The organism is Cohnella cellulosilytica (assembly GCF_042431195.1).
Classification (GTDB): domain Bacteria; phylum Bacillota; class Bacilli; order Paenibacillales; family Paenibacillaceae; genus Cohnella; species Cohnella cellulosilytica.
This window is the reverse complement of the sequence record NZ_JBHMDN010000069.1, coordinates 46,584-104,070: the sequence shown is the minus strand read 5'-3', so window position 1 is coordinate 104,070 and position 57,487 is coordinate 46,584. Positions and strand designations below refer to the sequence as shown.

The following is a 57,487-nucleotide window of genomic DNA, read 5'->3' as shown; positions in this document are numbered from 1 at the left end:
CGCCTCCTTCTAGAACAACGAATTGTCCGAATTGATTTTTTTGACGACGGAGTTCGCGAAGAGAATGAGCGCGAAGCCGACGACCGACTGGTAGAAGCCGGCGGCGGACGCCATCCCGATGTCCCCGCTCTTGAGCAGCGCGCGGTAGACGTACGTATCGAGCACGTTCGTCGTCGGCAGCAGCGGCCCGGAGTCCATCGGCACCTGGTAGAACAGGCCGAAGTCCGCGTAGAAAATCCGTCCGATCTGCAGCAGCGTCATAATGACGATGACCGGCGTCAGCGAAGGCAGCGTAATGTGGACCGTTTGCCTGAGCTTGCTCGCCCCGTCGATTCGCGCCGCCTCGTAATATTCGTGGTCGATGCCGACGACCGCGGCGAAGTAGATGATGCACAGATACCCGGCGTTATGCCACACCTTGACGATCGTCAGAATGGCCGGCCAATATTTCGGCTCCGCGTACCACATGATCGGGTCGATGCCGAGGGCGGGCAGCACGGAATTGTTGACGAAGCCGGTCTCCATGCTGAGCAGGGAGAACACCAGGTAGCCGATAATGACCGTCGAGATCAGATAGGGCAGCAAAATCGCGCTCTGGTAGAACCTCTGCAGGAAGCGGTTTTTCAGCTCGTTCAGCAAGATGGCCAGGCCGACTGCAAGGACCAGGTTCAGCGCGATGAAGCCGGCGTTGTACAGAATGGTATTGCGCGTTATGACGTACGCCTCCGACGTCTTGAACAAATATTCGAAATTGCGGAAGCCGATCCAGTCTCCGCCGAACACGCCTTTGGAGAAGTCGATCTCCTTGAACGCGATCACAATTCCGAACATCGGAATGTAGTTGTTGATCAGCAGGTAGAGGAATCCGGGCAGGATCATCAAATACAGCACCTTGTATTGCTTGAGCTTGCGGATGACGGACTGGCTCAATCCTAGCGTCATGTAATCCCTTCCTCTCTTTTTTTGGCGGCTGCCGGATGAGTCTTCTCTTTCTCCCCTCGAATGTAAGCGCTATACCAAACGGACCGATTGCACCCGGAAATTCTCTTCTTCCCCTCCCTCTCTTATTAATTTTTCCAGTGGACGAATTAATTAGATTCAGCTGTTTTGTCTTTCGAACCGATTTGTGTCCATTATATTGACGGCCGCGAGCGATTGTCAACGGATTATTTTTTATTTTTAGAAAATTTGCAATTTATCACAAAGGAAGGGGCCGTCCGGACCGCTCGAACGGACGATCTCTCGTTGACAGCCCATAATGCATTCTCTATAATCGCATTGACGCAAGGAATTCGCATTCCGCCGCGATCCGGGGACATGGAGACGTAAACGATGATCAAAATCGGCAATCAGCAAATGCTGCGGGAAATCAATATTTCCACGCTGCTTCATACGATTTTTGAGCATGGGCCGATATCCCGGGTCGAATTATCGCGCAAGACCAAGCTTAGTCCCACCACCGTGTCGGTGCTGATCGAGGAGATGATCCGCGAGCAGCTCGTCCACGAGATCGGCATGTCCGGCAGCGGGGTCGGCCGCAAAATGACGCTGCTGAACATTCGCCCGGACGGCGGCTACGTCGTCGGGATCGATCTGTCCAGCTCCCCCCAGACCGCCGTGCTGCTGGATCTCAACGGCAAGCTGATCGCCAACCGCAGCATGAAGCCCGTGGTCGGCGAAGAGGCGTGCCGGACCGATCTGGTCGAGCAAATCCGGGAGTTTCTGCGGCAGCAGAAAATTTCGCCCGAACACATCAAGCGCATCGGCATTTCGATTCCGGGACGGCTTGACGACACGCAGAGCGTCGTCATGACCTCCCGATTTTTGCAGCTGCAGCAGTTTCCTTTGGTCCGAATTCTCGAGGAGGCCTTGTCCGTTCCCGTCCTGCTGACGAACGACCTGGACGCCGCCGGCTTCGCGGAACGGTTCAGCGGGGCGGCCAAAGGCGACCACTCGATCATCTTCCTGCTCGTCGGTTACGGAACCGGAGCCGGGCTCGTGCTGAACGGGGAAGTCTACCACGGCTCCAACGGAGCCGCCGGGCGAACGCCGTTTTTCGCCCCCTACTGCACGCCTATTCTGGCCGATCGGCTCAAGGCAGAGTTTCCCGAGCGCTTCGCGGCGCTGTCGGCCGACGATACGGTGCTGGCTTACGCCGACCTGGCGCTGGAGGGCGTGGAGCCCTTCCGCTCGCAGGTCGACGATATGATCCGCGATCTGGCCGACTACTGCGGCAAAATGCTGCAGATGATCAATCCCCAGAAGCTGATTCTGGGCGGCTGGATGATCAACCACGGACCGCTGTTCGAGCGGCTCGTCGCCGCCATTCACGAATCCGAGAACTCGCCGTACGGGGCGACCCCGGTCGTCGTTCTGCACTGGAAGGAATGCGGAGCCGCCCTCGGCGCGGCCATGCTCGGCCTTCACGAGATTTTCAAGCAGAAGACGGTCCAATAGCCGCCCGCGAGCCTCGCAAAATAGAGCGGGGCTGATCTATGAATCAGGCAGCTTGGAAAATCGAGATAGAAAAGGGGTATGTATCTCCCGGAGAGCGAAGCGCCTGCCTCATACGGTCATGAAATCACCCTGTCACGGGTTAATCGATTCCAATTTCATGACCGTATCAGCAGCGTAGGGAGATACATACCCCGTTCTTATTCATCGATGATTCCAAACGTTGTCCCTGATAGATCAGCCCCGCTTTTTTGCCGCGCTCGGGCGGCTCAGCCGTCGACGAAGTCGATCTTGATCGCCGTCTTGTCGTCGGCGACCTTCAGCCGCGTATACAGGCCCTGCTGCGACTCGTCGTATTCGTTCGCGATCAGCCAGTCGACATAGCCGGCCAACCCTTTCCCGTCGATCAGCGCCGTCATGTCGGCCATTGCCGGGGCGGGCTCTCCCGCCTTGCGGGGGAGGAATAAGCCGTCGGTCACCAGCAAAACGGAGGCCAGCTGAATGCGGTTGATATACCCATGCTCGACGTAGCGCTCCAGTGCCGGATCTCCGTTCAGAATGGCGTAGCCTTCCGGCGTGTTTGTCTTCAGCCGGTTCATCTTGATGACCTCGTACACGCGGCGGCGCACCTCCTCCGGAGGCAGATCTTCCTGCGTGTACCGCTCCCACAGCCGACGCGAATTCTCGTCGAAATGGTCGACCTGGTCGTGAGTCACCGTACGAACCGTTCCGTCCTTGTACGTCGCGATCAGCATGCAGTCGCCCGTCTGGGCGTACTCGATCTGGTGCTCCCCGATGCGGACGACGGCGATTCCCGCCGCCCATACCGCCTGCTTGTCGTCGGCGTCCACGCCGCGCTCGATCATCTCCGCCCGAATGCTCGAGTTGGCCTGCAGAACCAGGCTTCTCAGCGAGATATCCGGGCCATTGGCCGCTTCGAATACGCGCTGAGCCGTGCGGGAGGCCAGGTACCCTCCCGTCTCGCTGCCGTCCGCGGCGGCCAGCGACGTCGCTCCGTCCAATACGCCGTAAATCCGCTCCTTCCCGTTCAGAATCAAAGCGTCCTCATTCCACTCGTTGCATCCCTGCACCGACAGATGTTCGATTTTCACCTTTCGTATCCCCTTCCGGCCGCTAGGGCGTGCATGCATACACTCCCTAATGCCGCAATCTTTTTCGCAGCGCTTCCGGCGAGACGTCCGGAGACGACTCCAGCCATTCCTGATCGCCGCTGTATTTATTCCACGCGCTCTCGTCCTCGACGGTCGGATATTTCACGGCGAAGCGATCCTTCAAGCGCATAATCGCGTTCTCCCTCTCGGTCAATTCGCCCGACTTCAGCAGACGCTTGGCCACGTCGCCGCGGGCGGGAATCAGCGAAGCGTCGCGCATGAGCCGGGATTGCACGCTCTCGTCCAGCATGTACCGGACGCAGTCCCAGGCGAGGTCCTCCTCTTCCGAGGCCGGCGACAGCACGGCAAGCCCGCTGATCTCCGGCAGCAGGTCCGCCTGGCCCGGCTCTCCCGGAAGCGGAACAATGCCGAACTCGAACTTGCCGCCGATATATTTCTCCAGCGTCGGCCTTTTCCTCGACGTTGCGAGCAGCATGCCCGCTTTGCCGTAAATGAATTGGCTTGCCGCCATTTGGTGCTGCAGCGGAGGCGTAATTCGATCCGCGTTCAGGTACTCCCTCCACCGCTCGAAGCTGTCGAGAATTTTCTCTTCGCTTCGCCCGCCGACCGCGGGATCGTAAGCCATGTTCAAGTGATGCCAGGCCATGTTCGCATCGGCGACGAGCCCCCAAATATCGGTCCGGCCATCCCGGTCGATATCCTTCGTAAGCGCTCGCCCCGCCGTCCCGATCGCCGGCCAATCCGCCAGCGTCTCGTCTACCTGCGCGGCGTTGAACAGATTCCGATTGCCGTAGAGGACGGGCACGCTCCCGCCAAGCGGCGCCGCCCATGCGGTTCCCCCGTTCGAGAACGCGGCGGCGAAAGGCTCCGATACCCGCTTCCACAGCTCCGGGCCGATCCGCTCGCCGACCGGCAGCATCGCCCCGCGGTTGACCAGCTGCATCACCCCGTACGTGCTGCCGATCTCCGCGAGCTGCGGCGCGGCGTTGGCCGACACGGCCGTCAGCAGCTCCTCGTACAGCGTTTTCCACGAGCGGAAAACCCGCAGATTAACGTTAACTCCCGAATGCTCCATCTCGTACCGGTCGAAAAATCCAGCCAGCTCCTCGCTGTAGATCCAGACGTTCAGCGACCGGGATTGTCCCGTCTCCCGTTCCGAGCCGGACCGCTGGCTGGAAGCGACGATCATATAGGCGACTGCGCAGCCGACGACAAGCATAAATCCGACGAGCAGGCTGAATCGCTGTTTCATCTCGGTTACCCCTAACGCGCGTTCGTTATGGAACCCAGTATATCACACGACTTACACGTTCATTTCCTTGCGCCCGGACACGAAGTAGGCGATCAGGAGAGAAACCAGCGTCGTCAGCGACAGAATCGACGCCAGCGCCGCCCCCGTGCCGTAGTTGGACGTGAACACCTCGCTGTAGATCGTCACCGAGATCGTCGCCGTCGCCCCGAAGTAGAGCACGATCGTCGAACTCAGCTCGTTGATCGTCGTAATCCAGCTCAGAATGCCGCCCGACGCGACGCCCGGAGCCATCAGCCTGGCCGTCGTCTTGAAGAACGTCTTCGCCGGCGGCACGCCGAGACTGATCGACGCCTCCTCCACGTTGCGGTCGAGCTGATGGAGAATCGCCGTGCTCGAGCGGATCGTGTAAGGAATTTTCCTGATAATATAAGCAATGACGAGAATGACCCATGTGCCCGTCAGCACGATCGGAGGCTTGTTGAAGGCGATGATCAGGCTGATCCCGAGCACCGTTCCCGGCATGACGTACGGCAGCATCAGAATGCTGTCCATCGCGGCCGTCAGCTTCGACTTGCGGCGCACCAGGACGTAGGCGATCAGCATTCCGGCCACGACCATAATAAGGATCGAGATGATCGAATACGTGTACGTATTGATGATCGCTTTCGGCACCCGGAACAAAATTTCCCGATAGCTGTCCAGACTGAACCCTTTGTGGAACACCGGCCCTTTCTTCTTGATGAAGGAGGTCACGATCACCGTCGCTTGCGGAATGATGGAGACGGTGACGACGGCCAACGCTCCCAGCGTCAGCAGAAATTTCGGCAGCGGGCGGAGCTGCTTCACCTTGGGGGTCCGCATGCCGGACATCGCATAGTTTTTGCGCGAGACGATGTACCGCTGCGCGAACAGAATCAGCGTCGTGCACAGAATCAGCACGACGCTGAGCGTGCTGGCCATCGCCGCGTTGCCGCCCAGCTCGCTGATGAACTGCTCGTAAGCGAGAATAGGCAGCGTTTTATACCCTTGTCCGATCAGCATCGGCGTGCCGAAGTCGGCGAACGAAGCCATGAACACCATGAGCGCCCCGGCCGACAGCGTCGGGAAGATCAAGGGCAGCGTCACGGTGCGCAGCCGCTTCCAGGCGGACATTCCGAGGCTTTCCGCGGCTTCCTCCAGAGACGTGTCGATCGTCTTCAGCGCCCCGGACACGTACAAATAAATGTGCGGATACAGCTGCAGCGTAAACACGAACACGATGCCGTGCATGCCATAGATCGACTTGATGTGAAGGCCGATATCGTGCAGGAAATTCGTAATGAAGCCGTTGTTGCCCAGCATCAGAATCCACGAATACGCGCCGATGAACGGCGGAGAAACGAGAGACATAATAATCAGAATGTGCATAAGTCCCTTAAAGCGGACATTGTAGCGCGTCGTGACGTAAGCCATCGGAACGCCGATCAGAATCGCGAAGAAGGTTGCCAGTCCCGATACGGCGAAGCTGTGCCACAGCGCGTTGCGAAAATATTTCAACGTCGCGAAGTCGACATAGTTCTGCAGCGAGAACGCGCCGTTCTCGTCGTAGAAGCTCGTCGCCATCAGCGAGAACAGCGGGTACACGATAAACAAGGCCAGAAACACGTAGACGAGCAGCGTCACCCAGCCCCAGAAATCCCATACCTGCAGACTAAGCCGTTTCCAGACCGGCGCTTGAATCGTCTTGGCTTGCACGGTACACGGCCTCCTTCCCCGTCTCGTCGAAGATGACCGCCCGGTCCAGGCGCAGGTCGACGAACACGCTCATCTTCTCCCGCAGCATCCGGCGCGGCTCGACCGAATGGACGGAAGCCTCGAGCCTCTGCCCGTCGGCCAGACGAATGCCGTAGCTCACCTTCTCGCCAAGGAACGTCACCGTCTCGATTTCCCCGGGAAGCTCCTCCTCGTGTCCCCGCTGCACGGCCACGCCGACATTTTCGGGCCTTACCGAGATCAGAACTTCGCCCTCGTAAGCCGCAGCCAGCTTCATCGTCTTCGACACGCCCTGGACCCCGATTTGAGCCGATCCGGTCGCGGCGCTGTACGGGCCGCTCGTTCCGCGCACGAAATTCGACGTTCCGATAAAGTTGGCCACAAAGCGATTGGACGGATACGAATAAATTTCGTGAGGCAGGCCGATCTGCTGCACGCGCCCCTCGCTCAGAACGGCGATGCGGTCCGACACCGCCAGCGCTTCCTCCTGATCGTGCGTGACGTAGATCGTCGTAATGTTCAGATCCTTCTGCAGCTTGCGAATGTCCGAACGCATCTTGATCCGCAGCTTGGCGTCCAGGTTGGAGAGCGGCTCGTCCATCAGCAGCAGGCTCGGGCGGATGACGATCGCTCTCGCCAGCGCGATGCGCTGCTGCTGGCCGCCGCTCATGTTCGACGGCGCCCGGTCGCGCAGATGGCCCAGCTCGACCATCTCCAGCGCCTCCATGACGCGCTCCTCGATCTCCTTTTTGTTCACCTTGCGCGCCCGAAGACCGTAAGCGACATTCTCGAACACGGTCATATGGGGGAAAATCGCATAGTTCTGGAACACCATTCCGATGTCGCGGTTGTGCGTCGGCACGTCGTTCATCAGCCGCTCCCCGAAATAGAGATTGCCCTCCTCCTGCTTGTAGAACCCGGCAATCGTGCGCAGCAGCGTCGTCTTGCCGCAGCCACTCGGTCCGAGGAGCGTGAAAAACTCGCCTTCCTCGATTTTGAAATGCGCGTCGTTCACCGCTTTGCTCTGTCCGAAATATTTCGTAACGTGTTCGAATGTGACGCTCTGCATGTCGATCTGTCCTTTCTTGCGATAAAGAAAGGAAGGCTTCCCGACCTCGATCGTCTGTCGGGCCGCCTTCCGATCCGGCGTTTATTTGTCTTGTCCCGTTACGATCCGGGTAAACTTCTTGATGACCTCGTCCTTGTTCTGGGAAGCCCAGTCGAAATCGTAGTCGACCAGCTTGATGTCCTTGGAAGCCGGAATGCCCTGCGTCTCGGTGGCGTCCGTGCGGACCGGCCGGCGCTTGAACTCCTTCTGCAGCATATCCTGCACGTCCTTGCTCACGGCGAAGTCGACGAACGCTTTCGCGTTCTCCATGTTTTTGGCGCCTTTGATGACCGCGAGCCCGTCCGGGACGGCCGAGGTTCCCTCCGCGGGATAGATGATGCCGACGTTCGCGCCGCCCTCAAGGTTGCGCAGCGCCGCTTCCTCCAGCGTCACGCCAAGCGTGAATTCCTTGTCGGCCACGCCCTTGTAGACCATCGAGGAGCCGCTCAGCATTTTGCCGTCCAGATTGTCCAGGAAGCTCTTCACGAATTCCCAGCCCTTGCCGTCGTCCCGTCCGAACGCCGACAGGAACGTCACGATCTGCGTGAACGAGGAGCCGGATTTCGCCGGATCGGCGAAGGCGATTTTGCCCTTCCATTTCGGGTCCAGCAGATCCTGCCAGCCCTGCGGCTCCTCGCCCTCTTTCACGAGGTCCTTGTTGTACATAATGATCATCGGAAGCGCCGAGAACGGCGTAAAATGATTCGCGCTGTCCTTGTAAGCGTCGCCGATATTGGCCGCTTCCTTCGTCTCGTAGACTTCGAAATATTGACCGTACGCGGCCAGAGACTCGGCCCCGCCTCCGAAGAAGACGTCGCCCAGCGGGTTGCTCTCCTCCGCCTGCACCCGCTTGAGCAGCTCGCCCGTTCCTCCGGAGATCAGCTCGACCTCGATGCCCGTGCGCGTCTGGAACTCCTTGAGAATCGGATTGTTGATCTCCGCCTGGTTCGGAGAATAGATCGTCACCTTGCCGCCCAGCTTCGCTCCGCCGTCCGGCGCCGCGCTGCTCGCGGATTCGGACGCCTGGCCCGCCTCGGGGCTTGCGCTTCCCTTCGGATCGTTGGACCCGCATCCTGCCAACAAGCTTACTGACAGCGCTGTCACGACCGCGCCGGCGTACCATTTCTTTCTCATGTCGGACCCTCCTCGATTTCGTGTCCCGCTCGGGATAGCTTTACTATACAAGCCCTATGGCAGCGCTCTCAATGCGACAAAATTGCAGGATCGTTTAATATTTTGCCGCGGCGCCGCCAGAGATTGCGGCGAATTCCGGCGCCGCCGATTCGGTTCGGTTCGCTTCGCTTTGAAGACAACGACAAACTAAGCGCATCTCGTTAAGCCTGTCCGCGGAGCCGCGGGTTCGGCCGACAAGCGCTTAGTTTGTCCATCCTTCCAATATATCCGTCCCCCCGGCTGTCCGCGCTCGTTCTTTCGGTCCGACGGCACGCGGCCGGTCAAGCCTTCTTCGCGGCCGCCGGCGCGGGCAACGGGAGGAAATTGCGTAATGGTCGATTATTTTGCCTGACGGAACGAAGATGAGCGCGGCAGGCGATCAGCCGATCCCGAACCTGCTCCGGTATTCAGAAGGCGTATCTCCGGTATATTTGCGAAAAATTTGGCTGAAATAGCGCGAATCCTGATAGCCGACCGCCAGCGCGATCTCGTACACCTTCTCGTCGGGGCGCAGCAGCAGCTCCTTGGCCTTCTCCATGCGCAGCTGCGTCAAATATTCCACGAAGCTGACCCCCGTCTGCTTCTTGAACAGCCGGCTGTAGTTGCTCTCGCTCATCGGAATCGAGCCGGCCACCTCCTGCAGCGAGATGTCCTCCTGGTAATGCTCCTCGATATACCGGATCGTCTGGCGCAGCTCCGACTTCAGCAGCTCGATATTCGGCAGCTCCGTCAGCCGCGCCGCCGGACTCGGGGCGGCCCCCGCCTGCGCGGCCAGCTTGCGCTCGGCCTCCTCGTACGCGGACGACAGCTCGTCCAGGGAATGGCGCGGCTCGCTCCAGGCCGCCTGCAGGCCGGCGTCCCCCAAGGAAGAGGCGAGCGCCGCGACGAGCGAGGGCCACTCCTCTTGCGGCGCCCCTTCGCCCAGCAGAACGGCCAGCTTATCCCTTACCCGGGCGAACGTAAATTCCGTCTCGTACAGCCGGTCCTCCGCCGCCGCCATCCGTTTCTCCTCCTCGGTTCCGCGCGAGCGGCGGTCCGGCTCCAGAATGGCAACGCGATAAGCGCCCTGCCCCGCCGCCTGCTCCCCGAGAATTTCCCGGAACAGCTCTCTTTCCTTGTCCCCCGCGCTGTCCATCAGCAGATCGTAGAACAGCTTGCCCGCCACGATCGTGCCGCTGTCCCGGAACCGGGTCTGGCTCAGCAGCCGCTCGACCTGATTGCCGGCGCGGCGCTTGCGCACCTTGTCGCTCACTCTGCGGACCACCTGCATCAGCTCGTCCGGATTGGTCGGCTTCAGAACGTAATCGGCCGATCCGATCTTGAGCGCCCGCTGGGCGTAAGCGAATTCGTCGAACCCCGTCAGGAACACGATCTCCACCTCCGGCAGCAGCCGGACCGCTTGCTGGGCCATCTCCAGTCCGTCCATGCCGGGCATGCGGATGTCCGTCAGGATAATATCCGGCTTTGTCTTCTCCAGAAGCGGCAGCGCGGCCCCTCCGCTGTCCGCTTCGGCGACGATCTCGCACCGCAGCTCCTCCCACGGAATCGTCGATTTCAGACCTTCCCGCACCAGCCATTCGTCCTCAACGATCATGAGCTTGATCAACGTCTTCACCCGCGCTTTCTCTTATCGGAATAATGACTTCGACGACCGTTCCCGCTCCGGGCTTGCTGCGCAAGCTCATGGCGGCCTCTTCCCCGAAATAGAGCTCGAGCCGCTTGCGCAGGTTGCTCAGCCCGATTCCCGTGCCGCCCGATTTCGACGAGCGGTAGGCGCCTCCGGATTCCAGCAGGAGAAGCTGCTCCTCGCTCATGCCCGCCCCGTCGTCGGTCACTGTAAAGACGATCCGATCCCGGTCCCTGCGGCATTCGATCCGCAGCGTCCCCATTCCCTCCTTCATCTCCAGGCCATGCGTAATGGCGTTCTCGACGAGCGGCTGGATCAGCAGCTTAAGCGTATAATAGGGCCGGACTTCATCGTCGATCTCGACGACGACGTTCAGCTTGTCCCGATAGCGCATTTTCTGCAGCAGCAAGTAGTTGCGAATCTGCTGCATGTCCTCTTCGATCGTAATGAAGGGTTGTCCCTTGCGAATACTGAAGCGCAGCAGCTCGCCGAGCGACACGACCGTGCGGCTGATGTCGTCGATCTTGTGAATGCGCGCCATCCAATTGATCGAATCCAGCACATTGTATAGAAAATGCGGATTGAACTGGGCCTGAATCGCCTTAAGCTCGGCTTCCTGCACGCGAATCTGCTTCTGGTAATCCTGCTCGATCAGCGTATGCAGCTGCGCAACCATCTTGTTGAAGCTGCGGCCGAGCTGGCCGACCTCGTCGTCGTATTGGGTAGGAAAAGCCACGTTCAAATTTCCCGTCTCCGCCTGGCGCATCAGGCCCCCCAGCTTCCTGAGCGGCTTCGTCACGTTGACCGACAGCACGATGGCCAGCCAGATCGACAGAACGATGCCCGCGATCATGATCAGCAGCGTCAGATTGCGGATGACGGCCCCGTCCTTCGTCAAGGTGCCGACGGGCACGACGGAGATCAGCTTAAACCCGGTCACCTGGGACGTATCGTAGACGACCATCTGCGCCCGGCCCTCGGCGTCCGTCGTGCGGAAATAGCCTTTCGTCCCCTGGAACACCCGCGGCGCGAAAGCTTCCGTCAGCTTGGCGCCGACCTGATGCTTCGAGGGCGAGCTGGAGATGACGTACCCGTTCCGGTCCGACAGGTACATCTGCCCGCCGGGAATTTGCTGCGCTTTATTGTACTTGTCGGCCGCTTCCGCTTCCCCGATATCGATGACGACGTACCCCAGCGGCTCGTTCGTGTTGATGTCCCGGATTTGTCTTCCCGAGCTGAGCACGACGCCGAAGTCTTCCGTTTTTTTCATCGCGTAATGCGTGTCCCAGACGACGTTCCCGCCAGACAGGCGGGCCAGGCGGAACAGCCCCCAGTTTTCGTTGTACTCGTTATATTCTCTCGGCAGCAGCTCTCCGGTAAAATACCGGTCCCCGTTCGTGCCGAGCAGGTAGATCTGGATGTCCCAGTTTTTGAACCCGATGAACGATTCCAGAATGGCCTGTATCCTCTTCTCGTCCCGATGCTTCTCCTCCGGTCCGCGGCTCCCGTCCTTGGCCAGCGCCTCCTGGACCTGCTCGTTCCCGTAGATGTACATGGACAGCTGCTCGATATCCTGAACGAAGTAGTCGATGCTGTAGTTGACCTGGGACAGGCTTTCCAGCAGCGTCTGGCATACTTTGTCCAAAATCATGCGCGAGGATTGGGAGTAGGAGAACGCTCCCAGCACGCCAAGCGGGATGATCGCCAGCAGCAGGAAAAAGACGATCAGCTTGTGCTTTAACTGCATCCCGAGCAAATAGGTTCGCCATTTCGAAGGCATTCGGCGCTCCCCCCTCCCGTTTCACTCTTATACTAACGATTTCGCGTCCGGTGGACAATGGCAAACCAAAAACCCCGATCCCCCAGATTAAGGGATCGAGGTCCTTGATCGCGAGCGAACGCCGGCTTACGCCACGCCCTCCGCCGCGCCCAGCTGCAGCTGGTACATCGCAAAATATTTGCCGCCCTGCTGCATCAGCTCGTCGTGGCTGCCGCGCTCCACGATCCGGCCGCGATCGAGCACGAGAATCTGATCGGCCGCGCGGATCGTCGACAGCCGGTGCGCGATGACGAACGTCGTGCGGCCGCGCTTCAGCACTTCGAGCGCCGCCTGGATAATCGCCTCCGTCTCGGTGTCGATGCTGGCCGTCGCTTCGTCCAGGATGAGGATCGCCGGATCGAACGCCAGCGCGCGGGCGAAGGAGATGAGCTGCCGCTGTCCCGCGGACAACGTGCTGCCCTTCTCGATGACCGGCTCGTCGAGACCTCCCGGCAGCTGCATGAACATGTCGTACGCGCCGACGTCGCGAAGCGCCTGCTCAACCTGCTCGCGGGAGATCGCCGGATCGTCCAGACTGACGTTCGATGCGATCGTACCGGTGAACAGGAACGGGTCCTGCAGCACGATGCCCATATGCTGCCGAAGCTCCTGCTTCGACAGCTCCCGGACGTCCGTGCCGTCGATCGAGATCGTTCCCCGTTCCACGTCGTAGAAGCGGAACAGCAGGTTCAGGATCGAGCTCTTGCCCGAGCCCGTGTGCCCGACAAGGGCGACCGTCTCTCCTTGGCGAGCCGAGAACGAAATGTTCTTCAGCACGTCCTCGCCCGGCTTATAAGAGAACGTAACGTCCTTGAACTCAACGTTGCCCTTGTAACGCTCGATCCGGCTGTCGGACACCTCGATGCCCGGTTCGTCGAGCAGCGTGAACACGCGCTCCGCCGACACCCGCGCGACCTCCAGGTTGGACAGCTGGTTCACGATGCCGACGATCGGCTGCATCATCCGGTTCATATAGTCGATGAACGCGTACAGCACGCCGACCGTCACGGCCGCCCCCAGCCAAGAGCCCGCGAACATCCAGACGACCGCGATGAACAGAAAATTCCGGAACACGTTAACCAGATTGTGCGAGGTAACGGCGTTCAGCGACAGCATTTTGTTCTGGTACTTGAAGTATTCGTCGTTCATCACGCGGAACTCGCCCATCGTCTCCTGTTCCTTGCGGAAAGCCTGAATGATCGGCATTCCCTGGATCGACTCGTTGATCATGCCGTTAATGTCGCTCAGCCGCGAACGGATAACGTGGTTGTACTTGGCCGCGAACTTGCGGTAGATCACGATCCAGACGTACAGAATCGGAATGAACGGCAGTGCGATCAGCCCCAGATTGACGTCCAGGAAGAAGACCGCGCCAAGAATGGCCGCGATATTGATAATGCCCGAGAAGAAGTTCGCCAGCACCGAGACGTACAGCTCCCGGATCGCCTCCGTATCGTTCGTAACCCGGGAGACGACCTTGCCGGCGGGCAGGTTGTCGAAAAATTGCACCGGCAGCCGTTGAATGTGCCGGAAGACGTCGTTGCGCATTTTCCGCACGATCCGGTTCGCCGTCACCTGCAGCAGTATCCTTTGCCAGTACACCAGCACGGAGCCGATCAGCAGCAGGCCGATGTAGCTGACCGCCAGCAGGAGGATGCCGCGGAACTCCGGACGGTAAAATTCGTAGACCTCGCCTTTCGAGAGCCGCGCCGCCGGATAATGCAGCGCCGCGCCGTCGTCGGCCGTCACGGTCAGCCCGCCGTCCGCGAACGCCCGCTTGCCCGTATCCGGAACGTCGGGCGCATCGACGAAGTAATAGCTCCGTCCCGACTGCAGCACCCGAACCTCGCGGCCCTTGGCCTCGCCGGAGGAGAAATGATCCTCCCGCTTATACCAGCCGCCCGCGTACTCGACGGCGTTTTTGCCGTTCGCCTGCGTTGCGTACCACGGCTTCTCGATGCCCATAATGTTCGTATCGATCAGCCGCTTGGCGAGGAAGGGACCGACCAGGTCGACCCCGACCGCCAGCAGGAGAAGCACAAGCGCGACCAGAATCGGCTGCTTGAATCCCCAAGCGTATTGGAATAATCGTTTGCCCGTATTGCCCATCGGTTTCATTCACCTACGTTTCTTCGTTAACTTGATCCGTCAGCTCTCCACAATCGCGGCGAGCTGCTGCCGGTCGTACTGCTCCTTATACCAGCCCCCGAGCTTAAGAAGCTGCTCGTGCGTGCCCTCTTCGGAAATGCGGCCCTCGTCGAGCACGACGATCCAGTCCGCATGCTGCACCGCGGACAGCCGGTGCGTCGTAATAATCGTCGTCTTGCCCGCGCGCTCCGTGCGGATTCCTTCGAGAATCTCCGTCTCCGTCTTGGCGTCGACCGCCGACAGCGAATCGTCGAGAATGAGGATTTCCGGGTCCGCGATGACCGCGCGCGCGATGCTGACCCGCTGCTTCTGTCCGCCGGACAGCGCAACGCCTTTCTCTCCGACGAGCGTCTCCAGCCCCTCCGGCAGGAACGCCACGTCCTTGCGGAAGGAGGCCAACTCCAACGCCCGGTTGAGACGTTCCTCGTCGCCCGCCTGATCCGTCGTGCCGAACCAGACGTTCTCGCGGATCGTCTTGCTGAACAGAATCGGCTGCTGCGGCACGTAGCCGATCCAGCCGCGCAGACGGTCCAGCTCGACCTCGTCGATCGGCGCGCCTCCGAGCGTCAGCCGGCCTTCTCCCATCGGATACTCGCGAAGCAATTGCTTGAGCAGCGTCGTCTTCCCGCTGCCGGTCCGCCCGACGATGCCGAGCGTCTGGCCCCGGCTCAGCGTAAGCGAGACGTCGACCAGATTGTCGATCGACGAGGAGGGATAGCGGAACGTCACGCGATCGAACGCGATCGTCTCCGGCACCTCCACCGTGACCGGATCCTCCGTCTCGGTCACGTCCGGCTTCGCCCCGAGCGTCTCGTTGATCCGGTCGAGGGAGGCATTGCCCCGCTGCATGATGTTGATCAGCTCGCCGATGGCGAACATCGGCCAGATCAGCATGCCGAGGAACATATTGAACGACACCATCTCGCCGAGCGTAATTTCTCCCCGGAAGACGAGCACCGCTCCGTAACACAGGCCGATCAGATAGCTGCATCCGACCAATATTTTCACCGTCGGCTCGAACAAGGCGTCGATCTTGGCGACGCGGATATTTTTCTCGAACACGTTGTCCGTGGAATCGCTGAACCGTTTGCGGTCCGCCTGCTCCTGCACGAACGCCCGGACGACCCGCACGCCGGACACCGACTCGAGCACCTGGTCGTCAAGCTGCCGAAGGCGTCCTGGGCCTTCATGAAGCGGTCGTGGATTTTCCCGCCGAAGTGCTGCATGAGCAGCGCCATGATCGGCAGCGGCAGCAGCGCCGCCAGCGTCAGCTTCCAGCTGATCAGACCGGCCATCATGACGAGCACGGTCAGCATGAACAGCGTCGAATCGATCAGCGTCATGATGCCGAAGCCGGCCGTCACCGACACCGCCCCGAGGTCGTTCGTCGCCCGGGCCATCAGATCCCCCGTGCGGTTGCGCTCGTAGAACGTCGGGCTCATTTTCAGCAAGTGCCGCATAAGCCGGGAGCGCATCGTCCGCTCCAGCACGAACGAGCTGCCGAACAGCTTGACGAACCAGACGTAGCTCAGCAGATAGCTCGCGACCGTCAGTCCGATCCAGAACAGGAGCAGCTGCGCGAGCCCCGTCGAGTTCATTGATCCGTCGTAAATGCCGTCGATGGCGATCCCGATCAGCCGGGGAGGCAGAACGTCGATGATGCCGACGACCGCGAGCAGCGCGAGCGCGACCGCATATCTCCTCCAATGCAATTTGAAAAACCAGCTTAACTTCTTCAACACGCTAAACATCTATGCTTTCACACCCCTCTGCATGAAGAACAAAAAAGGCCTATCGCCGCAAGCGATACGCCTCGAGGAAGGTCTCCCTTCCGCCGCCGCCCGCGGAGCTGATGCCGACTTGTCAAAGACTGCCGCAACTGCCCCGAAGGCGATAAAAAAGGCGCACGATTACGTCGCGTAACCGTGCGCCCCGCCGCTAATGTTCAGAAGAATCCGCCATTCTTCTGACTTCAGCGGTCGTTCGCGTGAGGGTTACGGGAATGAAATACAATAGCTCCGCCCATCTCGGCGATCGAGCCTTCCATGTGGAACTTTCTCATTTCCGCAACCCCCTTTCCGTTCATTCAAAGTATATTTGTCACTTTACCATCGCCCCCCGAGCACTGTCAACGGGCTATTGAAAAATAATTTCAATTTTTTTACTCCTCTTGGAAACCGGCCCCTGTTCTTCTTGCATACGGCTCTCGCTCCGCCCCGCAACCATCCGCCAACCGGTTTGGAATCTCGCTTATCCCGGCTATAATAAAGCTAGAATAGAGACGGGAGAGAGAGACTTTGACGACGCATTCGGAATCGCGCGAGCGCATCACTTCGGAGCTCTGCCTGCTGGCCGGAAAAATTATTTTGCAGAGCGGCGGGGAGACCCACCGGGTCGAGGATACGATGATTCGGATCGCCGCGGCGAGCGGCTTTCCCGATTCGCAGAGCTACGTGACGCCCACCGGGATCATCTTCGCCATCGGCGGCGCCAACCCCGTCACGCGCTTCGTGCGCATCTCGGACCGGTCGACCGACCTGAGCAAGGTTACGTTGGCCAACGACGTCTCCCGGCGGCTGAGTCTCGGCGAGCTGTCCGCGGCCGAAGCGCTCGCCCGGCTTCGCGAGATCGAGGCGGCGCGGGTCGTCTACCCGGCTTGGCTGCAGATCGTCGCGGCCGCGTTCGTCAGCGGCTGCTTCCTGATCATGTTCAAGGGAGGCTGGAACGACTTCGTTCCGGCGATGCTGGCGGGAGGCGCGGGATTCGCGCTGCTGCTGGCGCTGCACCGGTTCGTGCCGGTCCGGTTTTTCGCCGAATTTCTGTCCGCGGCCGTTATCGGCGGGCTGTCGATTCTGTTCGTGCGCATCGGCTTCGGCCATGAGCTGGACCTGATCATGATCGGCTCGGTTATGCCGCTTGTGCCCGGACTGCTCATTACGAACGCGGTGCGGGATCTGATGGCCGGCCATCTCGTGTCGGGGCTGTCGAAGGGAGCCGAAGCGCTGCTGACGGCTTCGGCGATCGGGGCGGGCATTGCGGTCATGCTGTCCGCATGGAGCTAGGGAGGAGAGAGGAGGCGAGTCTATGACGACGATTCTGGAGCAGCTGGCGACGAGCTTCGTCGCCTCGGCGGCGTTCGGGCTGATCTTTAACGTGCCGAAGCGCGCGCTCGTTCAATGCGGCGTCGTGGGCATGCTCGGCTGGGCGCTGTACGTCGCGCTGACGCAGCAGGCGGTCAACGTCACGGCCGCCGCCTTGATCGCGGCGGGCTGCGTGGCCGTGTTCAGCCAGATCATGGCCAAGCTGTACCGGATGCCGATCATCGTGTTTAACGTATCGGGCATCATCCCGCTCGTGCCCGGAGGATTAGCCTACAACGCGATGCGCAGCGCGGTGGAGAACGAATTCGACGCCGCGCTGCGCCTGGGGATGCAGGCGTTCCTGATCTCCGGCGCGATCGCGATGGGGCTCGTGCTGTCCGAGGTGGTCAACCGGGCGATTCGCCGGTCCCGGCTGTAGCCGTTGCTTCTGCCGTTGCTTCTGCCGTTGCTTCTGCCGTCACTGCAGCTGTCAGCCCGAGTGACGGCTGCGATACAGCAGGTAAATAAAATACGGAGCGCCGACCGCCGCGGTGAACACCCCCGCGGGAACGTCCAGCGGCAGGAAGACGGTGCGGCCGATCGTGTCGGCGAGAAGCACCATCAGACTGCCGATCAGCGCCGACGCCGGGACGAGGCCGTTGAACGACGGGCCGACCAGCTTGCGGGCAATATGGGGCGCGATCAGACCGACGAAGCCGACCGCCCCGGCTACCGCGACCGCCGCTCCGGCGAGCGCCACGCTGATCATCAGCAGCATAAACCGATAAAGCTGCACCGGAGACCCGAGCCCTGTCGCCAATTCGTCCCCCAGCTCCTGAATGTTCAGGTGGCGGTACAGGTAGAAGGCCAGCGGGATGAGCACGAGCACCCAGGGCAGCACGGAATAGACGTCCCCCCAGGAGGAGCCGTAGACGCTCCCCGTCATCCACACATACGCTTGTCCGGCCGTATTGACCGGGCTGATCACGATCATCAGCATCGTCAGCGAGCTCGTAATCGCCGAGATGCCGACCCCGATCAGCACGAGCCGCGTCGGGCTTACTCCCCTGCTCCAGGCCAGCACGTAGATCACGATCGAGATGAGCGCCGCGCCGGCAAAGGCGGCTGCGGGAAGCCATTTGATGCTGACCGATCCCCCAAGGTAAGTAATAAAAGCGACCGCCGCGAACGACGCTCCCCCGGTAATGCCGATAATGTCGGGAGAAGCCATCGGATTGCGGATAATGCCCTGCAGAATGGCTCCCGCCACGCTCAGCGCGGCTCCGGCAAGGACGGCGACCAGCGCTCTCGGCAGCCTTAGCGTATGAAGAATAAGCGAATGCTCCGCCGTTCCGTACCCCAACAGCGTCCGAACGACGTCCGGCAGCGACGTAGTCTGGCTTCCCAGACCGATGCCGACGAAGAAAACAAGGACCGCCAGGCCCGTCAGCGCGAGAATGATGTACGGGATTTTCCTGCGGGAGGAACGCGGCGGCTGACCGTCCGGCATAACTGAAACTGTATTGGACCCGCTCATGAGGCTCCTCCTTTCGCGCGAAGCCCTTTGCGGGCGATGTAGACGAAGAACGGACCTCCGACCAGCCCCGTCATGACGCCGAGCGGAATTTCCCCGGGCATGATCAGGAAGCGCGCGGCGATATCCGCCAGCAGCAGCAGAATGCCGCCCAGAGCCGCGCTGTAAGGCAGCACCCAGCGGTAATCGACGCCGACCAGATAGCGGGCGAAATGCGGAATGACCAGACCGACGAACCCGATCGCCCCGGCCACCGCGACGGAGCTGCCGGCCAGCAGGACGACGGCGACCGCGATCCCCGCCTTCACCAGCGCCGTCCGCTGTCCCAGCCCTTTGGCCATCTCCTCGCCGGAAGCGATAAGATTGACCGAGTGCGCCATCGCCAGCGCGGCGATCCCGGCGCCGAGCATGTAGGGCATTACGGGATAGAGCGCGCTCAGCTCCTTGCCGGCGATGGAGCCGGCCAGCCAGAACAGCACGCTCTGCAGGCCCGATTCGTTCAGCACCAGCATGCCCTGGGTAATCGAGGTAAACAGCGCGGTCATGGCGGCTCCCGCCAGCACGACCTTCATCGGCGTCATGCCCTCTCTGCCGAGCGAGCCGAGAAAATACACCGTCAAGGAAGCGATCGCCGCGCCCAGAAACGCGAACCACGCCAGCTGGCTCATCGAGGAGACCGGCAGGAACTTCAGCGCCAGCACGACGCAGGCCACCGCGCCGGCGTTCACTCCGAAGATGCCCGGAGACGCCAGCGGATTGCGCGTCAGCGCCTGCATCAGAGCGCCGGCTATGGCCAGGCTTCCCCCGATCAGCACCGCGTAGATCGCGCGCGGCAATCTGGTCGTGCGGATGATGACGTGCTCGTTCAAGGACGGATCGTACCTCAGGAACGAGTCGATCGTCGCGGGCAGCGCGATTTTCGTCGAGCCGATCGCCACGCTCAGCGCGAAGGCAAGCAGCAGCAGCGCGGCAACGACGAGCAAGCCGAGCGTTTTGAAAGAACTTCGTGACAGCAATGGAACCACGGGAAACCTCCTTCTGGCCGCGAAAAACAGGAAGGAGACTGCCGACAAGTGACACGGTCGGCAGCCTCGGCATTCCCGTCTTATTTCAGTTCATAGAATTCGTACAGGTCTTCGAGCATCCCCAGCGCCGCGAGCGGACCGGAGCCGTTGTTCCATATGGCCGTATCGACCTCGAACACGCGATTGTTTTTCACGGCCCGAAGATTTTGCCACAGCGGATGCTCGTTCCATTCCTTCCGCAGATCGAGCCTTCCGTCGTCCCGCGACGTGCTCGTCTGATCGAAGATCAGATCGGCGTCCATCTGCGGAATATTTTCCTTGGACGTAAGCTGGATGCCCCATTCCTCGCCCTGCTGGCTCGCCGGACGCGCGATGCCCAGCTCGTCGAGCACAAGCGCCGAGAAACCGGTATACACGATCCGCGCGTGGTCCACGCGGAAATCGACGATGCCCGCCTCCAGCTTCAGCTTGTCGCCCATCTTCTCCTTGAACTCGACCACCTTGGCGTTCCAATCCTCCAGGAACTTGGCTTCCTCGTCCTGCTTGTTGAGCGCCGCGGCCGTCAGGCTGAGCGAGTCCTTCCAAATGTGCACTTCCTCCGTCATGACGGTGGGCGCGATCGCCGACAGCTGCTCGTAGATTTTCTCGTGGCGCGTCTTCGACGCGACGATGACGTCCGGCTTAAGCGCGATGAGCTGCTCCAGATCCGGCTGGTTTTCCGAGCCGAGATTGGCCGCCCCTTCCATCTTGTCGCGAATATAGTTGTACCACGGCTGCTCGATCCAGGCTTCGACCGCGCCTACCGGCTTGACGCCCAGCGCCAGCGCCGCGTCGGTCGCGCCCTGGAACAGCGTGGCCACTCTTACAGGCGTGCCCTTCACCTCGGTCTTGCCCATGGCGTGCTCGATGACTCTGACTTCCTCGTTTCCGGCCGCCTCCGATGGCTGCGAGGACGCTTCCTCCGATGGCGCGGCCTCCGACGGCGCCGCTTGCGATTCCTGCTGAGTCTGCGCCGGCGGGGACGACGCCCCTTCGTTCTCTTTGCCGCCGCACCCTGCCAGCAGCGCGATCAACATCGCCGCCGCCAACAGCAGCAGCGGCAGCTTTCCAAATCTGACCACTCCCGTTTCCTCCTCTTGCTGCAATTTTGCTGATATTGATTCTCATTATTAATTATAAAATAACATGCCGCAATGAACATGGAAATTTAAGTCCGCTTTTTTGGACTATTCCGGTATCGGGTACGGCAGGCCCAAATGCTCCCTCAGCGTGCGGCCGGTATATTCGGTGCGGTAGATGCCGCGGTTTTGCAGCTCGGGAACGACCTTGTCGACGAAATCGTCCAGACCGCGGGGAAGCAGGGGCGGCATCAGGTTAAAGCCGTCGGCCGCTTCATTGCGCAGCCAGCGCTCCATCTCGTCGGCGATCTGCACCGGCGTGCCCGCGTAAGTGAAGTGGCCTCGGCCGCCGGCGGTGCGGAAGATCAGCTCGCGGATCGTCAGCCCTTCCCTGCGGGCCAGATCCACATACAGTTGAAATCTGGCCTGCTGGCCGCGGATCTCCTCCACGCCCGGCAGCCGGTCCAGCGGCAGCGGCCCGTCCAGCGGATAGCCGGACAAGTCGGTCTGCAGCGTCGCCGACAGCGTGTTCAGGCCGTATTCCGTCACGGTCAGCTCGTCCAGCTCCCGCATCCTGTCGCGGGCCTCCGCCTCCGTATCGCCGATGAACGGCGTAAAGCCCGGCAGCACCTTCAATTGGCCCTCCGACCGGCCGTATTTGCCCATGCGCCCCTTCAAATCCTTGTAGAACGCCTGCGCTCCGGCCATCGCGCTCTGCACCGTGAAGACGACCTCCGCCAGCTCCGCGGCGAACTCCTTGCCGTCCTCCGAGGAGCCCGCCTGCACGAGCACCGGATACGTCTGCGGAGAACGCGGCAGGTTGAGCGGGCCGCGCACCGAGTAGAAGCGGCCCTCGAAGTCGGCCGGACGAATCTTGGCCGTGTCGGCGTAGATGCCGGATTCCCGGTCCACGACCAGCGCGCCTTCCTCCCAGCCCCTCCACAGCCGCTTCGCGACCTCGACGAATTCCCTGCCCTGCTCGTATCGCTCCCGATGCTCGGGATGACGATCCATGCTGAAATTGCGCGCCGTTGCGTCGCCGGTCGACGTGACGATGTTCCAGCCCGCGCGCCCGCCGCTGATATGGTCGAGCGCCGCGAATTTCCTCGCGATATGATACGGCTCGTTGTACGTCGTCGACGCGGTGGCCGTCAGACCGATCCGCTCGGTGACGGCCGCGATCGCCGACAGCAGCGTGAACGCTTCGAGCTGGGGAATGACACGGTATTTGACCATGCTGTTCAGCCTGTACTTTTCCGCCAGAAATATCGAGTCCATCTTGCCTCGCTCCGCCGTTGCGGCCAGCTGCTGATAGTATTCGAGACTCGTCGCCCTCTCGGGGAAAGCCTCGGGATGACGCCAGGACGCTTCGTGATGGCCCGTGCTTAAAATAAACAGATTCAGATGCAATTGACGGCCGGTTTGGCCCATATCGACACCTCGTTTCCGCCGTCTCGCGGCAATCGGCACCCTGACGACCGATACGACGACGCTCGGACGCCCGGCCCCGCGACGATCCGCCTCGCGGAGATCGGTCGCGCGATCGGCCGGCCGGACAGCACAGCGATCGGCCTGACGGCGATCAGCCGCGGGACGGCTTGCGTATTTGTTTGGCGTAGGCTTTCGGCGAGCAGCCGATCTCCGCCTTGAACTTCCGGCTGAAATAAAATTCGTCGCTGAAGCCGACGCGCTGGGCGATCGTCCGCAAAGACTCGCCGGACTGCGCCAGCAGGCGCTTCGCCTGCTTGATCCGAATATCGGTCAAATATTCGATCGGGCTCTTGTTCAGCCGCTTCTTGAACGCCTTGGAGTAGTAATCGGCGCTTACGCCCGCCATATCCGCCAGCTTCTCCCTCGTGATGACGTGAGGGTAATGCCTCTCCATATACTCCAGCGTTCTCTGGATCGCCTGGCCGAGGTCGGGCATCCTCTCCCGCCCGGCGTCCCGGAACAAATCCGCCACGAGCTCCTGGAACAGAATATTCGCCTTCATATCGTCCCAGGCGTCGCCGCTCCGGCGATTCCGCTCCATCTCTTCGATCCGGTCGAACGCGACGTAAGCCGTCTCGCATTCCACCGGACCCTCGAGCTGCGCGGGTACGTAATGGCCGTCCTGGGCCGGCTGCAGCGCGAGAAACCGCACGTCGTAATAGTCCAGCCGCTCCTCGGGACGAACGAACAGCCGCACGGCGGCGCCGGGCGGCAGCAGTATCGCCTTGCCGCGTCTCAGGGGGCGGCTCTGCCCGCCGATCGAGATCTCTCCCTTCGCTTCCTTGAACAGCAGCAGTCCGTACATGGACGCGGACGCGTCGCGGCCCGGCCGGTCTCCGCCCGCCGTGACCCGCCGCACGTCCTCCAATTTGTACATATATGCGGCAAGCCGCGACGCGAAATCGTCCATCATGGGCGCCTCCCCCTTTCCGCCGTTATACCTGCAAGTGGCCGTAGCCCAGCTCCCGCCTCTTCTTCGCTTCCTTGCGCTGCTTCTCCAGCGCCGCCAGACCGAGCCGCTCGGCCTGGCGCGGGTCGACGGCGAAGACGCCGTCGTCGTCCCCGACGATCAGGTCGCCCGGGTTCACGGTCGCTCCGCAGACGCTGACCGGAACGTTCACTTCGCCCTCCAGCTCCAGCGAGCGCGTCGTCAAGGCGCTGACCCCGGTCGAATAGACGGGGAAGCCCAGCGCGGACAGCGCCCGCACGTCCGACACGCAGCCCGATACGACCGCTCCCGCGAGCTGGCCGCGAAGCGCCGCGTACGTCCGGAATTCTCCCCAGCACGCCCGCTGGTCGTCTCCCGACATATCCACGACGATCACGTCGCCCGGCTCCGCCAGCTCCACCGCATGGCGAATCGCGGAAGCATCGATATGCGGAATGCGCACGGTCACGGCGTTGCCCAGCAGGCGGATCGGACGATACAGCGGCTGCAGCCCCTTCAGAAACCCGAAGTCGGTCAGATGGCCGACCGTCGACGGGCTGACCTCCCGGTACAGCTCCAGCAGCTCGGGCGTAACGCCCTGCACCCTCGGTTCGATTCTCAGCATGATGGTCTCTCCCTTCGAACGGTTAAAGTTTCAGAGAAGCGGCATGCGCTCGCAGCGGATTCGGAGCCTGCCCCATTCCGAACGGCATGCTGCCGGCCACCCGCGAGCGGGGCTTCAGCAGCGGCCGGATCAACTGCTTCCACGGCCATGCCTCCGCCTCGAACAGATGGCGATAAACGGTCCTCCGCGCCTCTCCCTCCAGTCCCGCCGAGTCCGCAGCCCGCTCCAACGTCTCGCGAAGCTCCAGCCACAGCCGCTGCTCCGGAATGCCGTAATAACGGGACAGGCTGTCGAGAATGGCGTAGCCGTTCACCTGAATGCCCAGCGTCTGGAAAAAGGAAAGCAGCTTACCGGGATCGTCGTGATACAGAGAATTCGGATAATTGGGCCGCAGCAGGTACTCCGGGTCGGCAAGGCCGTGCGCCGACAGCCAGGGCACGTGCACGCGCAGCGCGTCGTGATCGCGGAGCAGCAGCCCCTTCGCCCGTCCGCGCTCCACGACCAGCACGGAATTCTGTCCGTGGACCTCGGGCATCATGCCCAGGCGGAACAGGCGCAGGGCGACGTCGCAGAAGACGAGCATCGCTTCCCCGAACAGCCGGACGACGGCGGCTTCGGTCTCGGCTTCCCCGCGCCAGCGCAGCCATTCGTCGAAGACGTGGCCGCCTTCCGCGGAACCGGACACCGCCAGAGCGGACATCGGAACGAACCGCGTGTCGGCGCCCAGAGCTGGCGGGTACTGTCTGAGCATCGCCGACAGATGACGCGGCGCCTCGGCGAACAGGTCCCGGCTCTCCGGCAAATACGCCCACCAGGCGGTCTCGTCGCACAGGAGCAGACGCCGCCCGAGCTCCGGGTCCCGCTCCAGCGCCAGCCTCATCAGCCGCTCCGCGCGCCCTCCGTTCATCAGCTTGATCGCCGACAAATAGCGCAGTCCCCCGAGCGAATGCAGGCCGAGCGGCAGCTTGACGTGCAGCCCGCTCCCGCTCTCGGGCATCAGCGACCGAAGCGAAGACGTGGCGCGATAGGCGCCCGCCTCGGCGGTCAGCGGCACGCATACGCCCGCGTCCATCTCCTCCCGCAGGTGCTCCGCCAGGCGCGGCATCTGCCACGGGTGTACGGGGATCGGCACATAGTCGTCCGTCGTCAGCCCCCGGGCCTCCATCTCTCCCCGCAATCGCGCCTCCTCCTCTTCCGCCAGCAGTTGCCGCGCAGGCTCGTCGTCGCGAGCGCCTTCGCCCGTCACGATATGCTTGCGGCTCACCGCCATCCATCGCAGCGCGATCCGCTCCCCGAACTCCGGCGAGTACCGGCGGTATTCTCCTTCCGCAAGGCCCAGCTTGACCTTCGCAACCGGATGAAACGGCCGGTCGCGGAAAGCCGCCTTGCGCTCCAGCGCCAGCAGGGACGCTTCCGAACCCGCTCCCGGCAGCGCTTCGCCGGACAGCTCGTTCTCCAGCGACCAGACCGTCTGCTGCAGCGTCTGCGCGATCATGTCCAGCAGCCGCTTCGCCGATTCGGGATCGATCTCGCGATTTCCTTCGTGCAGCTCGAGTACTCGGGTCATCAGCTCGAACGGTCCGATTTTGCGCGGCGCGGCCCCGGCTTCCTCTCCGCCGATTGCGAGCTCGTATACGCCCGCGTTTGCGGCCAGCCGGTACGGCTGAACGACCGCCGGATATACCGGGAACGAAAGTTCGGTCGCCCGACCATCGCTTCCGTCCACTCTCCACCTGTACACGTACGCGTCCACAAGCGGCCCGAACAGCCGGTCCGCGGCCGACAGCGAAGCGTCGCTCCGAATCAGCTCCCGCCATCCGTCCGGGGGGACAAGCGCGACCCGCTCCTGCCCGTCCAGCATCCCCTCCGCAAGCAGCGCGTTGACCAGATCCTCCATTACTCGGTTCTCCGCCTGCGCCTCCGCCCGCTCCTGCCGGGCTTGGACCGCACGATCCGTCGTTTTCTCGCTCATTCCAGTCCGCCCCCTTCCCTGCGGTGCGAACGAAGCGGATTCGGAACCGCTTTGGGGTCGACCTCCGCATCCTTCCACAAGCGTCTTCTTGCCAGCTGCTCGATGCGGATCGTCTCCGAGAACAAGTCGTACCGGGCGTAGTTGGCGGCATGCTGCGGATACTTGTCCTGATAGTCGTAGATGACGTCGGCGGCCAGCTGCCAGAACGTCTCTTCCTTCAGCCCGTGCCGCTCGTGCAGGAACAGGCACAGATCGGCGGCGAACACGAAGAAAAAGGCGCTGTGCAGAAAATCCTTAACCGCCTCCGGATCGTCGGTCTGCATATACGAATGCCGATTCAGCGCCCGGTGGCGGGCCGGCTCGGGATTCAGCTCGGGGCAAAGCCCGGGATGAGTCAGATGCGGCTTGGAGAAGCGCAGCCCGTCGTGGAAATCCTTCAGGGCCAGCCGGACGGGAAGCCCGTCGCGATGAATGAGGATCAGATTCTGGGCGTGCGACTCCAGCGCGATTCCATGGGCGTACAGCATATGGATCAGCGGCGTCGCCGTCACCTCCAGCACGCGGCGGGTCCAAGCCTCCAGGCCGTAGCGGCGCAGCCACGGCTCGACGAAGCTGCCGCCGCGCGCGGACAGACACAGCGCGCTGAGCGGAACCGCACGCTCTCCGGGCCGCAGGTGCGGGTGAACGCTCTGCCTCCAGATCGCGCCCAGGCTCCCGTAGGCGGATACCTGCATCGTCTGCGGCAGCGTCTCGTAGTCACAGGAGACACCGGCGAACTCCGACAGCAGCACGAAGTCGAGCTCGCGGGCGACCTCGTCGCCGCGAACCAGCTCCGCCAGCCAATCCGACACGAGCGGCGCGTTCAGCACCGTGTGCTTCGCCAGCGTCCTTCTTGTCGAAGTATTCACAATGCCGAGCGCCAGCTTCAGGTAGGCCTTGTCCTTGCTCGAACGATTCGCCAGGCTGCGCACGGACTGCTGCGCGCGGTAGCTGTCCGGACCGCTTCCGAGCAGGACGAGCTCCCGGTCGACCAGCTGCCGGTGGAAGCCGGGCAGGACGACATGCTCCCACTGCCACGGATGAACGGGCAGCAGGAGGTAATCCCCAAGGCTCAGGCCTTGGCGCTCCAGCTTCGCGGCGAAGCTGCGAACCGTCTCCTCTCCGAGCTCCTGCCGGAGGAACGCATCGTAATCCGCCTCCGCGGACAGCGCCAGCAGGCTTCGGGAACGGGAGACCGCCACCCATACCGGGAGAATCTCCGCGCCGAATTCCGGTCCGTAGGAGGCGTTCTCCCGCAGGCCGAACCCGATCCGCGACTTGTAGCACGGATGGTAAGGATGCCCGTCGAGCCAAGCCTCGAGCTCGTCGTAATCCGTCTCCTCCCCCGGAGCGTCAAGCGCGGACCGATAGGCTTGCGCCTGCGCGTCGTTCGCCAGCGTGCGTTCCAGCTCCGTCATGAACGGAACGAGCTGTTCGACTGCCCGGACCCGGCCCAGCACCTCTTCGGCGAATCCGGCCAGCGCGGCCGGAGCCGGGGTCTCGCCCTCGCCGCCTCTGCGGACGACCGTGCCTCTCTCCACCCGCAGGCGGCTGAAGCTGAGCATGCGGCTGCCGCGGCATACGTATTCGACGGGCAGGCCGCGCGAATCGATTCCGGGAATCGTAAACGTTCCTCTCCGTTTGTCCTCCGAAGACGGCTCGTAAGAAAACTGCGCGATCCCTTCGTATAAAACCGCCTCAATCAATTGGCAGAGCACCCTCTGCTCGACCTCGGCGTAGCGTTCAGCGTGGAAGACCGGAATCCGTTCCGTCTCTTCCGCTTTTTCCAGCGTGTGCACCGACATTCAGCTCCATTCGGTTGGTTTCTTGTTTCAGAACGGTATATTTCATCCAGACGTTATTCATCAGCAGAATCAGGGCGGACCCGATGAAGATCATCGGGAGTCCGAACTGCGACGAGACCGCCCCCATGCCGACCGATCCGACCATGCCTCCGAGGAACAGCGCACAGTTCAAGTAGCCGTAAGTGCTGCTCTCCTTCCCCGGCGGCGCATAATGGCGCATGAGCGCGTTGACGGACGGCATCATGCCGCCCAGGCAAGCCCCGGTCAGCGCGCGCAGCGCGATCAACTGCCACAGCTCCCGTACGAACGCTTGCGGAATCAGGAACAGAACCGCCCCGATCACCGCTCCGGCCAGCACGTAACGCGAGCCGAACCGGTCTCCCAGCTTGCCGAGCTGCGGCGCCGAGATCATGTTGCCCACGCCCATCGCCGCCGTGGTGATACCGGCCAGCAGCACGAGGTTGTTTTCCCCCGGCGCCAGCTGCTGCACGTACAGCGGAATGAAAGGGAGCGTGCCCACCATCGCCATGCGGATCGCCGCCGCCGAGACGAGCAGCGAGGACACCGGCTTGCGGCCGACGATCGTCCGGAAATCCTGGAGGAACGGCTCCCTCGCCTTGGTCTCTTTTTTCTCGAAGCTCTCTTTGACCCAGAAGATCACAATCAACGAGGCGACAAAAATGCCGATGCCGAGATACAGGAAAACGGCGCTGAAGCCGAACCGGTCGGCCATAATCCCGCCCAGCAGCGGACCGATCATCGTGCCCGCGACCGCCCCCGAGTGCAGGACGCCCAGCGCGTATCCGCTATGCTCCCTGGGCGTATTGGTCGCGACCAGGGCGATGGCGGAGGGACTGAAGCCCGACACCACGCCGTTGACAAGCCTGAGCAGCAGCAGATGGACCGGCGCCGCCGCAAAGCTCATGAGCGTTATCGTGACCGCCATCCCGAGGCCCGATCGAATCAGCATCGGCCTGCGGCCGTAGCGGTCGGCCAACCGGCCCCAGATCGGGGCGAACAGGAAAGCGGTCAGCAGATTCGAGCCATAGATGGCCCCCGTCCATAGGCGCACTTGTCCCGGGTCGGTCAGCCCCATCTCCTGCAAGTAGAGCGGGAGGAACGGAGCGACGCAGCTCGTGGAAGCCATGGCCAGAAACTGGCCGGCGTACAGAATGAACAGGTTGCGTTTCCACTTTTCCACCGGGATGGCACGTTCCTTTCCGTTAGATTGCGATTTACCGGGGGATTTTCGGACAGGCCTCGCAGTATTCCGCGTCCGGGGCCGCCTGATAGTAAAAACAGCACGTTCTCCGAACGCGTATGGCGGGGGCTGCCGAAGACGGCACGCCTCCGGACGCTCTTGGAGACGATGCGGGTCCGGTCGCTCCCGGATACGACGCGAGTCCGGACTCTCCCGGAGACGACGCGGGTCTGGACTCTCCCGGAGACGACGCGGGTCTGGACTCTCCCAGAGACGGCGCCGGTCCGGGCTCCCCCTGGGATGCCGCAGCCGTCGTGGACGCCCCTGGAGAGGCCTCCGCCGCGGACGACCGCCGCCCTCCGTAAAACCGCCCCAGCGGATTGATCCTCTCTCCGAACGCGCTCCCCGGCGCGCCGTGGACCAAGTAATCGTAATCGGCGCTGGCTGCCGCCTCGCCGGTTATTTTTTTCTCGTACAGCGAATACACCCGGACCGCCGCGTTCTCCCACAGAATGGGCAGGGGGATGTTCGCGGCCTTCGACAGCGTGCGCCATATGCCCGCGATGTGGCCGGCGAACAGTCTCTCGACCAGTTCCCCGCGCCATCGCCCCCACTCCCCCGCCTCCGGCACCGTGACCGGAGCGTCCGACGCAAGAAGCCGGATTTTCCCGATTCGGCTCGGATACGCGTCCAGAGAGCAGCTTTCGATCGCCAGCTCCACCCCCTTGCCGTACGCCGTCATGGCGTACAGCGCCGGAACCGCCGCGATGAAGGCGTACCTCTTCGCCAACTGCGAGGCCGCGATCAGACGGGAAGGCGACGGCAGCGTCTCCGCCAGCCGGTCCAGATAAGCGGCGCAGCGTTCCTCGTTCAACAGATCGAGGCACGGGATGCGCTCGGACGAATCCGGCGGACTGCCGATAAACATGCCGAAGCTTCGCGAGAGAACTTCCGCTTCCGCGGGGGTGAATGCCGACTTTTCAATCATGTATGCGCGTCTCCTTGATGGGGTTTGGAATCGGTACGAACAAAGGCGTTTCTCCCCTGCCCGCCATGCAGCTCATCAGATTGGCTTTGGCCGGGAGCGTGTCGCCGCCAAGCAGATCGTCGATCAGCTCGCCCAGCCTGCCCGACGAGCGCTGCCGCTCCCTGCGGAGCAGACGGCTGACGACGGCCCAATAAACCCGCTCGTCCTCGCCGGCATAAGCTGCGATCGCGTGAATGAGCGAACCGAGATGATTGACGACAAAATAGTATTTCGTTCGGTGCCAGACCTCCGCGGCCTCGTACAGCACCGGACTGTTCTCGTCCACCAGGCTTCCGGTCCAGCCCGCTTCGGCCGCCTTCCGGCGATCGACGCTGACGCCTTCGAGATCGCGAACGTAGAAGCGGTCTGGCCAGCCTTGCTTCAAGGTCAGCAGCGAGTTTTGCAGATGGGCCTCGAAGCCGACGCCCCGCTCCGCCGCGAGGCGAAGCAGCGGCAGAAGAGACAGCTCCAGGTAGCGCTCCAGCCACTCGGACCAATCGGGAAGCGTTCCTCCCGAGCCGTGCCGGACAGCATTCGCCAGTTTCGGTTCCTTTTGTCCCGGAGTGGGCTCCAGCAAAGAGGCCAGCACGAACGTTGTCTCCTTCGGAAAATGGAGCGGCCTATGAATCACCGTAAAGCCGGCGGACCATTCCGCGGCAGCCTCCGTCTCGAACGAGACTTGGCTGCAGCCGGTCTCGGCCAGAATGACAAATCCTTCTCCGCCCGGCTCGTCGCCAAGCCGCCGCACGATTCTGGCCGCATCCAGCGTCCGCCTCGCCTGCTCGGGCGTATTGTCCCGAACGAGATTGGTGATTCTCACGTGCAGCGGCAGCTTGTAGCCGTCTCCCGTGTCCGGGTCCCATACCGTTCTTACCGACGAAGTCGGATAGACAACGGGACCCGCCGGGCCCAGGTCGACGATCTCGGAGCGGCCGATCAGCTCCTGAAGTCCCGGCTGCCGGAGGAGAAAAGCCATCTGCCACGGATGCATCGGAAGCAGCGCGTACTCTTCCGCCCTGCCCCCCAGCCTTTCCCTGGCCAGCGCGGCCGCGTCGGAGGGGGGAATCTGCATCTCCTCCCCCGCCCACTCCTCGCTGACATAGCGCCGGTGGACGGCAATGTAACAGAGCCGGAACGACGCCCCCAGCTCCGGGCTATAGCGCCCAAGCTCGTCTTCGGCGAAGCCCTCCGAGCTTTTCGGATAAGGATGAAACGGATGCCCGCAGAGAAGCGACTGCTCCGAGCGGATAAAATCGAGCGGCGCGTCCTCCCCGCTCTCCCGCCGCCAAGCCTGATCGATATAGCGGCCCATGTTCCGCAAGCTGTTCTCGACGCGTTCCCCGACCGCAATCAGGTTGGCCGCCCGGCTGTCCGGCGGACCGGACCGGCTTGCGTCCTCCAGCAGCAGCGCGATCAGCCGCTCGGAGCTTAGCGGGCGGCGCGTGCCGTCTGGCCCGATCTCCTCGAACGCGGGGCCGTAATCGTGCTGCCCGATCCGGGAGCTGTACGCCAGCGTCCCTTCGACCGTTATCCCGCCGCCAGAATCCCAAGAAATTGCGAACGTCTCTCCCGGCTCCGACGGACCCATGCCTTCCCGCTTCTCCGTTCGGGGGTCGGCGATTCCTTTTTCGCGAAAATAGCAATTAAGCAGCGCCCTCAAGGTCGCGCGCAGCGCCAGCTCCTCCGCGCCTGCAGAGCCTATCCGATTCGTTTGCAGCGCCTTCCCCGGCCGTTTCCTCTGTTCCGTCTGCAGCATCGTCCCGCCTCCTCTCCCACTCACTCCGCCGCGCACGCCGCGTCCACGGCCTCGCCAAAAATGCGGGCGATCTCGTCGATGTCCGATTCCGTGACGATCAGCGGAGGCAGAAAACGAATGACGGCGGAATGTCGGCCGCCAACCTCCAGAATCAATCCGCGCCGCAAGCATTCCCGCTGAATGCGGCTGGCCAATTGCGGATTCGCCGGGCTGTGGCCCAGCGGATCCGGCTCCTTCCCGGCATCGACGATCTCGACGCCGATCATCAGCCCCCGGCCGCGCACGTCGCCGATCTGGACGACGCGGCTTTGCAGCTCCTCCAGCCGCTCTCGCAGGCGGGCGCCCATCCGCTCCGCATGGCCCGGCAGGTCGTTCGCCTTAATGTATCTCAGCGTCGCCAGACCGGCCGCCATGGCCAGCTGATTGCCGCGGAACGTTCCGATGTGCGCCGCCGGCTTCCAGACGTCGAGCTTGCTGCGGTAGACGACGACCGACAGCGGCAGGCTCCCGCCGATCGCCTTTGAGAGGACCAGCACGTCCGGAAGAATTCCGGCGTGCTCGAAGGCGAACATTTTGCCGGTACGGCCGAAGCCGGTCTGCACTTCGTCGACGATCAGCGGAATGTCCCGCTCCTGCGTAATCCGCCGCATCTCGCGAATCCACTCCGCCGGCGCGGGGATAGAACCTCCCTCTCCCTGCACCGCCTCGAAAATCATCCCGCAAGGCGGCACGATACCGCTCTCGGGATCTTTCAGGAGCTGCTCGACGTAACGGCTGGAAATTCGGTGCGTCTCCTCCCCGCCGACTCCGAACGGGCAGCGGTAAGCGTACGGATAAGGAAGAAAATGAACGTCCGGAATAAGGCCCTGCACGTTCTCCTTCTGTCCGAGCGTTCCGCTCAGACTCATCGCCGCGTGCGTGGAGCCGTGGTACCCTCCTTGGAAGGAGAGGATGCTGCGCCTTCCGGTCGCCGTCTTGACGAGCTTGATCGCCGCCTCGATCGCATCCCCTCCCGTCGGTCCGCAAAACTGGATGCGCGCGTCCTTGGCGAACTCCTCCGGAAGGCTCGCGAACAGCTCGTCCACGAACGCCTCCTTCACCGGGGTCGTCAAGTCCAGCGTATGCATCGGCCGCTTCCGGTCGAGCATCTCCCGGACCGCTTCGAGCACCACGGGATGATTGTGCCCGAGCGCCAGCGTCCCGGCTCCGGCAAGACAGTCGTAATACGTCCTGCCGTCCATGTCTTTAACGTAAATTCCCTCCGCTTCCTGAATGGCGATCGGAATCCTCCTGGGGTAAGATCTGGCGTTGGATTCCCGAGCAGCCTGGCTTTCGAGATAACGATCGTTTCTCGACTTTTCCGTTACGGTACCTTTCACGTTCTCCCATCCTCCTCAGGCACGTTCGCGATTTTCCGGCGCTTCCCCGCCGCTCTCCGGAAATCGCCCCTTTATTTTCGATAATGATAATCATTATCAATATGCCTAAATATAGAGTAGCAACGCGGACGGGTTCCGTAAATTCTCCGATCGGATAATATGGATCATTCGTTTGGAGTAAGCTCCGCTTCCGTCAACGTTCCCCCTTGCATCAAGCGATTTAACAAATAAATAAAATCGGCCCCCGACGACTCGACCTTTAACGCTCTCTTGATGTTCTGAATGTGCTTCTTGACCGTGTTGACGCTGACGAACAGCTCGCTTGAAATCCTCTTGATCGAATAGTGGGCGCACAGCATGTCCGCGATCTGTCTCTGTCGGCTGCTGAGCGCGCTGATCGGATCGGCCGTCCGCCGTGCTTCTGCGGCTGCTGCCGGCGGCGTTTCCCGGCCTTCCACCGCGTCCAGCTCCCACGTAATCCGGACGTATTCGTCGATGTTGAGGCGCATCGTCTGCTCGACCACCATGCGATGCAATTCGATCAGCTTCCCCAGATTGGAGCCGTCCCGAGGAGCGGAATCGATGATCAACCTTACTTTGGCTTCTCCCATGCTCTCCCCCTCGCATCCGTCGATTCATACAAAAAAGGAGGCGTCGTCTGATCCGCTGTCGCCCCCTTTCCGTCATCTTCGTATTCGGTTATGTTGCCGGTCTGAGCAGCGCCGCGGCGACTTCGTCCAGAACCCGGCCTATCGCGATCGGCCCGTAGTAGCCGACCCAGAGCGTCGTGTTCGCCGTATACACCCGATTTTCGCGTACCGCCTCCAGCCCCCGCCAAATCGGAGTGCTTCGAAATTCGTCCGCCAACTGCAAATTGGAATCGTCCTCAAGCACGAACAGATGGTCCGCGCGCAAATTCGGCAGCGTCTCCAGCGGGATCGGAAGACTCGTATTCCCCGCTCCGGCGGTCATCCCCGGCGCGGCCAAGCCTAAGTCGCGATACAGCAGCTCCGCCGTGCGGTGCGCCGTCGTGTGCAGGCGAATGATCCGGTCGCGCGGCCTCACCAGAGCGACCGTCTTGCCGGCCAAGTGATCGGCCAGCGCCGCTTGCAGTCTCTCAAGCTTCTTCCGGTGCCGGTCCAGCAACCGTCTCGCCTCTCTCAGCTTGCCCACGATTCTGCCGATCTTCAGCAGTGTAAACCGCCAATCCTCGTTCCGGTCGAACATGAGCGTCGGCGCAATCATGGACAGCCTGTCGTACAGCTCCTCCTGGAACCTCGTGCAGACGATCAGATCCGGCTCGCACGAGAGAATCGCCTCGAGATCGGGCATCTCCTTCGTGCCGAGCACTTTGACATCGCCCAGCCGATCGGCCAGATAGGCGGGAAAAGCGGAGTTGTCGCTCGTCCCGATGACGCTGCCGACGGGTATCTCCCCGAGCGCCGCCAAATGATCGATATATTGATAGTCGAGAACGACAATTCTTGCCGGCTTGCGCGTCAGAACCAATTCTCCCTTTAAATGCGGGATCACCCGGTTTTTGCCTGAGCTGCTTCCAAAATTACTATAGCCCTGCGGCTCCGGGGCGGCAATGGCGTTTCGCGACGGGCGGGATGGGAAATGGCGACGGCGTTCCCCCGCAGCCGATCGGCCCTGCTCTCTGTACAGACCGGGCGATACGTTCTCGTGCTTCTTGAACATGCGGCTGAAATGATAACCGTCCTCGTAGCCGACCGCCTCCGCGATCTGTTTGAGCGGTACGTCCGTCTGCCGGAGCAGCGTCTTCGCCTTGTCCATTCGCAGTCGTATCAAGTAGTCGATCGGTCCGATCAGCAGCTTGGTCTTGAACAGCCGCTGCAGCTGCCGGCCCGTGCAGTTCAGAAGAGATGACAGGGATTCGAGCGTCAGCGGCTCGGCATAATGAGCCGACATATAACGGACCGCGAGGCTTACAAGATCGGCGCTCTCCTCGTCTCTTCCCGCCTCCAGCAGCTCGCCGAGCACCTCATACACGAATTGATGGAACAGCCCCTTGGCATGAAACTGCTCCAACGTCCCGGCCTGCTGCCATTGCCCGTGCATCTGCTCGACTTTCAGGCGCAGCGGGATCGGGGTGCGCGGCATCACTCCGTACTGCTCCTTAAACGGATCGCCCGGCCATCTCAGCGGAGACGGTTGGCTGCTGGACGGGTCGGCGGCAATCGCCTGGTAACCGATCAGATAATATTCGAAAACCTGCTCCGCCTGCGCGATATGAAGACTCGAGCCCCGACCGGCGTGACAGACGAAATCGCTCTCCGCTTCGTACTCCGTATCGTCGACCCTCACCCTCGCCTTGCCGCGGCCGACGTACAGGAACGTCCCTGCAGGCAGCCGATACCCTTTCACGCTTTCCCCCGGACGCACAACAAACTTCCCAACGCTATTCAACTGGAGAGCCGCATAATTCCAAGCCATCACATGACTGTGCAAATGCATATCCGTACCTCCCGCGGACGGTTGTTTTTGCTAATACGATTTTGTGATCAGTTTATCATAATGAGAACGATTATCAATAACATTTATTGCCCGCCCGCGCAATTCCGCTAATCCTTAAGCCTATATCCCCCCTTCTCACTCTCCCCTTTCCTCTCCTTCTTTTCCTTCTTTTCCTACTCTTTCTACTCTTTCTTCTCTTTCTTCTCCACCCTCCTCTTTTTACTCCCTCCACTCTCTCATCCTCACTTCCCACTCCTCCACTCTCTCCGACCCTTTTTCCCACATTTTTACTTTTGGTTTCTCTGAATATCTCCATTTCTCCTCACCTGAGTGATCTGCAGATCCCCCCATGGCTGCCGTCATGTTCGACATTGAAGGGATCTTCCATTTACTCTACAACTACTCTACACGCCCTATTCATGCGAGCATCTGTGAATTACACAACTCGCCCCATCCCCTATCTGCCATTCACTCAGGGAAAGCGAATTTGAGGTACGCAGATATTCACAAGGATGGAAAATCATATTTTACCATATCAAGGAAATACACTGCCCTCTCACCCCCGCACCTCTCTCTTCCTGCCGCCCATCTGCCATTCACTCAGGTAAGACGAATTTGAGATAGAAAAGCTTTTCAGGAGCAAGAAAAATCACAAAAATCCCTAAATTTATGCAAAATAATATTGAAACAGGAACAAACGTTTGGTAAAATGAAGGGGAACAAACGTTCTCGAAGTGGAGTGGAGGGAAGATTATGGCGTCCATTCGCAGGTTTATGGCTCTTTTTCCGGACGAGCAGTCTTGTCGCGATTATTTGTTCTCTCTTCGTTGGCCGCGGGGCTTTATTTGCACCAAGTGCGGGGAGATGCGATACTGTCTGATTAAAACGCGGAACGTGTACGAATGCGCCAACTGCAAGACGCAAACCTCCATTACCTCCAATACGCTGATGCACCGCACGAAGCTGCCTCTCCGCTACTGGATGGTCGCGCTCTACTGGGTCGCTTCGGGCCAGCGCTGCTCCGCCCGCAAGCTGGCTCGGACGCTCCTCATCCAACAGCGCACGGCCGAGAGATTGCTGCGCAAGATCCGGCTGGCCATGCACAAGTCGGAGCCTACGCTCCTGCTCGACTTCTGGAACCGCGAGAAACGCTCGGCCCAGCAGCCAATTGTGCGCCGGGCCATGCAGAAGATGTATCGAGAGGCTCGCGCCTTTATTCGGCGGTATTACGGTAAACGCGTGTCCAAATGGAATCGGCTTTACTATTATTATGAGTACCGTTTCCGGAGCAACTATATGCATCATTTCACCGGCGCGCTCTCCGGTCTGATCCTTGCTTCCTGCACAACGATTTACACGCTAAACGAGTATGGGAGACTCCGAGAACGGAAAAGCGCCTCGTAGACGAAGGTCTCTCTGGGCCTTCTTTAATAGATACCCGATCGCAAAAAAACGCCCCTGCAATTGGCAGAAGCGTCTTTTTCCGGCCGAAGCCGGGTTATTTATACAGTTATACGACTAAGATTTCCGCCGGATTGCCGCACCATTCGCAATGCTCGGGCGGGGTCCAGGCCGAGAACGCCGTCGTCTGGAGATTGACCAGATCCGGCGCGTCCTCGTATTCGTCCACGAATTTATCGATCGCCAATTCCACGTGCTCGCGGCATACGCAATACATTCGGTTAGTCCTTTCCAACTCGCAGCTTCTGTTTCGTATGGCCGTCGGCGCTACTCCTGCTCTTCCGCTTTCTCTTCAAGCTTCACGTCCAACGTCTGTTTCTTGCCGTCCCGGTAATAAGTTACTTTCAGCGATTCCCCGATTTTCTTGTCGTTATACAAATATTTGCGAAGATCCAGCGTGCTCCCGATCGCTTGGCCGTCCAGCGCCACGATAATATCGTTAAACGCCAGCCCCGCTTCCAGCGAAGGACCGACCGATTCCAGCACGATCACGCCCTTGGTCACTCCGTCCGGTACGACCGGATCGGCAGGAGTGAACGCTTCGCCATCCTCCCCGCCCTCGTCCTCCGGCCACTCCTCCTCCGGATCGTCCAGACCTCTCATCTCCAGACTGTCCAGATACAGGCCGAGGTTTATCGTGTAGACGCCCATATAAGGGCGGGAGACTTTACCTTTCTCCATCAAAGCGTTCAACACGGGCAGCGCCTGATCGATCGGGATCGCGAAGCCGATTCCCTCAACCCCTCTCTCGGCCACTTTCATGCTGTTGATCCCGACCAGCCTGCCGTTCAGGTCGACCAGCGCTCCGCCGCTGTTGCCCTGATTGATCGCGGCGTCGGTCTGAATGACCTCCTGCTCCCAATCGTAGTTGCCGTCCTGATTGATCGACACGGGGATGATCCGGTTCGTCGAAGAGACGATGCCCTGCGTCAGGGAATCCCCGAAGCCCAGCGGGTTTCCGACCGCAATGACCATCTCGCCGACGCGAAGCTTATCCGAATCGCCCAGCTCCACGACCGAGTCGATGCCTTCCCCGCTCACTTCCAGCAGCGCCAGATCGGTAACGATGTCCTCCCCGACGATTTTGGCTTTTTTCCGCTCTCCGCTCACCAACACCGCCTGAATTTCTCCGGCATCCTGAACGACATGAGCGTTCGTCATGATGTAAGCCTTGCCGTCCTTTTTCTGAAAAATAACGCCCGATCCCATACTTGTATTATATGGCAGCTCACCCTCTTCGAAATCTCCCGCTTCCTGCAGCTCGAGCGCCTGGTTCGTCAGATTGATGATGCTCACAACGGCCGGCCGAACCTTCTCGGAAGCCGAGATGATCCGCTCGGACGTCTCGATATACCCCGGGCCCTCGACAATCGCCGGTCTAGCCTCCGGCTGGGAGTCTTCCCCGCGGCCGAACGCCAGGAAGAGCCCGGCGACCAGGACAGAGCTGGTCAGCGAAGAGATCAGCACGATCCGCGGCGTCGATCCCGGACGGAATCTGGACGTTCTCGAACCGGAGACCGGCCAGCTACGCGAGCGCCGCCTCACCCGCGTGGAAAAGAAATCATCATCGAACAAACCCATGGCCCTGCACCGTCCTTCTCTTGGGGAACTGTTCGTTCCCTCTCTCCGCTGCGACTTCCTCTTATCTATTCTAGCTAATTGCGGCTCGTCTAATCACGTAATCTCCGAATTCATAGGAATGTTTTTTTCGGTTTTGACTAGAATAGTAATAGAATCCATGAGGACAAGCAAGTGGTTTCCCCTCATCTTACGCATGTAAAGAAAGGAAGGATATCCAATGAAAACAGCTGATTTCGGCTGGCGGTTCCTCGACCTGGCTTCCCAAGTATCCGAGATGAAGCACGACAACTACAAGCAGCTGCTTGCCCTCAGCACGCTGATCGAGCTTCTGGTCGACAAGGGCATTCTGACTCCGGAGGAAATTCGGCAGAAGGCGTCCGATATGGAGACCGAGCTGAATCGGCAGCTTCTATTATAATTTCGTTCTTATCCCACGATATCCCATGGCGTCGGCCGGTCGTAATAAGTATCGCATAACGCAAATTCGTGCTTATGATAGAAATATCCGTTGTTCTCTAATACTGTATTCACCGTCAGTTTGGCTAAATCCATCAAGTTGTGCTCCTGACTGAGATGCGCAAGATAGACCCGCTTCAGCCTGCCGTTCAACAAGCTGCACAGCGCCTCCCCGGCCGCCTCGTTGGAGAGGTGGCCCATATCGCCCAGGATGCGCCGTTTCGTATTCCACGGATATCGGCCCATGCGAAGCATATCGACGTCATGGTTGGATTCGAGCACCATCACGTCCGAATGCTGCAGCTGCTTCATGACCTTGTCGCTGACATAGCCAAGGTCCGTCGCCAGGCTCAGCTTCGCCCCGCCGGCCTGAAAGCAATAGCCGACCGGCTCGACCGCATCGTGGGAGATGGCATACGATTCGATCCTCAGATCTGCAATCTCCATCACGCTGTCGGTCGGAAGAATTCTCCGGTTCTCTTCGGGAATTTCGCCCACCGACTTCCGCATCGCTACCCACGTCTTCTCGTTGGCATAGATCGGCAGTTGATGCTTGCGGGCGAAAGCGCCCAGCCCTTTAATATGGTCGGAATGCTCGTGCGTCACGAAGATCGCACTAAGCTCCTGCCCGGAAATCTCTCTTTCTCTCATCAGCTCTTCTATTTTTTTGCCGCTCAGTCCGACGTCGACCAGCACGCTCGCCGCATCCGTAGACACGACGGTCGCGTTGCCGGTCGACCCGCTGGCCAGCACCGTGAATCGAAGTCCCATAATCGTTGTCTGTTCCTCTCCCAGGCTTGAAGCCGTTTCTCCCCGGTTCGCGCGTCTACGGATTGGCCGGCTCATCGCTCTTCTCCACCGTCACCTCGGCGCTGATCGCGTTCACGTAATACACCTCTTCGCCATTTTCCAGCAAAACCCTCCAAGAAGGCGTAGAAACCTGCTCTTCCAGCTCGTCGAAAATTTCTCCGTGATAGCCCAATCGAATTTCCTTGATGACCGAACCCGCGGGCAGGTTTCTCTCAATGACCTTGGCCAGCGCCTTGGCGGCCGGAAGCACCTGCTGGTCCTTGGCTCCCGCCAGCGGCTTGACCTCGATCAGATCCTGCGAATAGGCGCGGATTCTCTGGTCACTGTAGAACAAATTCAGGTGGATGTCGAACATCGGCCAGCCGCCTTCCATCCGGTTAAAGACGAAGTAGGCGCCTTCCCGGCTGCCCGGCTGGTCGAGCGCGTATTTGTCGAGCTCCGGCACGATGCCGCCCAGCACCTTGAGCAGTTCCTCTCCAAACACGATTCGCGTCTCCGGAGGGGAGACGATTTCCTCCCTCCCGGCGTCTCCATGCTCCGCGCGCTGTTTAAACGTGTAGCTGATCTCGCGCATGTTCGGAGTTTCCGTCGGGATCTTGGCGTTGTCTTCCACTTGAATGTTGTTTTCCCGCATGAACTGAATCGTCTCCGGAGGAAGGGACGTCCAGTTGACCGCCGTATTCAACCGTTCGCGCCAATCGTTCCACAGTTGATAGCCCAGTACGATATTCAGCAGCAGAAAAGATACGATCAGCACGCTCTTGGCCCGTCTCCAGTCCATCCCGTTCCTCCTTTCTCGTCTCTCGTTCCGGTTATTTCGCGGCTCCCTCGATGGAGGCCGAATCGGCCGCGATCTTCACTTCTCCGCCCGTCAGCCTGATCGCCCATACCGGAACGAGGGAGATCGCGTTCTCCTTTATCTCCGGACGGAAAGCCGGGAATAACGCCTCGATGTTCCCTCCGGATAATTCCACGTTCTTCAGGAGCGCGCGCAGCTCGCTGCCCGCCGGCAGCTTCCTGACCTTCTTGTTCGACACTTCCTGATCGAGCAGAACCAACGAACGGGCGTAGGAGGTAATGAGTCCCCGCTGCAGCGTCATCTGGATGTAGCCGAAGTTCATCGTTGCGCCCGGTACAACCGGAGTGTCCCGATAATACTGCTGAAAACGGATGTTGGCATTTTCCTTGACCGGATCCGTTCCTTGGATCAGCGCGTGCCTGGCGTTCCATCCGCCGTGTTGATTGACGAAGTCGACCGCGGCGATGACGTTCTCGGCGAGCTCGTCGGCGCCTTCGGTCGGGGCGACCGGGTCCGTGTAGGACAGCCAGGTTCCACCTTGCTCGATCTTCATCGCCCGCTTGGCGTCGTTGTAGAACGTGCCGTTCGGAATCGTCCTCACGCTGCTCGCGTCGGTGAACAAATTGTCCTGCATCTGCTCCGCGGTATACCGGTCGTACGACACCTCCATGGACAGCATGCGGGTAATCGGCTTCTCCGGAATGTAAAGATCTTCCCCGTAGACGACGTACGGGTCCCAATATTGTCCGAAGCCGACATAGCCTTCCACGTCGCCCACGGTCAAATCCGCTTTCTGCGCTTCGTACACGTTGCGGCCGTCCGAGCTGAAGAAGTACGTGCGTACTTCGTCCCGAAGCTTGCTCGTGTAAATCCAGATCCGGTCGATCGAATCCCGGGAGAACAGGAAGTCTCCGTCGATCTTGAACACCCGCTGCAGCAATTCAAACGGAATCGCGCGCCCGAACCGCAGCTCGACGCCCTGGTTCTCCCGGGCGATCAGATCCCAGTCGACCGCGTTCACCGAGTCGCGCTGCAAGCTCTTGAATTCGCGGCTCATCAGCTTATCCAGGATCAAATTGTAATACGGAACGGTGCTCGGGTAGAACACCGTGTGCTTGTCTGCGCCCAGATGGACGACGAGCTGCTCCGGGAAGATCAGATCCTTGACCTGCAGGTTCGTGCCAAGAGGCTCGGTCTTCACATAGTTCAGCTCGGTCTTCACCTTGGCTTCCATAAAAGGTTTGCTGTAGGCCAGCAAGTAGCTCTGGTAAAGACTGATGACGACGAGCAGGAACAGCAGCACCGATTTGCCTTTCTCGATCATGCGCTCTCACTTCCTTCCGGCACGATCGGCAGCAGCAGCGTCACGACGGTTCCGACGTTCGTCTCGGAATCGATCGTCATCGAGCCTCCGTGCGCGCGCACGATTTCCCGGGCAATGGAAAGTCCCAGCCCCGTGCCGCCCATATTCCGCGAGCGAGCTTTGTCGACCCGGTAGAACCGTTCGAAGATGCGGGGAAGGTCCTTCTTCGGAATCCCGATCCCGGTGTCCTTGATCGCGATTGCCAATTGCCCGGTCTCGGTCGTTCTGGCCGTGATGTCGATCGAGCCGCCGTCCAGCGTATACTTGATCGCGTTCGAGACCAGGTTGTCCAGCACCTGATCGATGCCGTCGCGGTCCAGCCGGGCCGTCTTCCTTGTCTCCTCGACCTTCACCGATACGGTGATGGCCTTCTGTCTGAGCTGGAAAGAGAACCGGTCGACGACCTCCTCCAGCATCTCCAGCAGGTCGATATTCTGGCGAATCAGCTGATTGCGCCGGGAATCGAACCGGGACAGGTGCAGCAGATCGGTCACGAGCCGGATCATCCGTTCCGTCTCGCTGCGAATGACGCCGACGAACCGGTCGGCCAGCGGCGGCTCGTCCAACGCCCCGTCGCCCAGCGCCTCCGCGTAGCTCTTGATCGTCGTCAGCGGCGTTCTCAGCTCGTGGGAGACGTTGGCGACGAACTCCCGCCGCGACTGCTCCAGATTTTCCGACTCCGTAACGTCCTGCAGCACCGCGATCGCTCCGGCCACGCCCTTGTCCCGGCGGCGGATCGGCGTCAGCGTCACCCGATAGATCTGGTTCTCCGTTCCGTCGTCGGTCTCGCGGTGCAGCAGCATCGACGATTCCATGCCCTGCAGCGTCTCCGCAATCGGCTCCTTGCCGATCCCGAGCGCCTCGGACAGCGTCAGCCCGCCCTTCGCCTCCAGACCCAGCATCGCCCGCGACCGGCGGTTGGTCACGATAACGCTGCCTACCTCGTCGGTGGCCAGCACGCCGTCGCTCATGTTGGAGAGGATCGAAGCCAGCTTCTCCTTCTCTTCCTCGTTCACCGCCAGCGCGTCGCTCAGCCGGTCGGTCATCTCGTTAAAGGCGATGCTGAGCTGGCCGATCTCGTCCCTGCCGAACACCGGCACCCGCTCGTCGAACCGTCCTTCCGCTACCGCGCCGGCCTGACGGGTCAGCGCCTTGATCGGGGAGGTGATCGTGCCTGCGAGCAGCACCCCGAGCACCGCCGTCAGTCCGAGCGCGATGAGCGTCGCCGAGACGAAGATGCGGTTGATGTTCTCCATCGTCTGGTACAGCTCGTTCATCGACGCGACGATGTAGACCGCTCCGACGATTTTGTCTCCGCTGAAAATCGGCTTGGCGATCACCTTGTTGCGAACGCTGTTCTCGTCGATGATCTCTTCCTCGTTGTTCCGCACGCCCTGGAGCGCCCGGCTGACGAGCAGAGATGTATTTTTTCTCCCGATATAGGATTGATTGTTGTTGGAGGTGGCCAACACCTTGCCGCCGGCGTCCAGCACCTGCACTTCGGCTCCGCTGCTCGTGAAAAAGTTGCTGACCAGGTTGCTCAGCGTCACCTCGGCTCCCGTCTGCAGGCTTACTTCGCTGCCCGAGTTCGAGGTGGAGAGCATCGTCGTCAGCAGATTCGCCTGATCGTTCAGGTTGCCGGAGAACGAGTTGGTCAGCGAGGTTTTCATCGTGCTGATGAAGTATACGCCGATGAGCTGCACCGCGATCAGGATGAGCAGCAGCACCATCGCAATCAGCTTGATCTGAATGCTGCGGAACAGACGAACGCCTCTCATCCGTAATACCCGCCCGCCGTCTTCGGATTTCTCACCAGGTAGCCCAGCCCGCGCCGGGTCAGAATAATCTCCGGACGGCTCGGATCGTCCTCGAGCTTCTCTCGCAGACGACGAATCGTCACGTCCACGGTGCGCACGTCGCCGAAATATTCGAAGCCCCATACCGCCTGCAGCAGATGCTCCCGCGTCATGACCTTGCCGCTATTTTTCGCCAGGTAATGCACGAGCTCGAATTCCCGATGGGTCAGATCGAGGGGCTGATTGTTTTTATACACCACATACATATCCGTATCGATAAACAAATTGAACAGCTTGATGCCCTGACGCTCGGCTTCCGGCTGCGCTTCCTCGTCCGAACGGGGAGCCTCTACCTTGCGCTGCCGGCGCAGATGGGCTTTCACCCGCGCGAGCAGCTCGCGCGTTCCGAAAGGCTTCGTCACGTAATCGTCGGCCCCGAGCTCCAGCCCGAGCACCTTGTCGATCTCGTTGTCCTTGGCCGTCAGCATGATGATCGGCGTAGACAGACGCGTCCGCACCTCGCGGCATACGTCCATGCCGTCCTTGATCGGCAGCATCAGGTCGAGCAGAATCAGATCCGGCTCTTCCTCGAACGCCAGCCGCACCGCCGCTTCCCCGTCGAAGGCGCAGACGACCTCGTAGCCTTCCTTCTCCAGATTAAACTTTAGAATATCCGCAATCGGCCGTTCATCGTCGACGACCAGAATTTTGCCCAGCATACGTCACCGCCTCCCGCTTCTCGGAAGCTAATCCTGCTTCTATCTTACCATAACGCAGGCAAAGACCCCAATGGCGTTATATACAAGGACATCTCGTCTAATCCGGAGCTCCGCAGGGCTGTTCCGCTTGATCGTGTCCACCTGCTGACGGAACCGGTTCTTTTCGCATCGGGCGGCCTGTGCCGCGCTTGCGCACGAATAAAATTAACCCGCGAAGCTTGTTGGCTTCACGGGTTTTTCGCTTGTCGAGGCTCTTACGTTTGCTCTTCTTTAATGTACGTTTTCACGGAAGGCGGCTGATAGGCCCGGAACTTGTCCAACAAACCCGTCGGGCTGGAATCGGAGAGAACCATGGGCGCGTACTTATCCTGGAGAAACTGCTGCTCGTTCATATGGCGGAAAAACGCCAGCAGCAAATCGAAGTAGCGATCGACGTTCAAAATACCGCAAGGCTTCCCGTGCAGTCCAAGCTGGGCCCAAGTAAAAATTTCGAAAAACTCCTCCATCGTCCCCGGACCGCCGGGCAGCGCGATAAATCCGTCCGCCAGCTCGGACATTTTCATTTTTCTCTCGTGCATGGAATTAACGACGATGAGTTCCGTTAGGCCGCGATGAGCGATCTCTCTGTCGTCCAGCATCTTCGGAAGCACGCCGATCGCCTTGCCTCCGGCTTCCAATACGGCATCCGCGACCGTTCCCATAAGCCCCACGCTCGCTCCTCCGTAGACAAGCGTAATTCCCTGCCGAGCCAGTTCTTGTCCAAGTTCAATCGCACCTTCCCTATAAGAAGGCCGCGCCCCCATCCCGGAGCCGCAAAATACCGCAATGCTCTTCATCTTTATCCCTCAAATCCGAATGATATGCTCACAATTAGTATATAGGAGCGGAATCGGCAATTCCACTTGGATGCTCAAGGCCAAGTTTCGGTTCTTCCTCAGAGAAGTTGAGGATCTGCTTCAAAAGCGAGTTCTCAAACTTCTTGATGCCTATCAGGAAGCCGCAAGTGGAAATACTACACTTGAACCTTGACTTTGGTCAAAGTATCCTTTACATTTTAATCACCAAATGAATTACTTTCGTCGATGGAGCGGTCCACTCTGGATAAAGGGGGGCCGCTCCTTTAGTTTGTTCACAATATTTCAGGAAGCGGCGCCTCCTTGAGCGATTATGATATGCCCCCCATGATATAATAAATTCAAGACATTCTAGCCGATAAAAAGGGGGAGTGCATATGCAATGGAAACTTCAGGATGCAAAAAATCGATTGGGTTCGGTTGTTAAAAAAGCGACAGATGAAGGCCCCCAAACCATCAGTGTGCGGGGAATCCCCGTTGCTGTCGTCCTTTCTATGGAAGAATATCATCAACTAACGAAGCCCAAAGCCCGTCAATTCCGCACCTAAGACACCGTAAGCCGGCTACTGCTCAGACATCACCTCCATTATCAAAGAAGCCCCAAGCTTGAAGCCATGCTCGAACGAAGCGGCTAAGTCCATTTCGATGGTCTGGACGCGCAGGTCGATCAGATTCTGCAATTGCTTGAACTCCTCCTCGGTTAACCGTTTCTTCCATTCGTCCATTCCATCTGCGATCCTGCGTCCGATCTCACGGTAAGCTGTATTCTTCGTTAGGATTTGCGCAACAGGACATAAATCTCCGTTATATAGCTCCTGTAATATGCTTTTCATTTTCCCACGGCCTCCCACAACTTGTTATGCTCCCACCCTATCCCCATTTTAAATTTATGCGAAAAACGCATAAAAATCAATATGCAATTTCCGCATACCCTATGATGGCTATGGGTGATATTGAATGTTCGCACGAATTAGAGCATTACGAGAAGATAAGGATTGGACTCAGAAAGAAATCGCCGATCTGTTAAAGGTAAATCAAACCACCTATTCAAGATATGAATCCGGCGATTTGGATTTACCAACCTCAGCGCTGATCAAACTGGCCGACCTCCATCAAACCAGCATAGATTACCTGTTAAATCGAACAGACCGTAAAGAGCCTTATCCGCCTAAAAAGAAATAAAGAGCCGCACGCCTGAAGCTACAGGCTGCGGCTCTTCTTATGTGCGAAGCTGCTTGAGTTTATTTGAGATAACTGGTCGGGTTTTTCAGCTTGCCGTTCAGGTGGACTTCGAAGTGCAGGTGAGTGCCGGTAGAGCGTCCCGTGCTGCCCATGATGCCGATGACGTCGCCCTTCTCCACGATCTGCCCTTTCTTCACCTTAACGCTCTTCATATGCCCGTAGACCGTCTCGAATCCGTTCTGATGGTTGATGATTATCGCATTGCCGAGTCCGCCGGACTTATAGCCCGCGAATTCGACGACGCCTTCGTCGGCGGCCATAATGCTGCTCTTGCCGATCATGTCGATGCCGTTGTGCATCCGTCCCCAGCGAGAGCCCATGTAGCTTGTGATGCGCGCACCGGAGACCGGCCAGATGAATTTGCCGGAGCCTTCGCCGCGGATGACTTTGGTTCCCTTGAGGATAACCGTAGGAATGGGTTCCTTCAATACTTTGCGGGCGATCTGCTCCTCTTCGATCAACGCTCCGTTGCGCTTGAGCAAGCGGTAAGTGACCTGCTGGCTGCCCTCCGTGCCTTCCTTAAGCACCTTCTGCTGGCCCAGCTTCATCGAATCGCTCTTCTGATATTCGATCGGCGGCTCGATCGCTTCGATCTCCGTGACTTCCTCCTCCGAATTTACATTCAGGATCGGGGGCTCCTCCTCGGATAAATCGAGCACGTCGCCGATATTAATAAGATCATTCTTGATCCACGTATTATTCTTGTAGATCAGCTCTTCGGAGATATTCAGCTTTGCTGCGATGCAGCCGATGCAGTCGCCTTTCTTGACCGTGTATTTCCGCGGGATCGGCTCGCCCTCGGTCAAGGTCTTGAACAGCTCGTCCGGATCGGACAGCTCGGCGGCGTCGATATCGTCCTCGACCGTCTCGACCTTCTCGGCGAAGGAGACGGAGGTTACGATACGCGTCGGCGCGGCATCGGCCTCCGATTCGGCTTCCTCGTCGGAAGCGGACGCGTTCAAGGACAAGGAACGAACCTCGGCATCGCCTTGCTTGGCTACAAGCCTGGCGGGAACATATTTGTTCTTCACCCGCTGCAGCAGCTTCTTCGCGGTCGCTTCGTCGCGAACGACGCCGACCGTTTCTCCGTTGACGACAACTTTAACGCCGACCGCATGGGTTTCAAGCATGCCTTCAAGACGATTCAGCGTCGCCTCATCGTCGGTCTTCTTCTTGTAAGCCCTTTCAGCCGTGTAGGCGACCTGATTGTCGTTCAGCACCAGATGCGCGGGGGTATCGGCATGCTCCAGCTCCTCCGCTTTCGCCGCGACCAATTGCTCCACTTTGTCTGGACTGCTGATCTCTCCCGCTACTTCGCCGTTCACGAGAACCTTATAGTAATCTACTTTGTTCGCTTCCACATATTTGATTCCCGCGGCTCCCGCCACGATAGCGACGGCAATGCTGCATGACGCTATGATAATCGGCTTGCGATATTTGTGTATGGGATGAGTTCCTTGAGTCTTTGTCTCCGTACCGGTGTTTCCGTTCCTCTTCGCGAATCGAACGAACCGGAAGGTTTGCCGCGCTGCGGCAAGGATTTTCCGGATCCGATCCGTTCCCCTGAAATCGGCCATGATCTTCCCCTTTTCCCTTGCATTCGGTGTTTCGTATTCCCGGTTATGGCGGTTGCTTGTACCTCACTTTAGCATAGGTCTTAGGTCTCTATCAACCGTTTGGACGCATTAGAATTATGAAAAATGGAAATAGCCGCCGGTTGACAAACCCGGCGGCGATCGTTTTTAACCTCGTCCCATAGCCTGTGAAATGCTATTCCTCCGGGCTTAGTTCGCCCTGGAGAAGGCTCATCATCTGCGTATATTCCTCGTCCGTAAGCGCCGATTGCAGCATCTCCTGCAGGCCGGTCAGCTCCTCGTCCGTTAAGCCGTCCTGTAGATAATTCGACAATTTCCCCAGCTCTTCGGGGGTCAGCTTCGACACAACCAAGGCGTATAAGGATTGCCGCTGCTCGTCGGTCAAGCTCTCGATGGAAGATTCGTCTCCGAACACCGGCAAGGCGTCTTCCGGCGGATTCTCCACCGTTTCCTCCGGCGTCGCTCCGGCTGGCTCCGGCGGCGGGACGGCCTCGTCCGTCGCCTCGACTTCGTCCGCCCCGTTCCCGCTCCGGCCGCTCTCGTCGTCCGAAACCGATTGCGACGGCGGTCCGCTCTCGCCCGGCGTTTCCGCCGGCCGGTCGGCCGCCTCTTTCACCGGAGGCCGCTCCGCGCCCCACAGCTTGCCCCATACGCCCGACAAAGCGAGCGGCTGCACCTCCAGCGGCAAGTCCAACTGCTTGAGCACCGACTCCATATAGCTATTAACGATATAGCCGGTCGTCCATATGCACAAGAAGCTGAGCAGCAAAGCGGTCGCGACCACCCGCAGCGCCCAGCTGATCCACTTAAACATTCCGTACCTCCTAAAGGTCTGCTTCGAGTTTCATAGTTTTTAGTATGGGCAAACCTCCTTGCAAACATTCATATAGCAGCAGCGGCAGGCATAAACGGTTTTCTTCGCTCGCTGAAAAGGAGGAATTCGAATTTAACAAGGATGCGGGAATGTACATAGGCAAAGCGAGGCATAGGGCAATTCGCAAGGCGTAGCAAGGAAAAAAAGCGTCGGAAGGAAGCACGGACCGACGCCCGCGATTTCGATGTAAAAAAGTGCAGGGTCTGCCCGGATAAGAAAGAGGGGCTCGAACAATTGAGGCGGACGACGGGGCAGCGAGGCAAACCGTGACGCTCCGGCACCGTTTGGCCTCGCTATCCAGCGTCTGAGTCGCAGGCTTACTTATCCGCCGGGGCTCATAGACGAACAATCTGTCCCGCCGGAATTTCAAGCGGTTCGTCCCCCACGCCCACCCATACCGAGATGGCCGAAGGATTATGGATGATCGTGCAGTCCGATGAAAACCGCAGTCCCTCCAGCGCTTTCGCATAGGCGACGACTTGGGCATTGGTGGCGTACCAGACATCGTCGCGGCCGCCGACGCGTTCCGCGAATCGATCGATCAAGTCCCAGTTGCCGTCATTTTCAAATTCATAGCTGTGGCCCCATACATAAAACAATCTCGGTTTGTTGTATTTAGACGGTTCAAGAAAGGCGTCGACGAGCTCCATCGCCGTCTTATGATGACAGGTCGGATGCCAACGCAGCGGAGCCTCCGGCATCCGGAACTCGCCGTGGCTGGCGGTCGTCCGCGCATATTCGATCCCGAGAGCCGGCAGCATGGCAACGACGCGGTCGCTATACGTCCCGAAAGGGTAGCTCATGCCGCGCACCGGATACCCGACCAACGCTTCCAGCGCCTTGCGATCCGTCAGAATCGTGCTTGCGACTTGATCGGGCGGCGACTGCTCGAGGAATGGATGATCCACCGTATGCGCGGACACCTCGTGTCCGGCATACAACGAGGCCACTTCGTCCGCATGGATGTAGCCGTCCCTGCCAAAAAAACCGGAATTCAGATGGAACGTTCCTTTTAATCCGTATTCGTTCAGTTTCTCCACGAAACGCCGGTCGTGATCACGGCCGTCGTCGTAGCTGAGCGTCAGCGCCTTGCGGACCCCGCCCGGAAAATAATTGTAATAAACGATCATCCTCAGCATCCTCCTCGTGCATAATCAATTTCCCCTGGCGCGGTATTTTCCAGCCGGGAAAACCAGGCCTAAAGACCCATTCAAACTGGGCAATATCAACAATCCATTAGAGCTATACGATGGGGCGTGCAGATAGCCGTGTCGCGCACGGAAATGTTGCAGGACTCTGCCGAATCTGGACGGACTCAAGGCGGTGCGGGAAAGCTTGCCGGGCGCCGCTTCATTGCGCCGAGCGGCCGAGCCGGAAGGGAGCTGTCGTCTCCGTCGCCGAAACGATGATGCGAGAGCTCCTCCGGATCGTTTATTCGGCCGTCCAGCCTCCGTCGATCGTCAGAGCGGAGCCCGTCATGAAGCCGGAGCTTTCGGACGCCAGATAGACGATTAAGCCGGCGAGCTCGGTCGGCTGGCCCCACCTTCCAACCTTCAAGCGATCCAGAAAATATCGGTTCGCCTCGGGATTGTCGATGACGACCTTGTTCATGTCGGTGGCGAAGGGACCGGGGCACACGGCATTTGCGGTAATGTTATGCTCCGCCCATTCCAGCGCCATTACCTTCGTCAGCTGGATCAGCCCGCCCTTGCTGGAGCAATAGGCGGAGCGCTCCGGAAGCGCGACCTGTCCGAGCATGGAGGCCATGTTGATGATTCTGCCGTATTGCCGCTTGATCATATGAGGCGCGGCGGCCTTCGCACAGAGGAACGGGGCCTTCAGGTTCGTGGCCTGCACAAGGTCCCAGGTCTGCTCGTCATACTCCAAAATCGGTTTGCGAATGTTAATGCCTGCGTTGTTGACCAGAATATCGAGGCTTCCGAAGCGCCCGACCGCCTGTTCGACCGCGCGGCTGACGCTGCCCTCGTCCGTTACTTCCACGGCGATGCCGACAACTTCTCCTCCCGTATCCCGGCTTAAGGCCTCCGCCGCTTCCGCGGCCTTGCGCTCATCCCGGCTTGTGATCGCTACCTGAGCTCCCGCTTCCGCCAGCGCCCGGGCGATTGCCAGTCCGAGACCTTGCGTTCCTCCGGTGACGAACGCCGCCCGGCCCGTCAAATCAAATGCTTCTGCCATCCCTCTCAGCTCCGTTCTCGTCTTGTTGATCTACCGACTCCCCCCTTACTTCGCGACGAGGTCCGAATCTTCCTTTAACCGGATAGACAAAGAAGGGGTGTGTGCCCCTGGAGACTGCCTCATACGCCCCTGAAATCACCGATTAACGGGTTATCATTCTCATTTCAGGAGCGTATAGCAGCGGAAGGAGGCACATACCCCTTGCACCTTGTTCATCGATTATCTTTCAAGCAGCTTAGTTGGCTTATGGGACAGCCCCTGTTGCGCTTACCCGTTTAGATTCCGTCGATCCATTGACTTACTTTGTCTTCGTTGGCCTCGACCCACTTCTTGGCCGCTTCCGTCTCGTCCGTGCCGTTGTAGATATCGACCATGACCTCTTCCATGTCGGCCGGCGTCCATTCGAACTGATCCAGGAATTTGTAGGCGTCCGGGTGATCGTCCTTCAAGCCCAGCCGAACAAGCGTATGAATTTGCTCGTCGCCGCCGTACACGTTCTTCGGGTCCTCCAAATATTTCAGGTCCATCTCGGCGAACATCCAGTGAGGCGTCCAGCCGGTAACGACGATCGGCTCTTGATTGGCGTAGGCGTCCTGCAGAACTTTGGCCATCGCCGCGGAAGAGCTCTCCAGCAGCTTCCAGCCGTCCAGGCCGTATTCCTCGATCGCCTTGCTCGTCGCGATCATAATGCCCGCGCCGGGCTCGATGCCGGTGATCGTATGGTCAAGCGATGCCGCGACGTCCCCGTTCAGATCCTCGATGGAGGAGATGTCCATGTAAGTCGGAACGGTCAGCCCAACCTTCGTGCCGTCGAGATTAACGCCGAGGTCCTCGAACTTGTCCTTGTTCGGCTCATAGTAATTTTCCCCATGCGTGCTGGGCAGCCACGCCGCTACCATCGCGTCGGCGCTGCCGTCCGCGATGCCCAGATACATCGGACCGGCGTCGACTTGAAGCATGTTGACTTTGTAGCCCAGCTTGCTCTCCAGCACGTTCTTCACCACGTTCGTGCTGGCGATTTCCGAGTCCCAGGCCACATATGCGAGCGTAATCTCCTTATTCGTCGCCGGGGAACCCGAAGCGCCGCCCGAGGCTCCGCTTTCGTTATTGTTCTTGGAGCACCCCGCAAGCGCCAGGGAAAAGATCAGTACGGCTGCCAACAATAGATTTACGCTTTTTTTCAATTTCATCACGTTCCTTTTCGTTTATTCTTGACTAGATTTTGCGTGATCCGATCCAAAATGATCGCAAGCACGACTACGGCCAAGCCCGCTTCGAAGCCGACTCCCGTCTTGGCCTGGGTAACGGCGCGGTACACGTCCGCTCCGACTCCCTGCGCCCCGATCATCGAGGCGATGACGACCATGGACAGCGACAGCATGATCGTCTGGTTGACCCCCGCCATAATCGTCGGCGCGGCAATCGGCAGCTGCAGCTTAACCAGCTTCTGCAGCGGCGTCGAGCCGAACGCGTCGGCCGCCTCGACCAGATCGACCGGCACTTGGCGAATGCCAAGGTTCGTCAGCCGAATCGTCGGCGGGATGCCGAAGATGACGGAAGCGATCACTCCCGGCGCGACGCCCAGGGAGAAGAACGCAACCGCGGGCAGCAGGTAGACGAACGCCGGCATCGTCTGCATGAAGTCGAGCACGGGCGTTACGATCTTCTGCACCCGGTCGCTGCGAGCGCAAGCGATTCCCAGCGGGATGCCGAGCACGATGGAGATGATCGAGGCGACCAGGACGAGCGCTAGCGTCTCCATCGTGTTCTCCCAGTAGCCCAGGTTATAAACCAGATAGAGGCCGAGCAGCGTAAACAACGCAATTCTCGTTCGACCGATCCAAAATGCCAGCGCGGTAAACAATACGATCAACAATAGCGGGGGAACCGCGTTAAACCCGTCCGCCAAACCGTTCACGGTCGAACCGATAAACGTCTTGATGCCTTTGAACACCGGGCCGGCGTTCCCCTCCAGCCAGGACTCGATCGCTTCGATCCACTTGCCGATCGGAATTTTCGGCAGATCGAAGATGGACAATCCGTACGTCCTCACGTCGCCTCACCCGCTCCCGTTCGGTCGCCGCTGCCGCTTAAGGCGGAGAGAACCGCTCCCCGAATAATAATGCCCAGCAATCTGCCGCGGTCGTCGACGACCGCGACCGGAATTTTCGCGGAGCTGACGGCGTCGAACAATTCGCTCAGGTGAATGTCCGGCGCCACCGTCGTTATTTCCCGCACGAGGATATCCTCCAGCCCTTTGCCCGTCTTCACCGCTTCCGACGACGCTTCGGCGGTCACGGCCCCGATCAATTGGCGGCCCTTGTCGACCACGTACAGGTTCGAGATGCCCCGGTCGCGCATGAGCTGCAGCGCCACTCTGGGGCCGCGATCCAGTCCGATCGTCTCGGCGCGCACCATAACATGGGAGGCGGTCAGCACCTTGGACAGGTCGACGTCCTCGACGAAGCGCTCCACATACTCGTTGGCCGGGTCGGTCAAAATCTGTTCCGGCGTGCCGACCTGAACGACCGCGCCGTCCTTCATCAGCGCGATCCGGTCCCCGATGCGCAGCGCCTCGTCCAGATCGTGGGTGATGAAAATAATCGTTTTCTTCATGGACGCTTGAAGCTCCAGCAGCTCATCCTGCATTTCCTTGCGAATGAGAGGATCGAGCGCGCTGAACGCTTCGTCCATCAGCAGAATCTCCGGATCGTTCGCCAGGCCGCGGGCAAGCCCCACTCGCTGCTGCATGCCCCCGCTCAGTTCGTCCGGACGCTTCTGCTCCCATCCCCCCAAGCCTACGAGCTCCAGCGTCTTCTGGGCCTTGGCCCTGCGCTGCTCCTTGGGCATGCCCTGGACCTCCATCCCGTATTCCACGTTCTCCAGCACCGTACGGTGAGGAAACAGGGCGAACTTCTGGAACACCATGCCGATCGTCTTGCGCCGTACCTGGCGAAGCTGCTCCGCGTTCAACTGTACGATATCCGTTCCGTTGATGAGCACCTTCCCGGAGGTAGGTTCGATCAGACGATTAAGCAGACGAACCAGCGTCGATTTGCCGCTCCCGGACAAGCCCATAACGACGAAGATTTCTCCGCGCCCGATCGTGAAGCTCACGCGGTTGACTCCGACCGTCAGCCTGGTCTCTTTCGCGATTCGCTCTTTCGTCCAGCCTTGGTCCAGAAGCCGGAGCGCCCGCTTCGGATCGCTGCCGAACACTTTCGTTAACGCTTGAACCTCAATCATCGCCTCCAACGCATATCCCCCTTTCGTATGTTCTCATCTTTCTCATCTACAGCCGCTTTTACAAGTGTAGACGTCCAATCTTGTCAGGGTCAAAACGGCTGTGCCTCCGTATAGTACGTACAGTTTTAACTTTACACACTTTATTTACTGTATGCTCCCGTTTCCTCAAACATCCTCCCGAACCGCATTCTTTACTTACGATCGACTCTTTTCTACAATAGGAGTCAGGCATCATTGACCGCCCATGAACAGGCGAAGGATAGGAGTGTACGGCATGGCGACTTTCGAGGGACTATCGGAAGAGCAGATCAAAATTATAGAAAAATCGCGCCGGCGCGTTGTGGATTCAATCGGCAACAATATGGACCTGTACGGGGTAACTACGTCGATCGGCCACTTGTACGGCATGATGTTTTTTCACGATGGAGCCGTTACGCTGGACGAGATGGGCGAGGAGATGGGCCTGAGCAAAACAAGCATCAGCACGGGCATGCGCACGCTGGTCGATCTGAAAATGATCAGCAAAATATGGGGGAAAGGCTCCCGAAAAGATCTGTACGAGGTCGAAGAGGATTGGCACCAGAATTTCGTGGATTACTTCTCCATCAAGTGGCGCAAGTCGATGGAAATGAACATATCGGCGCTGAACAAGTCGATGATCGAGCTGCGCAAGCTGCGCGAGACGAACCCGGACAACGAACGGCTGGGACAGTTGATCGATTACGATATGGCGAAAATGACGCATGCCCTCCAATATTACAAGTGGCTGGACCGTTTCATTGACGCGCTGGAATCGGGGGATATCTTTAGTTGGGTTCCTAGGGAAGTTGAATAGAAAATCGGAGTTTCTTTGGAGGGCGAAAGCCCTCCATATTTGTAGGTCCAACAGTGAATGGGGCAATGCGGGGGATCGAGGTAATCTTACGACAGCTTGCCCGTCAGCTTCTCTTCGGCTTCTCTAATGTCGATTACGATTCCTTCTGGACGCGGCTGCAGTCTTCGAGCGCTGCCAAGAGAAGCTGGCGCAATTGCTCCGGATGCTTCACGTCAAAGATTGTCGCCGATAGCCGCTCCAGCACCGCAATTTCTTTAATTTGCCGCAAGGCAGCCTGCAGCTCCGCTGCCGATTCCGGAAAACAAGTCGCCACATATTGACACAATAAGTCGATCTTTCCTTCGATCTTGCCTTCTTCTATTCCTTTCATCCATCCCTTACGCTCATACGAGATCATGACTCGCATAACCCCCTCCTCCTCTCGCGGCTCCAGTTCATGGAGCTCTTGCCGCAATTGTTGTTCTTCCCGTTCCGTTAGCTGCAAGTACGTTTCGAAAAAGCCGGCGATCATCTGTTCTCTGGCCGGATCCAGTTGCAGACGCGCGATCATCCGAAAGCATTCCTTCTTGACTTGCACGCGATCCTCTTCATTATAGTGCATTTTGCTTAAAAGCGCAGCAGCTACCGGGTTGTCGCGGCTCGCATATTCACGCCACTGCAGCTTGCGCAGCTCAAGCGAATAATAACGAAAACGCAGCACATCGAGAAAAGGCAGCGTGACATTGAACTCCTCCGGCTCGGTCACTCGCGGATAACCGTCATAGCTGAAGATGGCGATGGGCACAATACGACGGCGATACTTCTCATACAAGCGGCTGAAATACACAAACAAACGCTCGGGGAACTCCGTCTGCCGCTTCGCTTGCGATTCCGGGTGAATGATGATCAGCCCTTCTTCGCCCGCATCTTCACCCCGCAGCTTCGTCTCGACAAGCAGATCGACTTTCCGCTTTTCCCCGGCAGTCACATCGGTGAACACCTCCTGCTGCAGAAACTTGACGTGGCCAAAATCAATCGCAGCCGCAACTTGCGGGAAGAACAGTTCGATAAAATCCTGAAAAAAGGTAGCAAGCAACTCCTTAAATAATCGATCATGATCGATAGGCGGAAGAGACTGTTCCTCCATCTTTCCCTCAACTCCCTTCAGGACGCAAAAAAACGCAAATCCGCGACGGTATCCCGCCAATCAGATTTGCGTGCTTCGCAAATAGATTCGTTTATGGCTCAATTGTATCGGAAGCTCCCAGCGTCACATTTTCCGTCAGCTGCTTCCCCCATCGACATCGATCCAGTCGTCGTACAGCTTCGCTAATATTGATTACGATTCCTTCTGGGCGCGACTGCAGTCTTCGAGCGCGGCCAAGAGAAGCTCGCGCAATTGCTCCGGATGCTTCACGTCAAAGATTGTCGCCGATAGCCGCTCCAGCACCGCAATTTCTTTAATTTGCCGCAAGGCAGCCTGCAGCTCCGCTGCCGATTCGGGAAAACAGGTCGCCACATATTGACACAACAAATCGATCTTTCCTTCAATCTTTCCCTCAATCTGTCCTTCAAGCTTGCCTTCTTCCCTCCCTTTGATCCATCCCTTGCGCTCATACGAGATCATGACCCGCATTACCCTTTCCTCCTCTCGAGGCTCCAGCTCATGGAGCGCTTGCCGCAATTGTTGTTCTTCCCGTTCGGTTAGCTGCAAGTACGTTTCGAAAAAGCCGGCGATCATCTGTTCTCTGGCCGGG

The 57,487-nt window shown here is 59.7% G+C and carries 50 protein-coding genes and 1 pseudogene; 8 read left to right on the top strand and 43 right to left on the bottom strand.

Annotated features, from left to right (window positions below; genetic code table 11):
- Window positions 1-9: 9 nt before the first annotated feature.
- The gene (locus ACFFT4_RS30730; protein WP_378052947.1) at window positions 10-942 is read right to left on the bottom strand and encodes an ABC transporter permease; all 933 of its coding nucleotides are present in this window, start codon (window positions 940-942) and stop codon (window positions 10-12) included.
- Window positions 943-1,332: 390 nt separating this feature from the next.
- On the opposite strand from ACFFT4_RS30730, the gene ACFFT4_RS30725 reads away from it, so the two are divergent.
- Complete coding sequence (locus ACFFT4_RS30725) at window positions 1,333-2,457, top strand: ROK family transcriptional regulator (protein WP_378052946.1); 1,125 nt, start codon at window positions 1,333-1,335, stop codon at window positions 2,455-2,457.
- Window positions 2,458-2,723: 266 nt separating this feature from the next.
- Here ACFFT4_RS30725 and ACFFT4_RS30720 read toward each other — a convergent pair whose 3' ends face one another.
- The 9 genes and pseudogenes from ACFFT4_RS30720 to ACFFT4_RS30680 all read right to left on the bottom strand — a co-directional run bounded on the left by ACFFT4_RS30720 (window position 2,724) and on the right by ACFFT4_RS30680 (window position 16,217).
- Window positions 2,724-3,566: a protein phosphatase 2C domain-containing protein gene (locus ACFFT4_RS30720; RefSeq protein ID WP_378052945.1), complete on the bottom strand. Its 843-nt coding sequence runs from the start codon at window positions 3,564-3,566 to the stop codon at window positions 2,724-2,726.
- A 46-nt stretch (window positions 3,567-3,612) separates the two neighbouring features.
- Complete coding sequence (locus ACFFT4_RS30715; RefSeq protein WP_378052944.1) at window positions 3,613-4,839, bottom strand: ABC transporter substrate-binding protein; 1,227 nt, start codon at window positions 4,837-4,839, stop codon at window positions 3,613-3,615.
- Between the two features lie 51 nt (window positions 4,840-4,890).
- Window positions 4,891-6,573: an ABC transporter permease gene (locus ACFFT4_RS30710; RefSeq protein WP_378052943.1), complete on the bottom strand. Its 1,683-nt coding sequence runs from the start codon at window positions 6,571-6,573 to the stop codon at window positions 4,891-4,893.
- Window positions 6,530-7,660, bottom strand: coding sequence for an ABC transporter ATP-binding protein (locus ACFFT4_RS30705; protein WP_378052942.1), 1,131 nt, complete (start codon window positions 7,658-7,660; stop codon window positions 6,530-6,532). Before ACFFT4_RS30705 ends, ACFFT4_RS30710 begins: the two co-directional genes overlap by 44 nt.
- Before the next feature lie 81 nt (window positions 7,661-7,741).
- Window positions 7,742-8,833 (bottom strand): ABC transporter substrate-binding protein, encoded by a 1,092-nt coding sequence (locus tag ACFFT4_RS30700; RefSeq protein ID WP_378052941.1) that lies wholly within the window; start codon window positions 8,831-8,833, stop codon window positions 7,742-7,744.
- A 418-nt stretch (window positions 8,834-9,251) separates the two neighbouring features.
- Window positions 9,252-10,487 carry a response regulator gene (locus ACFFT4_RS30695; protein WP_378052940.1) on the bottom strand — a complete coding sequence of 412 codons (1,236 nt, stop codon included), beginning with the start codon at window positions 10,485-10,487 and terminating at the stop codon, window positions 9,252-9,254.
- On the bottom strand, window positions 10,456-12,279 hold the full coding sequence (locus ACFFT4_RS30690) for a cache domain-containing sensor histidine kinase (protein ID WP_378052939.1): 1,824 nt from the start codon (window positions 12,277-12,279) through the stop codon (window positions 10,456-10,458). Before ACFFT4_RS30690 ends, ACFFT4_RS30695 begins: the two co-directional genes overlap by 32 nt.
- Before the next feature lie 126 nt (window positions 12,280-12,405).
- Window positions 12,406-14,427 carry an ABC transporter ATP-binding protein gene (locus ACFFT4_RS30685; protein WP_378053063.1) on the bottom strand — a complete coding sequence of 674 codons (2,022 nt, stop codon included), beginning with the start codon at window positions 14,425-14,427 and terminating at the stop codon, window positions 12,406-12,408.
- Between the two features lie 39 nt (window positions 14,428-14,466).
- Window positions 14,467-16,217 (bottom strand): annotated as a pseudogene (locus ACFFT4_RS30680) (ABC transporter ATP-binding protein).
- A gap of 546 nt (window positions 16,218-16,763) precedes the next feature.
- Here ACFFT4_RS30680 and ACFFT4_RS30675 point away from each other — a divergent pair.
- Together ACFFT4_RS30675 and ACFFT4_RS30670 are read left to right on the top strand one after the other, a co-directional pair.
- The gene (locus tag ACFFT4_RS30675; protein WP_378052938.1) at window positions 16,764-17,528 is read left to right on the top strand and encodes a threonine/serine exporter family protein; all 765 of its coding nucleotides are present in this window, start codon (window positions 16,764-16,766) and stop codon (window positions 17,526-17,528) included.
- A gap of 22 nt (window positions 17,529-17,550) precedes the next feature.
- Window positions 17,551-17,985 (top strand): threonine/serine exporter family protein, encoded by a 435-nt coding sequence (locus ACFFT4_RS30670; RefSeq protein WP_378052937.1) that lies wholly within the window; start codon window positions 17,551-17,553, stop codon window positions 17,983-17,985.
- A 51-nt stretch (window positions 17,986-18,036) separates the two neighbouring features.
- Here ACFFT4_RS30670 and ACFFT4_RS30665 read toward each other — a convergent pair whose 3' ends face one another.
- The 15 genes from ACFFT4_RS30665 to ACFFT4_RS30595 form a co-directional block, all read right to left on the bottom strand.
- On the bottom strand, window positions 18,037-19,083 hold the full coding sequence (locus tag ACFFT4_RS30665; protein ID WP_378052936.1) for a FecCD family ABC transporter permease: 1,047 nt from the start codon (window positions 19,081-19,083) through the stop codon (window positions 18,037-18,039).
- Window positions 19,080-20,105 (bottom strand): FecCD family ABC transporter permease, encoded by a 1,026-nt coding sequence (locus ACFFT4_RS30660; protein ID WP_378052935.1) that lies wholly within the window; start codon window positions 20,103-20,105, stop codon window positions 19,080-19,082. Before ACFFT4_RS30660 ends, ACFFT4_RS30665 begins: the two co-directional genes overlap by 4 nt.
- A gap of 80 nt (window positions 20,106-20,185) precedes the next feature.
- A complete protein-coding gene (locus ACFFT4_RS30655) occupies window positions 20,186-21,226 on the bottom strand; it encodes an ABC transporter substrate-binding protein (protein ID WP_378052934.1) in 1,041 nt (346 codons plus the stop codon).
- Window positions 21,227-21,331: 105 nt separating this feature from the next.
- Window positions 21,332-22,654: an LLM class flavin-dependent oxidoreductase gene (locus ACFFT4_RS30650; RefSeq protein ID WP_378052933.1), complete on the bottom strand. Its 1,323-nt coding sequence runs from the start codon at window positions 22,652-22,654 to the stop codon at window positions 21,332-21,334.
- Between the two features lie 151 nt (window positions 22,655-22,805).
- The gene (locus tag ACFFT4_RS30645; RefSeq protein ID WP_378052932.1) at window positions 22,806-23,627 is read right to left on the bottom strand and encodes an AraC family transcriptional regulator; all 822 of its coding nucleotides are present in this window, start codon (window positions 23,625-23,627) and stop codon (window positions 22,806-22,808) included.
- 22 nt (window positions 23,628-23,649) lie between these two features.
- A complete protein-coding gene (locus ACFFT4_RS30640; protein ID WP_378052931.1) occupies window positions 23,650-24,267 on the bottom strand; it encodes an RraA family protein in 618 nt (205 codons plus the stop codon).
- A 22-nt stretch (window positions 24,268-24,289) separates the two neighbouring features.
- Window positions 24,290-26,239, bottom strand: a complete 1,950-nt coding sequence (locus ACFFT4_RS30635) for an IucA/IucC family protein (RefSeq protein ID WP_378052930.1) — start codon at window positions 26,237-26,239, stop codon at window positions 24,290-24,292.
- Window positions 26,236-28,077 carry an IucA/IucC family protein gene (locus tag ACFFT4_RS30630; RefSeq protein ID WP_378052929.1) on the bottom strand — a complete coding sequence of 614 codons (1,842 nt, stop codon included), beginning with the start codon at window positions 28,075-28,077 and terminating at the stop codon, window positions 26,236-26,238. Before ACFFT4_RS30630 ends, ACFFT4_RS30635 begins: the two co-directional genes overlap by 4 nt.
- Entirely contained in the window at window positions 28,022-29,284 is a 1,263-nt protein-coding gene (locus tag ACFFT4_RS30625; protein WP_378052928.1) for an MFS transporter, read from the bottom strand. The genes ACFFT4_RS30630 and ACFFT4_RS30625 overlap by 56 nt, the downstream gene beginning before the upstream one ends.
- A gap of 34 nt (window positions 29,285-29,318) precedes the next feature.
- Window positions 29,319-30,272: an IucA/IucC family C-terminal-domain containing protein gene (locus ACFFT4_RS30620; RefSeq protein ID WP_378052927.1), complete on the bottom strand. Its 954-nt coding sequence runs from the start codon at window positions 30,270-30,272 to the stop codon at window positions 29,319-29,321.
- Entirely contained in the window at window positions 30,265-32,067 is a 1,803-nt protein-coding gene (locus tag ACFFT4_RS30615) for an IucA/IucC family protein (RefSeq protein ID WP_378052926.1), read from the bottom strand. The genes ACFFT4_RS30620 and ACFFT4_RS30615 overlap by 8 nt, the downstream gene beginning before the upstream one ends.
- Window positions 32,068-32,087: 20 nt before the next feature.
- On the bottom strand, window positions 32,088-33,446 hold the full coding sequence (locus ACFFT4_RS30610; RefSeq protein WP_378052925.1) for an aspartate aminotransferase family protein: 1,359 nt from the start codon (window positions 33,444-33,446) through the stop codon (window positions 32,088-32,090).
- Window positions 33,447-33,610: 164 nt separating this feature from the next.
- Complete coding sequence (locus ACFFT4_RS30605) at window positions 33,611-34,057, bottom strand: response regulator transcription factor (protein ID WP_378052924.1); 447 nt, start codon at window positions 34,055-34,057, stop codon at window positions 33,611-33,613.
- Between the two features lie 88 nt (window positions 34,058-34,145).
- A complete protein-coding gene (locus tag ACFFT4_RS30600; protein ID WP_378052923.1) occupies window positions 34,146-35,924 on the bottom strand; it encodes an ABC transporter substrate-binding protein in 1,779 nt (592 codons plus the stop codon).
- 73 nt (window positions 35,925-35,997) lie between these two features.
- Window positions 35,998-36,240 carry a hypothetical protein gene (locus ACFFT4_RS30595; RefSeq protein ID WP_378052922.1) on the bottom strand — a complete coding sequence of 81 codons (243 nt, stop codon included), beginning with the start codon at window positions 36,238-36,240 and terminating at the stop codon, window positions 35,998-36,000.
- 437 nt (window positions 36,241-36,677) lie between these two features.
- Here ACFFT4_RS30595 and ACFFT4_RS30590 point away from each other — a divergent pair, with 437 nt between their 5' ends.
- The gene (locus ACFFT4_RS30590) at window positions 36,678-37,328 is read left to right on the top strand and encodes a transposase (protein ID WP_378052921.1); all 651 of its coding nucleotides are present in this window, start codon (window positions 36,678-36,680) and stop codon (window positions 37,326-37,328) included.
- A gap of 106 nt (window positions 37,329-37,434) precedes the next feature.
- Here the strand turns inward: ACFFT4_RS30590 and ACFFT4_RS30585 are convergent, their stop codons facing one another.
- The gene (locus ACFFT4_RS30585; RefSeq protein ID WP_378052920.1) at window positions 37,435-37,602 is read right to left on the bottom strand and encodes a CxxH/CxxC protein; all 168 of its coding nucleotides are present in this window, start codon (window positions 37,600-37,602) and stop codon (window positions 37,435-37,437) included.
- A gap of 50 nt (window positions 37,603-37,652) precedes the next feature.
- Complete coding sequence (locus ACFFT4_RS30580) at window positions 37,653-38,966, bottom strand: S1C family serine protease (protein WP_378052919.1); 1,314 nt, start codon at window positions 38,964-38,966, stop codon at window positions 37,653-37,655.
- Between the two features lie 217 nt (window positions 38,967-39,183).
- On the opposite strand from ACFFT4_RS30580, the gene ACFFT4_RS30575 reads away from it, so the two are divergent.
- A complete protein-coding gene (locus ACFFT4_RS30575) occupies window positions 39,184-39,384 on the top strand; it encodes a hypothetical protein (RefSeq protein WP_378052918.1) in 201 nt (66 codons plus the stop codon).
- A gap of 8 nt (window positions 39,385-39,392) precedes the next feature.
- On the opposite strand, the gene ACFFT4_RS30570 is transcribed toward ACFFT4_RS30575, so the two are convergent.
- From ACFFT4_RS30570 to ACFFT4_RS30545, 6 genes are all read right to left on the bottom strand, one after another.
- Window positions 39,393-40,193, bottom strand: a complete 801-nt coding sequence (locus tag ACFFT4_RS30570) for an MBL fold metallo-hydrolase (protein ID WP_378053061.1) — start codon at window positions 40,191-40,193, stop codon at window positions 39,393-39,395.
- Between the two features lie 55 nt (window positions 40,194-40,248).
- Complete coding sequence (gene yycI, locus ACFFT4_RS30565) at window positions 40,249-41,013, bottom strand: two-component system regulatory protein YycI (protein ID WP_378052917.1); 765 nt, start codon at window positions 41,011-41,013, stop codon at window positions 40,249-40,251.
- Window positions 41,014-41,044: 31 nt separating this feature from the next.
- Window positions 41,045-42,355 carry a YycH family regulatory protein gene (locus tag ACFFT4_RS30560; protein ID WP_378052916.1) on the bottom strand — a complete coding sequence of 437 codons (1,311 nt, stop codon included), beginning with the start codon at window positions 42,353-42,355 and terminating at the stop codon, window positions 41,045-41,047.
- Window positions 42,352-44,172 (bottom strand): ATP-binding protein, encoded by a 1,821-nt coding sequence (locus tag ACFFT4_RS30555; protein ID WP_378052915.1) that lies wholly within the window; start codon window positions 44,170-44,172, stop codon window positions 42,352-42,354. The genes ACFFT4_RS30560 and ACFFT4_RS30555 overlap by 4 nt, the downstream gene beginning before the upstream one ends.
- Window positions 44,169-44,909, bottom strand: a complete 741-nt coding sequence (gene yycF / locus ACFFT4_RS30550; protein WP_378052914.1) for a response regulator YycF — start codon at window positions 44,907-44,909, stop codon at window positions 44,169-44,171. The genes ACFFT4_RS30555 and yycF overlap by 4 nt, the downstream gene beginning before the upstream one ends.
- 254 nt (window positions 44,910-45,163) lie before the next feature.
- Entirely contained in the window at window positions 45,164-45,745 is a 582-nt protein-coding gene (locus tag ACFFT4_RS30545; RefSeq protein ID WP_378052913.1) for an LOG family protein, read from the bottom strand.
- A gap of 395 nt (window positions 45,746-46,140) precedes the next feature.
- On the opposite strand from ACFFT4_RS30545, the gene ACFFT4_RS30540 reads away from it, so the two are divergent.
- A complete protein-coding gene (locus tag ACFFT4_RS30540; protein ID WP_378052912.1) occupies window positions 46,141-46,311 on the top strand; it encodes a type II toxin-antitoxin system Phd/YefM family antitoxin in 171 nt (56 codons plus the stop codon).
- A gap of 15 nt (window positions 46,312-46,326) precedes the next feature.
- On the opposite strand, the gene ACFFT4_RS30535 is transcribed toward ACFFT4_RS30540, so the two are convergent.
- Window positions 46,327-46,596, bottom strand: a complete 270-nt coding sequence (locus tag ACFFT4_RS30535; RefSeq protein ID WP_378052911.1) for a DUF6809 family protein — start codon at window positions 46,594-46,596, stop codon at window positions 46,327-46,329.
- 124 nt (window positions 46,597-46,720) lie between these two features.
- Between ACFFT4_RS30535 and ACFFT4_RS30530 the strand changes: the two genes are divergently transcribed.
- Window positions 46,721-46,945, top strand: coding sequence for a helix-turn-helix domain-containing protein (locus ACFFT4_RS30530; protein WP_378052910.1), 225 nt, complete (start codon window positions 46,721-46,723; stop codon window positions 46,943-46,945).
- A gap of 59 nt (window positions 46,946-47,004) precedes the next feature.
- Here the strand turns inward: ACFFT4_RS30530 and ACFFT4_RS30525 are convergent, their stop codons facing one another.
- From ACFFT4_RS30525 to ACFFT4_RS30495, 7 genes are all read right to left on the bottom strand, one after another.
- Complete coding sequence (locus tag ACFFT4_RS30525; RefSeq protein WP_378052909.1) at window positions 47,005-48,366, bottom strand: peptidoglycan DD-metalloendopeptidase family protein; 1,362 nt, start codon at window positions 48,364-48,366, stop codon at window positions 47,005-47,007.
- Between the two features lie 409 nt (window positions 48,367-48,775).
- Window positions 48,776-49,414 (bottom strand): hypothetical protein, encoded by a 639-nt coding sequence (locus ACFFT4_RS30520; protein WP_378052908.1) that lies wholly within the window; start codon window positions 49,412-49,414, stop codon window positions 48,776-48,778.
- A gap of 395 nt (window positions 49,415-49,809) precedes the next feature.
- Complete coding sequence (locus tag ACFFT4_RS30515; protein WP_378052907.1) at window positions 49,810-50,604, bottom strand: polysaccharide deacetylase family protein; 795 nt, start codon at window positions 50,602-50,604, stop codon at window positions 49,810-49,812.
- Between the two features lie 301 nt (window positions 50,605-50,905).
- Entirely contained in the window at window positions 50,906-51,670 is a 765-nt protein-coding gene (locus tag ACFFT4_RS30510) for an SDR family NAD(P)-dependent oxidoreductase (protein ID WP_378052906.1), read from the bottom strand.
- A 275-nt stretch (window positions 51,671-51,945) separates the two neighbouring features.
- Window positions 51,946-52,860, bottom strand: a complete 915-nt coding sequence (locus ACFFT4_RS30505; RefSeq protein WP_378052905.1) for a glycine betaine ABC transporter substrate-binding protein — start codon at window positions 52,858-52,860, stop codon at window positions 51,946-51,948.
- Complete coding sequence (locus ACFFT4_RS30500) at window positions 52,860-53,723, bottom strand: ABC transporter permease (protein ID WP_378052904.1); 864 nt, start codon at window positions 53,721-53,723, stop codon at window positions 52,860-52,862. The genes ACFFT4_RS30505 and ACFFT4_RS30500 overlap by 1 nt, the downstream gene beginning before the upstream one ends.
- The gene (locus ACFFT4_RS30495; RefSeq protein ID WP_378053059.1) at window positions 53,720-54,916 is read right to left on the bottom strand and encodes a quaternary amine ABC transporter ATP-binding protein; all 1,197 of its coding nucleotides are present in this window, start codon (window positions 54,914-54,916) and stop codon (window positions 53,720-53,722) included. The genes ACFFT4_RS30500 and ACFFT4_RS30495 overlap by 4 nt, the downstream gene beginning before the upstream one ends.
- Window positions 54,917-55,190: 274 nt before the next feature.
- Here ACFFT4_RS30495 and ACFFT4_RS30490 point away from each other — a divergent pair, with 274 nt between their 5' ends.
- Entirely contained in the window at window positions 55,191-55,751 is a 561-nt protein-coding gene (locus tag ACFFT4_RS30490; protein ID WP_378052903.1) for a GbsR/MarR family transcriptional regulator, read from the top strand.
- A 133-nt stretch (window positions 55,752-55,884) separates the two neighbouring features.
- Here the strand turns inward: ACFFT4_RS30490 and ACFFT4_RS30485 are convergent, their stop codons facing one another.
- Both ACFFT4_RS30485 and ACFFT4_RS30480 read right to left on the bottom strand, forming a co-directional pair.
- On the bottom strand, window positions 55,885-56,877 hold the full coding sequence (locus ACFFT4_RS30485) for an RpnC/YadD family protein (protein ID WP_378052902.1): 993 nt from the start codon (window positions 56,875-56,877) through the stop codon (window positions 55,885-55,887).
- Between the two features lie 192 nt (window positions 56,878-57,069).
- On the bottom strand, window positions 57,070-57,487 hold a 418-nt coding region (locus ACFFT4_RS30480), incomplete at its 5' end, for an RpnC/YadD family protein (protein WP_512699945.1).

What these genes read in the sequence shown, in the direction of transcription:
- ACFFT4_RS30485 (WP_378052902.1), bottom strand. Translation starts at nt 56,877, where the DNA reads ATGGAGGAACAGTCTCTTCCGCCTATCGATCATGATCGATTATTTAAG.
- ACFFT4_RS30570 (WP_378053061.1), bottom strand. Translation starts at nt 40,193, where the DNA reads ATGGGACTTCGATTCACGGTGCTGGCCAGCGGGTCGACCGGCAACGCG.
- ACFFT4_RS30645 (WP_378052932.1), bottom strand. Translation starts at nt 23,627, where the DNA reads ATGATGGACGATTTCGCGTCGCGGCTTGCCGCATATATGTACAAATTG.
- ACFFT4_RS30615 (WP_378052926.1), bottom strand. Translation starts at nt 32,067, where the DNA reads ATGCTGCAGACGGAACAGAGGAAACGGCCGGGGAAGGCGCTGCAAACG.
- ACFFT4_RS30635 (WP_378052930.1), bottom strand. Translation starts at nt 26,239, where the DNA reads ATGAGCGAGAAAACGACGGATCGTGCGGTCCAAGCCCGGCAGGAGCGG.
- ACFFT4_RS30505 (WP_378052905.1), bottom strand. Translation starts at nt 52,860, where the DNA reads ATGAAATTGAAAAAAAGCGTAAATCTATTGTTGGCAGCCGTACTGATC.
- ACFFT4_RS30510 (WP_378052906.1), bottom strand. Translation starts at nt 51,670, where the DNA reads ATGGCAGAAGCATTTGATTTGACGGGCCGGGCGGCGTTCGTCACCGGA.
- ACFFT4_RS30545 (WP_378052913.1), bottom strand. Translation starts at nt 45,745, where the DNA reads ATGAAGAGCATTGCGGTATTTTGCGGCTCCGGGATGGGGGCGCGGCCT.
- ACFFT4_RS30515 (WP_378052907.1), bottom strand. Translation starts at nt 50,604, where the DNA reads ATGATCGTTTATTACAATTATTTTCCGGGCGGGGTCCGCAAGGCGCTG.
- ACFFT4_RS30670 (WP_378052937.1), top strand. Translation starts at nt 17,551, where the DNA reads ATGACGACGATTCTGGAGCAGCTGGCGACGAGCTTCGTCGCCTCGGCG.
- ACFFT4_RS30620 (WP_378052927.1), bottom strand. Translation starts at nt 30,272, where the DNA reads ATGATTGAAAAGTCGGCATTCACCCCCGCGGAAGCGGAAGTTCTCTCG.
- ACFFT4_RS30560 (WP_378052916.1), bottom strand. Translation starts at nt 42,355, where the DNA reads ATGATCGAGAAAGGCAAATCGGTGCTGCTGTTCCTGCTCGTCGTCATC.
- yycF (WP_378052914.1), bottom strand. Translation starts at nt 44,909, where the DNA reads ATGCTGGGCAAAATTCTGGTCGTCGACGATGAACGGCCGATTGCGGAT.
- ACFFT4_RS30600 (WP_378052923.1), bottom strand. Translation starts at nt 35,924, where the DNA reads ATGCATTTGCACAGTCATGTGATGGCTTGGAATTATGCGGCTCTCCAG.
- ACFFT4_RS30540 (WP_378052912.1), top strand. Translation starts at nt 46,141, where the DNA reads ATGCAATGGAAACTTCAGGATGCAAAAAATCGATTGGGTTCGGTTGTT.
- ACFFT4_RS30650 (WP_378052933.1), bottom strand. Translation starts at nt 22,654, where the DNA reads ATGGGCCAAACCGGCCGTCAATTGCATCTGAATCTGTTTATTTTAAGC.
- ACFFT4_RS30595 (WP_378052922.1), bottom strand. Translation starts at nt 36,240, where the DNA reads ATGGAGATATTCAGAGAAACCAAAAGTAAAAATGTGGGAAAAAGGGTC.
- ACFFT4_RS30700 (WP_378052941.1), bottom strand. Translation starts at nt 8,833, where the DNA reads ATGAGAAAGAAATGGTACGCCGGCGCGGTCGTGACAGCGCTGTCAGTA.
- ACFFT4_RS30685 (WP_378053063.1), bottom strand. Translation starts at nt 14,427, where the DNA reads ATGGGCAATACGGGCAAACGATTATTCCAATACGCTTGGGGATTCAAG.
- ACFFT4_RS30665 (WP_378052936.1), bottom strand. Translation starts at nt 19,083, where the DNA reads ATGAGCGGGTCCAATACAGTTTCAGTTATGCCGGACGGTCAGCCGCCG.
- ACFFT4_RS30585 (WP_378052920.1), bottom strand. Translation starts at nt 37,602, where the DNA reads ATGTATTGCGTATGCCGCGAGCACGTGGAATTGGCGATCGATAAATTC.
- ACFFT4_RS30555 (WP_378052915.1), bottom strand. Translation starts at nt 44,172, where the DNA reads ATGAGAGGCGTTCGTCTGTTCCGCAGCATTCAGATCAAGCTGATTGCG.
- ACFFT4_RS30725 (WP_378052946.1), top strand. Translation starts at nt 1,333, where the DNA reads ATGATCAAAATCGGCAATCAGCAAATGCTGCGGGAAATCAATATTTCC.
- ACFFT4_RS30520 (WP_378052908.1), bottom strand. Translation starts at nt 49,414, where the DNA reads ATGTTTAAGTGGATCAGCTGGGCGCTGCGGGTGGTCGCGACCGCTTTG.
- ACFFT4_RS30730 (WP_378052947.1), bottom strand. Translation starts at nt 942, where the DNA reads ATGACGCTAGGATTGAGCCAGTCCGTCATCCGCAAGCTCAAGCAATAC.
- ACFFT4_RS30590 (WP_378052921.1), top strand. Translation starts at nt 36,678, where the DNA reads ATGGCGTCCATTCGCAGGTTTATGGCTCTTTTTCCGGACGAGCAGTCT.
- ACFFT4_RS30535 (WP_378052911.1), bottom strand. Translation starts at nt 46,596, where the DNA reads ATGAAAAGCATATTACAGGAGCTATATAACGGAGATTTATGTCCTGTT.
- ACFFT4_RS30490 (WP_378052903.1), top strand. Translation starts at nt 55,191, where the DNA reads ATGGCGACTTTCGAGGGACTATCGGAAGAGCAGATCAAAATTATAGAA.
- ACFFT4_RS30580 (WP_378052919.1), bottom strand. Translation starts at nt 38,966, where the DNA reads ATGGGTTTGTTCGATGATGATTTCTTTTCCACGCGGGTGAGGCGGCGC.
- ACFFT4_RS30530 (WP_378052910.1), top strand. Translation starts at nt 46,721, where the DNA reads ATGTTCGCACGAATTAGAGCATTACGAGAAGATAAGGATTGGACTCAG.
- ACFFT4_RS30715 (WP_378052944.1), bottom strand. Translation starts at nt 4,839, where the DNA reads ATGAAACAGCGATTCAGCCTGCTCGTCGGATTTATGCTTGTCGTCGGC.
- yycI (WP_378052917.1), bottom strand. Translation starts at nt 41,013, where the DNA reads ATGGACTGGAGACGGGCCAAGAGCGTGCTGATCGTATCTTTTCTGCTG.
- ACFFT4_RS30575 (WP_378052918.1), top strand. Translation starts at nt 39,184, where the DNA reads ATGAAAACAGCTGATTTCGGCTGGCGGTTCCTCGACCTGGCTTCCCAA.
- ACFFT4_RS30605 (WP_378052924.1), bottom strand. Translation starts at nt 34,057, where the DNA reads ATGGGAGAAGCCAAAGTAAGGTTGATCATCGATTCCGCTCCTCGGGAC.
- ACFFT4_RS30495 (WP_378053059.1), bottom strand. Translation starts at nt 54,916, where the DNA reads ATGATTGAGGTTCAAGCGTTAACGAAAGTGTTCGGCAGCGATCCGAAG.
- ACFFT4_RS30705 (WP_378052942.1), bottom strand. Translation starts at nt 7,660, where the DNA reads ATGCAGAGCGTCACATTCGAACACGTTACGAAATATTTCGGACAGAGC.
- ACFFT4_RS30690 (WP_378052939.1), bottom strand. Translation starts at nt 12,279, where the DNA reads ATGCCTTCGAAATGGCGAACCTATTTGCTCGGGATGCAGTTAAAGCAC.
- ACFFT4_RS30640 (WP_378052931.1), bottom strand. Translation starts at nt 24,267, where the DNA reads ATGCTGAGAATCGAACCGAGGGTGCAGGGCGTTACGCCCGAGCTGCTG.